The sequence below is a fragment of the Pseudolysinimonas sp. genome (assembly GCF_049651805.1).
In the GTDB taxonomy this organism is placed as follows: domain Bacteria; phylum Actinomycetota; class Actinomycetes; order Actinomycetales; family Microbacteriaceae; genus Pseudolysinimonas_A.
In genome coordinates, this window is the sequence record NZ_JBASCU010000036.1 from 1 (window position 1) to 56,814 (window position 56,814).

The 56,814-nt window shown below is 69.0% G+C and carries 52 protein-coding genes and 2 tRNA genes (1 of these 54 only partly in view); 29 read left to right on the forward strand and 25 right to left on the reverse strand.

Annotation, left to right across the window (positions count from 1 at the left end; all coding sequences use genetic code 11):
* Positions 1-60: 60 nt before the first annotated feature.
* Positions 61-1,044, reverse strand: a complete 984-nt coding sequence (locus WBL06_RS09065; RefSeq protein WP_424455669.1) for a phosphotransferase — start codon at positions 1,042-1,044, stop codon at positions 61-63.
* A gap of 34 nt (positions 1,045-1,078) precedes the next feature.
* Here WBL06_RS09065 and nudC point away from each other — a divergent pair, with 34 nt between their 5' ends.
* On the forward strand, positions 1,079-2,071 hold the full coding sequence (gene nudC / locus WBL06_RS09070; RefSeq protein ID WP_424455670.1) for an NAD(+) diphosphatase: 993 nt from the start codon (positions 1,079-1,081) through the stop codon (positions 2,069-2,071).
* Positions 2,068-3,768, forward strand: coding sequence for an ATP-dependent helicase (locus tag WBL06_RS09075; RefSeq protein WP_424455671.1), 1,701 nt, complete (start codon positions 2,068-2,070; stop codon positions 3,766-3,768). Before nudC ends, WBL06_RS09075 begins: the two co-directional genes overlap by 4 nt.
* Positions 3,769-4,545: 777 nt before the next feature.
* Here the strand turns inward: WBL06_RS09075 and WBL06_RS09080 are convergent.
* Complete coding sequence (locus WBL06_RS09080; RefSeq protein ID WP_424455672.1) at positions 4,546-5,901, reverse strand: zinc-dependent metalloprotease; 1,356 nt, start codon at positions 5,899-5,901, stop codon at positions 4,546-4,548.
* 76 nt (positions 5,902-5,977) lie between these two features.
* Between WBL06_RS09080 and WBL06_RS09085 the strand changes: the two genes are divergently transcribed.
* From WBL06_RS09085 to WBL06_RS09095, 3 genes are all read left to right on the forward strand, one after another.
* Positions 5,978-7,102, forward strand: a complete 1,125-nt coding sequence (locus tag WBL06_RS09085) for a YlbL family protein (protein WP_424455673.1) — start codon at positions 5,978-5,980, stop codon at positions 7,100-7,102.
* Positions 7,103-7,182: 80 nt separating this feature from the next.
* Positions 7,183-10,056 carry a UPF0182 family protein gene (locus tag WBL06_RS09090; RefSeq protein WP_424455674.1) on the forward strand — a complete coding sequence of 958 codons (2,874 nt, stop codon included), beginning with the start codon at positions 7,183-7,185 and terminating at the stop codon, positions 10,054-10,056.
* Between the two features lie 88 nt (positions 10,057-10,144).
* Positions 10,145-10,218 (forward strand) — tRNA-Met (locus WBL06_RS09095).
* Between the two features lie 52 nt (positions 10,219-10,270).
* Here WBL06_RS09095 and WBL06_RS09100 read toward each other — a convergent pair.
* A complete protein-coding gene (locus WBL06_RS09100; RefSeq protein ID WP_424455675.1) occupies positions 10,271-11,179 on the reverse strand; it encodes an AraC family transcriptional regulator in 909 nt (302 codons plus the stop codon).
* Positions 11,180-11,277: 98 nt separating this feature from the next.
* Here WBL06_RS09100 and WBL06_RS09105 point away from each other — a divergent pair, with 98 nt between their 5' ends.
* Positions 11,278-12,777, forward strand: a complete 1,500-nt coding sequence (locus WBL06_RS09105) for an aldehyde dehydrogenase family protein (protein WP_424455676.1) — start codon at positions 11,278-11,280, stop codon at positions 12,775-12,777.
* Here the strand turns inward: WBL06_RS09105 and WBL06_RS09110 are convergent.
* From WBL06_RS09110 to WBL06_RS09130, 5 genes are read right to left on the reverse strand one after another with little or no spacing between them, the layout of a single operon-like run.
* Complete coding sequence (locus WBL06_RS09110) at positions 12,774-13,055, reverse strand: type II toxin-antitoxin system RelE family toxin (protein ID WP_424455677.1); 282 nt, start codon at positions 13,053-13,055, stop codon at positions 12,774-12,776. The two genes, WBL06_RS09105 and WBL06_RS09110, sit on opposite strands and share 4 nt — an antisense overlap.
* Positions 13,056-13,340 (reverse strand): type II toxin-antitoxin system Phd/YefM family antitoxin, encoded by a 285-nt coding sequence (locus WBL06_RS09115; protein WP_424455678.1) that lies wholly within the window; start codon positions 13,338-13,340, stop codon positions 13,056-13,058. It abuts the gene before it with no gap.
* A 28-nt stretch (positions 13,341-13,368) separates the two neighbouring features.
* On the reverse strand, positions 13,369-14,925 hold the full coding sequence (locus WBL06_RS09120) for a tripartite tricarboxylate transporter permease (RefSeq protein ID WP_424455679.1): 1,557 nt from the start codon (positions 14,923-14,925) through the stop codon (positions 13,369-13,371).
* Positions 14,926-14,934: 9 nt separating this feature from the next.
* A complete protein-coding gene (locus WBL06_RS09125) occupies positions 14,935-15,507 on the reverse strand; it encodes a tripartite tricarboxylate transporter TctB family protein (protein WP_424455680.1) in 573 nt (190 codons plus the stop codon).
* On the reverse strand, positions 15,507-16,499 hold the full coding sequence (locus WBL06_RS09130) for a Bug family tripartite tricarboxylate transporter substrate binding protein (protein ID WP_424455681.1): 993 nt from the start codon (positions 16,497-16,499) through the stop codon (positions 15,507-15,509). The genes WBL06_RS09125 and WBL06_RS09130 overlap by 1 nt, the downstream gene beginning before the upstream one ends.
* A 156-nt stretch (positions 16,500-16,655) precedes the next feature.
* Here WBL06_RS09130 and WBL06_RS09135 point away from each other — a divergent pair, with 156 nt between their 5' ends.
* The 3 genes from WBL06_RS09135 to WBL06_RS09145 all read left to right on the forward strand — a co-directional run bounded on the left by WBL06_RS09135 (position 16,656) and on the right by WBL06_RS09145 (position 19,330).
* Entirely contained in the window at positions 16,656-18,269 is a 1,614-nt protein-coding gene (locus WBL06_RS09135) for an ATP-binding protein (protein WP_424455682.1), read from the forward strand.
* Complete coding sequence (locus WBL06_RS09140) at positions 18,266-18,937, forward strand: response regulator (RefSeq protein ID WP_424455683.1); 672 nt, start codon at positions 18,266-18,268, stop codon at positions 18,935-18,937. Before WBL06_RS09135 ends, WBL06_RS09140 begins: the two co-directional genes overlap by 4 nt.
* A 126-nt stretch (positions 18,938-19,063) precedes the next feature.
* A complete protein-coding gene (locus tag WBL06_RS09145; protein WP_424455684.1) occupies positions 19,064-19,330 on the forward strand; it encodes a DUF6458 family protein in 267 nt (88 codons plus the stop codon).
* Between the two features lie 68 nt (positions 19,331-19,398).
* On the opposite strand, the gene WBL06_RS09150 is transcribed toward WBL06_RS09145, so the two are convergent.
* The gene (locus WBL06_RS09150; protein WP_424455685.1) at positions 19,399-19,953 is read right to left on the reverse strand and encodes a hypothetical protein; all 555 of its coding nucleotides are present in this window, start codon (positions 19,951-19,953) and stop codon (positions 19,399-19,401) included.
* 76 nt (positions 19,954-20,029) lie between these two features.
* Between WBL06_RS09150 and WBL06_RS09155 the strand changes: the two genes are divergently transcribed.
* The 5 genes from WBL06_RS09155 (at position 20,030) to WBL06_RS09175 (ending at position 24,815) form a co-directional block, all read left to right on the forward strand.
* Positions 20,030-20,857: a carbon-nitrogen hydrolase family protein gene (locus WBL06_RS09155; RefSeq protein ID WP_424455686.1), complete on the forward strand. Its 828-nt coding sequence runs from the start codon at positions 20,030-20,032 to the stop codon at positions 20,855-20,857.
* Positions 20,858-20,935: 78 nt separating this feature from the next.
* Complete coding sequence (locus tag WBL06_RS09160; protein ID WP_424455687.1) at positions 20,936-21,478, forward strand: hypothetical protein; 543 nt, start codon at positions 20,936-20,938, stop codon at positions 21,476-21,478.
* A gap of 350 nt (positions 21,479-21,828) precedes the next feature.
* Positions 21,829-22,257 carry a PKD domain-containing protein gene (locus WBL06_RS09165; protein WP_424455688.1) on the forward strand — a complete coding sequence of 143 codons (429 nt, stop codon included), beginning with the start codon at positions 21,829-21,831 and terminating at the stop codon, positions 22,255-22,257.
* Positions 22,258-22,353: 96 nt separating this feature from the next.
* Positions 22,354-23,712, forward strand: a complete 1,359-nt coding sequence (locus WBL06_RS09170) for a S1C family serine protease (RefSeq protein WP_424455689.1) — start codon at positions 22,354-22,356, stop codon at positions 23,710-23,712.
* A 65-nt stretch (positions 23,713-23,777) separates the two neighbouring features.
* Positions 23,778-24,815, forward strand: a complete 1,038-nt coding sequence (locus WBL06_RS09175) for a glycosyltransferase family 2 protein (RefSeq protein ID WP_424455690.1) — start codon at positions 23,778-23,780, stop codon at positions 24,813-24,815.
* Between the two features lie 95 nt (positions 24,816-24,910).
* Here the strand turns inward: WBL06_RS09175 and WBL06_RS09180 are convergent, their stop codons facing one another.
* The gene (locus WBL06_RS09180) at positions 24,911-27,652 is read right to left on the reverse strand and encodes a CDP-glycerol glycerophosphotransferase family protein (protein ID WP_424455691.1); all 2,742 of its coding nucleotides are present in this window, start codon (positions 27,650-27,652) and stop codon (positions 24,911-24,913) included.
* An 83-nt stretch (positions 27,653-27,735) separates the two neighbouring features.
* Here WBL06_RS09180 and WBL06_RS09185 point away from each other — a divergent pair, with 83 nt between their 5' ends.
* The gene (locus WBL06_RS09185) at positions 27,736-29,046 is read left to right on the forward strand and encodes a CDP-glycerol glycerophosphotransferase family protein (protein ID WP_424455734.1); all 1,311 of its coding nucleotides are present in this window, start codon (positions 27,736-27,738) and stop codon (positions 29,044-29,046) included.
* A gap of 27 nt (positions 29,047-29,073) precedes the next feature.
* On the forward strand, positions 29,074-30,369 hold the full coding sequence (locus WBL06_RS09190) for a CDP-glycerol glycerophosphotransferase family protein (RefSeq protein WP_424455692.1): 1,296 nt from the start codon (positions 29,074-29,076) through the stop codon (positions 30,367-30,369).
* A 111-nt stretch (positions 30,370-30,480) separates the two neighbouring features.
* Here the strand turns inward: WBL06_RS09190 and WBL06_RS09195 are convergent, their stop codons facing one another.
* From WBL06_RS09195 to WBL06_RS09210, 4 genes are read right to left on the reverse strand one after another with little or no spacing between them, the layout of a single operon-like run.
* Positions 30,481-31,311 carry a hypothetical protein gene (locus tag WBL06_RS09195; RefSeq protein WP_424455693.1) on the reverse strand — a complete coding sequence of 277 codons (831 nt, stop codon included), beginning with the start codon at positions 31,309-31,311 and terminating at the stop codon, positions 30,481-30,483.
* Positions 31,304-32,074: an ABC transporter ATP-binding protein gene (locus tag WBL06_RS09200; RefSeq protein WP_424455694.1), complete on the reverse strand. Its 771-nt coding sequence runs from the start codon at positions 32,072-32,074 to the stop codon at positions 31,304-31,306. The genes WBL06_RS09195 and WBL06_RS09200 overlap by 8 nt, the downstream gene beginning before the upstream one ends.
* A complete protein-coding gene (locus WBL06_RS09205; protein WP_424455695.1) occupies positions 32,074-32,883 on the reverse strand; it encodes an ABC transporter permease in 810 nt (269 codons plus the stop codon). Before WBL06_RS09205 ends, WBL06_RS09200 begins: the two co-directional genes overlap by 1 nt.
* A 47-nt stretch (positions 32,884-32,930) precedes the next feature.
* Positions 32,931-33,623 (reverse strand): NTP transferase domain-containing protein, encoded by a 693-nt coding sequence (locus tag WBL06_RS09210; protein ID WP_424455696.1) that lies wholly within the window; start codon positions 33,621-33,623, stop codon positions 32,931-32,933.
* A gap of 317 nt (positions 33,624-33,940) precedes the next feature.
* On the opposite strand from WBL06_RS09210, the gene WBL06_RS09215 reads away from it, so the two are divergent.
* The 4 genes from WBL06_RS09215 (at position 33,941) to WBL06_RS09230 (ending at position 37,906) form a co-directional block, all read left to right on the forward strand.
* The gene (locus tag WBL06_RS09215; protein ID WP_424455697.1) at positions 33,941-34,942 is read left to right on the forward strand and encodes an ABC transporter ATP-binding protein; all 1,002 of its coding nucleotides are present in this window, start codon (positions 33,941-33,943) and stop codon (positions 34,940-34,942) included.
* Positions 34,918-36,543, forward strand: coding sequence for a hypothetical protein (locus tag WBL06_RS09220; RefSeq protein ID WP_424455698.1), 1,626 nt, complete (start codon positions 34,918-34,920; stop codon positions 36,541-36,543). The genes WBL06_RS09215 and WBL06_RS09220 overlap by 25 nt, the downstream gene beginning before the upstream one ends.
* 44 nt (positions 36,544-36,587) lie before the next feature.
* Complete coding sequence (locus WBL06_RS09225) at positions 36,588-36,860, forward strand: DUF3039 domain-containing protein (protein ID WP_424455699.1); 273 nt, start codon at positions 36,588-36,590, stop codon at positions 36,858-36,860.
* Positions 36,861-37,015: 155 nt separating this feature from the next.
* Positions 37,016-37,906, forward strand: coding sequence for a hypothetical protein (locus WBL06_RS09230; RefSeq protein WP_424455700.1), 891 nt, complete (start codon positions 37,016-37,018; stop codon positions 37,904-37,906).
* Positions 37,907-37,985: 79 nt separating this feature from the next.
* On the opposite strand, the gene WBL06_RS09235 is transcribed toward WBL06_RS09230, so the two are convergent.
* The gene (locus tag WBL06_RS09235; protein ID WP_424455701.1) at positions 37,986-39,278 is read right to left on the reverse strand and encodes a nicotinate phosphoribosyltransferase; all 1,293 of its coding nucleotides are present in this window, start codon (positions 39,276-39,278) and stop codon (positions 37,986-37,988) included.
* A 55-nt stretch (positions 39,279-39,333) separates the two neighbouring features.
* Between WBL06_RS09235 and murI the strand changes: the two genes are divergently transcribed.
* The 3 genes from murI to rdgB are packed head-to-tail and all read left to right on the forward strand — an operon-like array spanning position 39,334 to position 41,527.
* Entirely contained in the window at positions 39,334-40,221 is an 888-nt protein-coding gene (murI, locus tag WBL06_RS09240) for a glutamate racemase (RefSeq protein ID WP_424455702.1), read from the forward strand.
* Positions 40,218-40,952, forward strand: coding sequence for a ribonuclease PH (gene rph / locus WBL06_RS09245; RefSeq protein ID WP_424455703.1), 735 nt, complete (start codon positions 40,218-40,220; stop codon positions 40,950-40,952). The genes murI and rph overlap by 4 nt, the downstream gene beginning before the upstream one ends.
* The gene (rdgB, locus tag WBL06_RS09250) at positions 40,949-41,527 is read left to right on the forward strand and encodes an RdgB/HAM1 family non-canonical purine NTP pyrophosphatase (RefSeq protein ID WP_424455704.1); all 579 of its coding nucleotides are present in this window, start codon (positions 40,949-40,951) and stop codon (positions 41,525-41,527) included. Before rph ends, rdgB begins: the two co-directional genes overlap by 4 nt.
* Here rdgB and WBL06_RS09255 read toward each other — a convergent pair.
* Positions 41,518-41,685, reverse strand: coding sequence for a hypothetical protein (locus WBL06_RS09255; protein WP_424455705.1), 168 nt, complete (start codon positions 41,683-41,685; stop codon positions 41,518-41,520). The genes rdgB and WBL06_RS09255 overlap by 10 nt on opposite strands.
* 141 nt (positions 41,686-41,826) lie before the next feature.
* Here WBL06_RS09255 and WBL06_RS09260 point away from each other — a divergent pair, with 141 nt between their 5' ends.
* Entirely contained in the window at positions 41,827-42,744 is a 918-nt protein-coding gene (locus tag WBL06_RS09260; RefSeq protein ID WP_424455706.1) for a cation diffusion facilitator family transporter, read from the forward strand.
* Positions 42,745-43,092: 348 nt separating this feature from the next.
* Here the strand turns inward: WBL06_RS09260 and WBL06_RS09265 are convergent, their stop codons facing one another.
* Positions 43,093-43,863: a DedA family protein gene (locus tag WBL06_RS09265; RefSeq protein ID WP_424455707.1), complete on the reverse strand. Its 771-nt coding sequence runs from the start codon at positions 43,861-43,863 to the stop codon at positions 43,093-43,095.
* Between the two features lie 121 nt (positions 43,864-43,984).
* Here WBL06_RS09265 and WBL06_RS09270 point away from each other — a divergent pair, with 121 nt between their 5' ends.
* Positions 43,985-44,317 carry a hypothetical protein gene (locus tag WBL06_RS09270; RefSeq protein WP_424455708.1) on the forward strand — a complete coding sequence of 111 codons (333 nt, stop codon included), beginning with the start codon at positions 43,985-43,987 and terminating at the stop codon, positions 44,315-44,317.
* Positions 44,318-44,335: 18 nt separating this feature from the next.
* Here the strand turns inward: WBL06_RS09270 and WBL06_RS09275 are convergent.
* Positions 44,336-44,417: transfer RNA gene (locus WBL06_RS09275), tRNA-Leu, on the reverse strand.
* 62 nt (positions 44,418-44,479) lie between these two features.
* Here WBL06_RS09275 and WBL06_RS09280 point away from each other — a divergent pair.
* Positions 44,480-45,439 (forward strand): hypothetical protein, encoded by a 960-nt coding sequence (locus WBL06_RS09280; protein WP_424455709.1) that lies wholly within the window; start codon positions 44,480-44,482, stop codon positions 45,437-45,439.
* 31 nt (positions 45,440-45,470) lie between these two features.
* Positions 45,471-46,457 (forward strand): PHP domain-containing protein, encoded by a 987-nt coding sequence (locus WBL06_RS09285; RefSeq protein ID WP_424455710.1) that lies wholly within the window; start codon positions 45,471-45,473, stop codon positions 46,455-46,457.
* Here the strand turns inward: WBL06_RS09285 and WBL06_RS09290 are convergent.
* Positions 46,411-47,019 carry a TetR/AcrR family transcriptional regulator gene (locus tag WBL06_RS09290; RefSeq protein WP_424455711.1) on the reverse strand — a complete coding sequence of 203 codons (609 nt, stop codon included), beginning with the start codon at positions 47,017-47,019 and terminating at the stop codon, positions 46,411-46,413. The genes WBL06_RS09285 and WBL06_RS09290 overlap by 47 nt on opposite strands.
* A 132-nt stretch (positions 47,020-47,151) precedes the next feature.
* On the opposite strand from WBL06_RS09290, the gene WBL06_RS09295 reads away from it, so the two are divergent.
* Complete coding sequence (locus tag WBL06_RS09295) at positions 47,152-49,488, forward strand: MMPL family transporter (protein WP_424455712.1); 2,337 nt, start codon at positions 47,152-47,154, stop codon at positions 49,486-49,488.
* A 23-nt stretch (positions 49,489-49,511) separates the two neighbouring features.
* On the opposite strand, the gene WBL06_RS09300 is transcribed toward WBL06_RS09295, so the two are convergent.
* The 6 genes from WBL06_RS09300 to WBL06_RS09325 all read right to left on the reverse strand — a co-directional run bounded on the left by WBL06_RS09300 (position 49,512) and on the right by WBL06_RS09325 (position 54,985).
* On the reverse strand, positions 49,512-50,150 hold the full coding sequence (locus WBL06_RS09300) for a TetR/AcrR family transcriptional regulator (RefSeq protein WP_424455713.1): 639 nt from the start codon (positions 50,148-50,150) through the stop codon (positions 49,512-49,514).
* Positions 50,151-50,208: 58 nt separating this feature from the next.
* Entirely contained in the window at positions 50,209-51,180 is a 972-nt protein-coding gene (locus WBL06_RS09305) for a phosphotriesterase family protein (RefSeq protein WP_424455714.1), read from the reverse strand.
* Positions 51,181-51,191: 11 nt separating this feature from the next.
* Complete coding sequence (locus WBL06_RS09310; RefSeq protein ID WP_424455715.1) at positions 51,192-52,175, reverse strand: DctP family TRAP transporter solute-binding subunit; 984 nt, start codon at positions 52,173-52,175, stop codon at positions 51,192-51,194.
* A gap of 64 nt (positions 52,176-52,239) precedes the next feature.
* Positions 52,240-53,142, reverse strand: a complete 903-nt coding sequence (locus WBL06_RS09315; protein WP_424455735.1) for a shikimate dehydrogenase — start codon at positions 53,140-53,142, stop codon at positions 52,240-52,242.
* A 2-nt stretch (positions 53,143-53,144) separates the two neighbouring features.
* Positions 53,145-54,419 carry a TRAP transporter large permease gene (locus WBL06_RS09320; RefSeq protein ID WP_424455716.1) on the reverse strand — a complete coding sequence of 425 codons (1,275 nt, stop codon included), beginning with the start codon at positions 54,417-54,419 and terminating at the stop codon, positions 53,145-53,147.
* Positions 54,416-54,985, reverse strand: coding sequence for a TRAP transporter small permease (locus WBL06_RS09325; RefSeq protein WP_424455717.1), 570 nt, complete (start codon positions 54,983-54,985; stop codon positions 54,416-54,418). Before WBL06_RS09325 ends, WBL06_RS09320 begins: the two co-directional genes overlap by 4 nt.
* Positions 54,986-55,101: 116 nt before the next feature.
* Here WBL06_RS09325 and WBL06_RS09330 point away from each other — a divergent pair, with 116 nt between their 5' ends.
* Positions 55,102-56,814, forward strand: the 5' portion of a protein-coding gene (locus WBL06_RS09330; protein ID WP_424455718.1) for a TIM barrel protein. 66 nt of this gene lie beyond the right edge of the window; only the first 1,713 of its 1,779 coding nucleotides appear in the window; its start codon is at positions 55,102-55,104; the stop codon falls past the right edge of the window.

Consider the following 56,814-nt stretch of genomic DNA (forward strand, 5'->3'; position numbering starts at 1 on the left):
GGGTAGGGGTCCCCGCTCTCTTCACTCCCCGAGATGATCCGACCCCGACCGAGCAAGAGCTCACCGAAGACGCGACGTGCGCTCCAGCAGCTCTTCCACTTCGGACACTCCCAGCGGCACCTGAGGCCCGCCGATCGGGTTCATGAGGTCGCGGGAGGTTTCGTCGACGAGGGCGGAGAGCATCCCGACGGCGTCGTCGACGATCTCGGTCGACTTCGTCTCGGTGCCGTGCAGCAGCCACTTGGCGATTTCGAGTTCGGAGAGCAGCGCGGCCCGCTGGCGCAACTGCCGGTCGACGCTGCCGCGCACTCGGGAGTAGGCGGCGAACGCGGAGTCGGCGACGTCGAGGGAGGCGCCGGCGAGCCACTGCAGGTCGGCGGCGGGGTCGCCGACGCGGAGGTTGTGCCAGCCGAGCATCCCCGTGACGTCGTCGTTGGCGGAGAGGAACGAGTCCGAGCCGAGGGCGCCGTTGATGACGGTGGGGGTGAACTGCCAGAGGGTGGATTCTTCGCTCGCGCGTTCCCAGCGGGCGAGCAGCCCGGCGGGCACGAGGCCGGTGGCGGCGGCGCGGTCCATCACGGCGACGACGGCGCGCAGGGCTTCGACGGCGGAGTGCGAGGGGAGGCCCGCGTCGATGACGACGTTGGGCGGCAGCGCGTGGATGGCGGCAATGGACGATCCGATGGATGCCGCCAGCTCGATGCTCATCGACCCGAGGGGCACTTTGGAGCCGTAGACGAATTCGGAGACGACGGCACGGGTGCCGTCGACCGGTACCTGTCCGGCGAACGTGGAGACGGTGAACGGCAGTCGCGCGCGCACGCCCGCGCTGAGCGCGCGCAGGGCGACGAGGTCGGCGGATTGCTCCTGTTCGGCACGCTCGCTGCGCGGCACCCGCACTACCCAGTGGCGGCCATCGCGCCCGGTGAGGAGGGCGGCGTCGAAGTCACCGCCGGGGGCGCCGAAACTCTGGGCGCCGACGATGTCTAGGTCAGCCACAGCGCACGTCGCGAGCGCCGCTAGAGTGAGAGGGGATCTGGCCATGTGCACAGGGTAGGTCGGCCCAGGAGGAGTCCGGATGTCCGACACTCCCGGCCCTGCTGATTCACCGGCTGGCAGCAGCTTCTCGTCGCGGCTGCCGCTGGCTCGGGCGGCTCTGGATCGCGATCACCTGGGCCGCGCGGGCGGGATCGACGCCCTCCTCGACGACGCCCGTACTCGCGCGATCGTGTTGCACGAGGGCCGCGCTCTCCTCGCGACGCCGACGTCGCTGGCGATCCTGCCGCCGTCGATCGTGCCGCAGGCGGCACTCGCCGTGTATCTCGGGCGGACGACGAACCCTGCCCCCGACCTCGCCGAAGGAACGCCGATCGTGGCGCTCGCTGTCGACTCCACCGACGGGTTCGAGCAGCTCGACGACATCCCGTCCGGTCCGTCGCAGTGGGGGGACCTGCGTCGCATCGGTGCTCACCTCGACGAGCGTGACGCGGGCCTGTTCACGCAGGCGCTCGCCATCCTGAACTGGCACACCGTATCGCGGTTCTCGCCCCTCGCCGGCGTCGAGACGGTCCCCGCGCAGGCCGGGTGGGTGCGGCAGGACGAGAGCGGCAAGGAGTACTTTCCCCGCACCGACGCTGCCGTGATCGTCGCGGTGCTCGACGCCGACGACCGGCTGCTGCTCGGGTCGAACGCGATGTGGGAGACGAACCGCTTCTCGCTGCTCGCCGGGTTCGTCGAACCGGGCGAGTCGCTCGAAGCAGCCGTCATCCGCGAGGTGTTCGAGGAGTCGGGAGTGCGGGTCGAGAATCCGCACTACCTCGGCAGCCAGCCGTGGCCCTTTCCGGCATCCCTGATGGTCGGGTTCGAGGCTCGCGTCGTCGCCGGTGCCGACAGTGTCGGCCGCCCGGACGGCGACGAGATCGTGGCCCTGCGCTGGTTCACCCGCCACGAGCTTGCCGAGGCCGCCGCGGCGGGTGACGTGCTGCTGCCCGGCAAGACCTCCATCGCCCGCGCGATCGTCGAGCACTGGTTCGGTGGCGAGTTGACCGACGGACCACGAGAACGAAAGTGACCAGCGACCTTCTCGACGGGCTCGACGCTGAGCAACGCCACGCGGCCGAGACGCTGCTCGGGCCGGTGTGCATCCTCGCCGGAGCCGGCACCGGCAAGACCCGAGCGATCACCCACCGCATCGCGCACGGCATCCAAGAGGGTGTCTACTCACCGGGCACGCTGCTCGCCCTGACGTTCACCGCGAAGGCGGCGGGCGAGTTGCGGCACCGCCTGCGGGTGCTCGGCGCGCCGGGGGCGGTCGTGCGCACGTTCCACGCCGAGGCCCTCGCCCAGCTCGGGCACTTCTGGCCCGACCTGGTCGGCGGGTCGGCACCGCGGCTGCTCGACAACAAGGCGCGGGCGATCGTCGAGGCGGCGGAGCGCGCGAAGATCCGGCTCGGCTCGGGCGCGGTTCGGGATGTCGCGGGCGAGATCGAGTGGCGCAAGACCTCCGAGTTGAGCATCGACGCCTACCCTGCGGCGGCGCGGAGCCGGCCGCTGCCGAGGGGGCTGGATGCCGACGCGATCGCCGAGATCCAGCGGCAGTACGAAGAGCTCAAGGATGAGCGTCGACGCATCGACTTCGAGGATGTGCTGCTCGTCGCCTGCGGGATGCTCGACTCCGAACCCGCAGCTCGCGAGCGGGTGCGCACCCAATACCGGCATTTCGTCGTCGACGAGTTTCAGGATGTCTCGCCCCTGCAGCACCGCCTGTTGAAGTTGTGGCTCGGCCCGCGCACCGACCTGTGCGTCGTCGGCGACGCCAACCAGACGATCTACACGTTCGCGGGGGCGTCGAGCGCCTACCTGCTCGGGTTCGAACGCGACCACCCGGGTGCCGAGGTGGTGCGGCTGGAACGCAACTACCGGTCGGCCCCGCAGGTGCTCGATGTGGCGAACCGGCTGATGCGCGGTCGCCCCGGTGCTCTCGAACTGCGGGCGGCGACCGCGGTGAAAGGGGTCGTCGCCGAGCCGGTCGGCTACGAGGATGACGCGGCCGAAGCCGCCGGTGTCGCCGAGGCGATCGTCACCGAGCTGGCCGCCGGAACCGCGCCGGAACAGGTCGTCGTGCTGCATCGCGTCAATGACCAGGCGCCCGCGTTCGAGCAGGCGCTCGCCGCGCGCGGCGTCGTCACCCGGTCGCTCGCGGGTACCCCGTTCTTCGAGATCCCCGCGGTGCGCAAACTCACGTCGGCGCTCGCGGTGCAGGCGCAGCGGTTCCCCGACGACCCGGTACGCGGCTTCATCGCCGACACCGCGCGGGCGGCGGGCTGGACGGTCGACCGCTCCCACTCGAAGCTCGCGCCGCAGGATTGGGCGGGGCTCGACGCGATCGTGCGCTTCGCCGAAGCCACTCCCGAGGATGTGACCCTCGCGCGCTTCGCCGCCGAACTCGACGATCGCGAGCAGGCGAAGGGCGAGTTGCCGATGCGGGCCGTCGTGCTCGGCACCCTGCACTCCGCGAAGGGGCTGGAGTGGGAGTCGGTCTACCTCGTCGGCCTCGCCGAGGGGCTGCTGCCGGTGTCGCACGCGCGCAGCGCGGCCGCGATCGACGAGGAACGGCGGCTGCTCTACGTGGGGCTCACCCGAGCGCGCCGACGGCTGACACTGTCGTGGGCTCGTCGCGGCCAGCGCGATCGGGAACGGCAGCCCAGTCGGTTCCTTCAGGAGCTGCGCACCGGCAGTCGGGATGCCGCCCCCACTGCCGCCCGCTGACCACACCGCCGCTCAGCCGCCACGACATCCCGATCTCGCCTGACCCCGAGAGACGATCCAGCACCCGCCGCGCCACGAACGCCGCCGCCTCCAACACCGCGAGTGCATCCACCTCGCGCGGTTCACGCCCCAGCAACTGGCTCGCGATCGCCACCCACGCGGCATCCTCGTCGACCCGAGCCAGGTTGACGCAGTGCAGGCACGGCCCGACCCCGGGCTCGACGAGCGGCCCCACCGTCACCGCCCGCTCCGAAACGACGACCGGAAGGTGCGGCACGTCCCGGTTCAGCCACCGCAGGTGATCCGCGGGGGCCACCACCCAGTCGGCGACGAGCACGACGACAACGGCATCGTCGGGCGACCCCAACACCCCGGATGCCGAAAGCAGCCCCGCGACCGATCGCGCGAGAGCAGAGTCCCCCAACACCGCGGCGACCCGCGATGGCGATTCGGTCTCGCGGGCGAGTACCGGCGCCAAGACGTCAAGGAGAGCTTCGGATCGATCGGGGGCGACCTCCAGAGACTCGGCCAGCATCGCGAACCCCGACTCGGACACCCCCGCGGCGAGCGCCGCGATCAGCCGATCCTCGCCTTCCGACACCTCGTCGAGGACGACCGCAGGCTCGTCCGACCCGAACTGCGCGCTCGACGGGGTGCGCCACAACAGCGGCCACCCGGGATCGAGACGCAACACCACCCCGCCAGGATGCCAACCCCGAGCCGCTCGCCGTCGCCGTGATCCACAGGACGGGTGTCTTTCGGCGACCACCGAGGGGGTCAGTCCTCGCGGGGCCGGTCGCCGGAGTCGTCGGCGAGCAGGTCTTCCAGGGCGCGGTCGACGTCATCGGGTTCGGGGGCCCCGCCGGAGAGTCGGGCGACGAGGGCTGTCGGGTCGTCGATGTCGGCGTCGCCGGGCACGACGTCGGGATGCGACCAGAGGTCGTCGCGCACCTCCGCGCCGACGGCGTCGTGCACGGCCTGCCACATCGCGGCGGCTTCGCGCAGGCGCCGGGGTCGCAGTTCGAGGCCGACGAGGGTAGAGAACGCCGACTCGGCCGGGCCGCCGGCAGCCCGTCGCCGCCGAACCGTCTCGGCGATGCCGACCGCGTGCGGCAACCGCGTGGTGGCCGCGGCGGTGACGACATCCACCCACCCCTCGATGAGGGCGAGCATCGTCTCGAGCCGGGCGAGGGCAGCGAGCTGGTCGTCGCTCTTCGGCGGGATGAGGGCCCCAGAGGTGACGGCGGCCCGCAACTCTTCGGGGTTCTGCGGGTCGAAGTCGGCGGCGAGTTCTTCGAGCCGCGACGTGTCGATGTGGATGCCGCGGGCGAAGTCGGTGATCTGGGTGAGCAGGTGCAGGCGCAGCCACTTGGCGTGCCGGAAGAGCCGGGCGTGGGCGAGTTCGCGCACCGCGAGGTAGAGGCGGATCTCGTCGATCGGGATGTCGAGGCCGGCCCCGAAGGCGTCGACGTTCTGCGGCACGAGGGCGGCTTGGCGGGTCTCGCCGTCGAGCAGCGGGATGCCGACATCCCCGCCCGAGACCGCTTCCGAGGCGAGCTGCCCGACGACTTGGCCGAGTTGCATGGCGAACAGGGTGCCGCCGATGTTGCGCATCAGTTTGCCGGCGCCGCCGATCATTCCCTCGAACTCGCCGGCGGCGTGTTCTTCGAGCACGTCGGTGAGGGCGTCGGCGATCGAGTTGGCGACCGGTTCGGCGAGTTGGGTCCAGACGGGCATGGTGGCGTCGGCCCAGCCGGCGCGGGTGAGCAGTACCGGTTCGGTGGTGAGGCTGCTGATGTCGGTGGCTTCGTCGAGCCAGAGCGCGGCGACGTGCAGGGCCTGCTCGAGGGAGGTTCGTTCGGCAGGCGTGGACGGCACGGCGGAGCGCCCGGCGAGGGCACGGGCTTGCTCGGTGGCAAGGCCCCAGTTGATCCCGTCGCCGCTGTTCTGCAGCGCGTGCTGCAGCTGCCCGATGAGGCGTTGCACCATCTCGGGGTCGTCGGGCAACCCGGCGGCGCTCGCCAGCTTCGCGGGGTCGAGGTCGGTGTTGCCGGCGAGGAACTCGCGCAGCATCTCTCGGAACTCTTCGCTGCCGTCGTCGCCCTCGCCTTCGTCGGGCGTGTTCTCGGCCATGACGACTACGCTAGCCCGAGCATCTCGGCTTGGCCCGGCTCTCATCTGCGCCGCAAGCGAACACGGAGGATGGCCGGTGTCCCTGTCTGATCTGCTCGCTGCCGAGCGTCCCCCTCGCGAGCGACCGCACGCCGAGCGGGCTCCGTGGACCACCTATCTCGGCTTCGGTCTGCTCATCGCCGCCGTCGTCGGCACGGTGTTGTTCGCGACGGCGCCGTCGCCGTACGTCGTCGAGCGCCCCGGCCCGGTCTTCGACACTCTCGGCGAGGTGGGCGGCGCCGACGGCGATCCGGTGCCGTTGATCGAGATCCCCGACGAGACCACCTATCCGACATCGGGTCGACTCGACCTGCTCACCGTCTACGTCGACGGATCGCGCGAGAACCCGCTTACCTGGCTCGAGGTGGCGCAGGCGTGGTTCGATCCGAGCCGCACGGTGATGCCGATCGAACTCGTCTATCCGGAGGGGCAGACCGAGCAGGAGTCGAACGACGAGAGCGCCGCGGCGATGGAGACGTCGCAAGAGGATGCCGTCGCCGCCGCGCTGACCGAACTCGACATCGCGTACGGCAGCGTGCTGACCGTGGCCGGGGTGATCGACGACACCCCGGCTGACGGGGTGCTGCAGACCGACGATGAGATCCTCACCGCGGAGGGCCGGCCTGTGGTGAACGTCGACGAGCTACGGGCCGAACTGGCTGCCGCCGGTGTCGGGGTCGACGTCGAGCTCGGCATCCGTCGCGATGGGGCGGAACGCACCGTCACGCTGGCTCCCATCGCCTCGGAGGAGGACGGGTCGCCGGTGATCGGGGTCTATGTGTCGTCGGTGTACGACTTTCCGATCGACGTGCTCATCCAGTTGGAGAACGTCGGCGGGCCGAGCGCCGGCATGATGTTCGCCCTCGGCATCTACGACAAGATGACGCCCGGCGAGCTGACCGGCGGCGAGCACATCGCCGGCACGGGAACGATCGGCGGCGGCGGCGAGGTCGGCGCGATCGGCGGGATCGTGCAGAAGATGTACGGCGCCCGGGATGCCGGGGCGACCTGGTTCCTCGCGCCGGAGTCGAACTGCGCCGACGTCGTGGGGCAAATCCCGGCGGGTATCGAGGTGTTCTCGGTCGCAGACCTCGATGACGCGATCGACGCCGTCGAGGCGATCGCCGCCGACGACGTGGCCGACCTCGCACGCTGCGGCTGAGTTCGCCGAGGGCGGAGCTGCTTCGGCCGGTTCGCGCCGGGTTCGCCACGTAAGCTTTGAGTGATCCGAAGGAGCCGACGTTGTCGACGACCCGCCCCGCCGCCCCGCCCGCCCGTAGCCGCACTCGTGCCGCCATCGCCATCGCAGCCGCCATCGTCGCGGCGCTGGTGATCGCGTTCTTCGTGTTCTCCGGCTTCTACAGCGACGTGCTCTGGTTCGACCAACTCGGGTTCCTGGGGGTGCTGACCACCCGGTGGGCGTCGTTCGCGGTGATGTTCGGCATCGGCTTCGTCGCCATGGCGTTCTTCGTGTGGTTGAGCATCGCCCTCGCCTTCCGGGCGCGCCCGGTGTACGCGAAGCTCAACTCGCAGCTCGACCGCTACCAGCAGGTCATCGAGCCGCTGCGCAAGGTCGCGATGATCGGCATCCCGCTGGTGCTCGGCCTCTTCATGGGCGTCTCGACGGCGACCCGCTGGGAGACGGTGCAGCAGTTCCTGAACCGCACGCCGTTCGGAGAAGTCGATGCCCAGTTCGGCCTCGACATCGCGTTCTACGTGTTCGAGCTTCCGCTCTACCGCGGCGTGATCGCCTACGCGTCGGCTGTCGTGCTCATCGCCGGTCTCGCCGCGCTCGCCACCTCGTACATCTACGGCGGCATCCAGGTGACGGGCCGCGAGGTGCGCGTCACCCGCCGCGCCCGCGTGCAGCTGGCCATCACGGCCGCGATCTACATCGTGTTGCAGGGCGTGAGCATCTGGCTCGACCAGTACGCGACGCTGACCGACGAGAAGTCGATCCTCACCGGTGTCTCCTATGCCGACGACAACGCCACGATTCCCGGTCGCGCCATCATCGCGGGCATCGCGGTGCTCGTCGCTGTGTTCTTCCTGGTGACCGCCATCATCGGTCGGTGGCGGCTGCCGATCATCGGCACGGCGCTTCTCATCGTCTCCGGGCTCGTACTCGGCTCGATCTACCCGGCCATCGTCGACCGGCTACAGGTGCAGCCGAGCCAGGGCTCGCTTGAGGCGCCCTATATCGAAGAGAACATCGCGGCGACGCGGGCGGCTTACGGCATCGACGACGTCGAGGTGCAGTCGTATTCGGCGCAGACGGATGCGGAGCCGGGTGCTCTGCGCGACGACGCCGAAACCACCGCCAACATCCGCATCCTCGACCCCGCCCAGGTGTCGCCCACGTTCGCCCAACTCGAGCGGGTACGCCAGTACTACCGGTTCGCCGGCCACCTCGATGTCGACCGCTACGTGATCGACGACGTGACGCAAGACACCGTCATCGCGGTGCGCGAACTCAACCAGCGCGATACCGACTCGTGGTACACCAACACGCTCGTCTACACCCACGGCTACGGGGTGGTTGCTGCGTACGGCAACCAGCGGGATGCCGGCGGTGAGCCGCAGTTCCTCGAATCGGGCATCCCGTCGAGCGGAGAGCTGGGCGAATACGAGCCGCGCGTCTACTTCGGCGAGTACTCGCCGACGTACTCGATCGTCGGTGCCCCCGACGGCCAGACGCCCGACATCGAGATCGACTACCCGTCCGGCTCAGAAGACAGCGAGAGCAACGCGACGACGACGTTCACCGGCGAGGGTGGCCCCGAGCTGGACGGCATCTTCACCCGGCTGGTCTACGCCCTCAAGTTCCAGGCCGAAGAGATCCTGCTCTCGAGCCAGGTCAACGACGGGTCGCAGATCCTCTACGACCGTGACCCGTTGACGCGGGTCAAGAAGGTCGCCCCGTATCTGACGGTCGACAGCGACGCCTACCCGGCGGTCGTCGACGGTCGCATCGTCTGGATCGTCGACGGCTACACGACGACGGCGAGCTACCCGTATTCGACTCTGCAGTCGCTGTCGGATGCGATCGTCGACACCAACACGCTGCCCGAACCCTTCGCGATCGACGACATCAATTACATCCGCAACTCGGTGAAGGCCACCGTCGACGCCTACGACGGCACGGTGACGCTGTATGCGTGGGATGAGCAAGATCCCATCCTCAAGACGTGGGAGGCGATCTACCCGGGAACGATCACGCCGAAGAGCGAGATGAGCGACGAGCTGCTCGCCCACGTGCGTTACCCGGCCGACCTGTTCAAGGTTCAGCGCTCGATGCTCGCGACCTATCACGTCACCGACCCGGTCGAGTTCTACAACGGAACCGACGCCTGGGCGACCCCCGACGAGCCCACCCAGGCGACCGAGGTGGCGCAGCCGCCGTACTACCTCACGATGCAGGTTCCGGGTACCGACGCCCCAGCGTTCACCCTGTATTCCACCTACATCCCGCGCACGACGGGCGACAGCCAGAACATCCTCACCGGATATCTGGCGGTCAACTCCGACGCAGGGGAGGACTACGGCAAGCTCACGCTGCTGACTCTGCCGAAGGACGACACCGTGTCGGCCCCGGGCCAGGTGCAGGCACAGTTCAACTCCGACGATGTCGTCGCCGAGACGCTCAACATCCTGGAGCGCGGCGGCTCGACCGAGGTCATCCGCGGCAACCTGCTGACCCTGCCGGTCGGCGGCGGGCTGCTCTATGTGCAGCCGGTCTACGTGCAAGCGACGGGTGGCACCAGCTACCCGCTGCTGCGCAAGGTGCTGGTCGCGTTCGGTGACCAGATCGCGTTCGAAGACACCCTGGATGCCGCGCTCGACGAGCTGTTCGGCGGCGACTCCGGAGCGGATGCCGGCGACACCGACGTGCCCACGGATCCGACGGCTCCGACCGATCCGACGGAACCGACGGAACCGACGGAGCCCGACGGCAACCTGACCGAACTGCAGCAGGCGCTCGCGGACTACCAGACCGCTCTCGCCGCACGCGAAGCCGCGTACGCCGACAACGACCTCGTTGCTGCGGCGCAGGCCGACCAGGACATGCAGGACGCCATCGAACGAGCCATCGCCGCAGTCGACGCAGCGCAGTAACCCTCATTCGGTGGTTGAGTAGCGCGCCGCGAAGCGGCGCGCGTGTCGAAACCACACCCGCCACGCGTGCTAAGCTCGATCCTTGTGACGCGGGGTGGAGCAGTTCGGTAGCTCGCTGGGCTCATAACCCAGAGGTCGCAGGTTCAAATCCTGTCCCCGCAACAAAACGAAGGCCCTCGTCGAAAGACGGGGGCCTTCGGCATTGGGATCCGGCTCATAAGCTCCCCGCGCGCACGCGGTACTCGCGCGGAAGCATCCCGAACTCGCGATGGAACGCGCGAGTGAACGTCGTCGCGTCGGCGAACCCGCATCGGGCGGCGACCTGCGTCACGGTGCCGACGTCAGATCCCGCCAGCATCCCCGCTGCACGGTGCAACCGGAGCCGACGCAGGTGCTCGCCCGGCGTCTCGTCGAACGGCTCGAAGAGTTCGTACAGCAGTCGCCGCGAGATGTAGTGCGCCTCGGCGATGTGGGCGACATCCAGCTCGGTGTCGTGCAGGTTGCCGCGCATGAACGAGCGCACCGTCGCCAGCATCCCGCGCCGGGTAGACGGCAGCACCCGCGCACCGGTCACCGACGCTCTAATCATCGTTCCGGCGAGGTCGCGCATGGTCTCGCCGATGACTGCGTCGCCCCGCCCCCGCGACTCGGTGAGTGTCGCGAACAACACGTCGGCGGCATCCGGAGCCGCGACCAGCAGCCGGGCGCACGATGCCTCGACTAGGTCGACCGGGATGCCGAGTGCGCGTTTCGACACCTGCACGAGCAGCTGCCGCTGCCCGGGTGCCGAGTAGTCGAGCTGGTAGGCGCGATCGGTCGCGTAGGTCGTGACGGATCCCGCGGTGACCCGGGCCTCGTGACCGTCCTGCCGCACGATGCCGGGTGCGCCGAGCTGGAAGGTGAGATGGATGTCGTCGCTGTTCGCGTGGGCGGCTTGGCGGGCCGTGCGGTCGACCGCGAGGCCGTCGGTGGTGACGTGAGAGACCATGAGCGTCTCGTCGAAGCGCTCGAACTCGATGCGCCCGTGGAAGTCGGGCTCGATCGCGACGCAGTTCAGCGGAACGAAGGCGTCGCTCGTGACGTGCTCCCACTGGTCGGCGCTCAGGGCCTCCACGACCTGCATGCGAACACGATAGCCCCGGCTGTGCACAAAACGCCGAGTGCCGGTGAAGGCCCCCGGCGTACCGTCGAAGAGTCCCGTCGAGACGAAGGAGTCAGACCATGACCATGACCGACAACACCGCGACCGCGGTCAGCACCCCCCTCTACATCGGCGGCGAGGCCCGCTCGACCGCCGAGACCCTCGCGATCGCCGACCCCGGCAAGCCCGGTGTGATCGTCGGCCACGCGGCATCCGCATCCACGCAGGATGTCGCCGACGCGGTCGCCGCCGCGAAGGCCGCCTACCCCGCCTGGTCGGCCCTCACCCCGCAGCAGCGAGCCGCGCAGATGGCCGCCGCGATCGAGGGGGTCGCCGCGTTCCGCGACGAGGATGCCGCCATCCTGTCGCAAGAGAACGGCAAGGTGCGCTTCGAGGCGTGGGTGGATGCCCTCGTCTTCGAGATCCGCTGGGGTCTCGCCCTGTCGCTCGCCGACGAGGTCGAGACGAGCAAGGTGCTCGAGCCGATCCCGGGCGCGATCCCGACCCGCACGACGGTCGCCTACCAGGCGCTCGGCGTCGTCACGGTGATCGTGCCGTTCAACTGGCCCATCGCGATCCTCGGCGCATCGGTGCCGCACGCCCTGCTCGCCGGCAACGCGGTGATCGTGAAGCCCCCGCTGACGGCGCCCCTGGCGACCGCGCGGTTCATCCAGCGCATCGCCGAGAAGCTGCCCCCGGGCGTGCTGAACGTCGTCACCGGCGTCGACGCGAACATGGCGGGCCTCATCCAGAACGACGACGTCGCGAAGGTGTGCTTCACCGGAAGCGTCGGCGGCGGCAAGCGCATGATGGAGATGGCGTCGAAGTCGCTCACCCGCGTCACCCTCGAGCTCGGCGGAAACGACGCGGCGGTGATCCTCGAGGACGCGATCATCGACGACACCCACCTCGACCGGCTGTTCGCGGCGATCTACGACACCACGGGTCAGATCTGCATGAACGCGAAGCGCGTCTACGTGCACCGCACACGACTCGACGAGGTCGTGAACGGTCTGGCCGCGCGGCTCGAGAAGGCGAAGCTCGGCTACGGCCTCGACGAGGGCACCACGATGGGGCCGCTGCACTCGCCCGTGCAGAAGGCGTTCGTCGACGAGCTCATCGAAGAGGCGAAGGCCTCGGGAGCCGACGTGCGTGAGTTCGGCGAGCTGCCGGGCGGCGACCTCAAGGGCGGAAACTTCGTGCGCCCGGCGATCGTCGTCGACCCCGACCCGAACCTGCGCGTCGTGACGTTCGAGCAATTCGGCCCCGTCATCCCGGTGCTGCCGTTCGACACCGAAGAGCAGGCCGTGACGATGGCGAACGACACCTGGGGCGGCCTGTGCGGCTCGGTGTGGACGGCATCCGCCGACACCGCGAACCGCGTCGGGTCGCAGCTGGTGTGCGGCTACGTCTGGGTCAACGACCACGGCGCGGCCCGGCTCGACCTGCGGGCGCCGTTCGGCGGCATGAAGCAGTCGGGCTTCGGGCGTGAGCAGGGCATCGAGGGGGTGCGGGCCTTCCAGGACTCGCACTCGATCTCACACCTCGACCCCGAGGTTCTCGCCTCGATGCACCACTAGCGAGGGCGATAGATGTCGGCGCGGTGGTCGACGTGGATCACGACGACCACCAGCCGGTCATCGACGATCTCGTAGATGATCCGGTACGGTCCGCGGCGGGTGCTCCACAGGCCCGCGAGGTCGCGTTGCAGTGGCTTGCCGACCCGCCGCGGGTTGCGGGCGAGGTCGCCGTAGAGGAACTCGATGATCGCCGGCACGATCCGCGGCGGCACGCGCCGCAGATCACGCCGGGCGGTACCAGCGAGTTCGACCTCGTACGAGTCTTGGGGGCCCGCCACTCACGACGCCGACCGTCGCGGCACCCCGAACTCCGACCGGATCTCTTCTTCACCCACGGTGGAGCCTTCGGCGAGTTCGCGTCGCGCCTCCGCGATGTCTTCGAGAATCCCGGGTCGCGAGAGCCAGAACAGAGTCTCTTGCAGCGACTCCCACTCGTCGGCGCCCACGAGCACGGCCGCAGGTGTGCCGTTCTTCGTGATCGTCACCTGCTCGTGAGTGAGTGACACCGAGTCGACGAACTCGTTGAGCCGGTCCTTGACCTTGGAAATCGGCAGGGTCTGCATGCGATCCATTGTAGGCCTGAATTACGGCCTATTGCGGGTTGGAGTTCTGGTCGACCGCGGGCGCCGCCGCCAGTTCCTCCGCCATCTTCTGCTCGAACCGCTTCTGGCGGCGACGCAACCACAGCCCGACGCCGATCAGCACGGCCATGACCGCGTACGCGGTCGCGGCGAACGGATGCGTCACCAGCGTCGTCAGGTCGCCCTGGCTCAACTGCAGCGCCAGTCGCATCCGCTGCTCTGCCATCGGCCCGAGGATCATGCCGATCACGAGCGGCGCGATGGGGTAGCCGTAGCGCCGCATGAAGTAGCCGATGAGGCCGATCACGATGAGGATCAGAATGTCGAGCACCGCGAAGTTGAGCGCGTACGCGCCGAACGCGGCGAACGTCAGGATGCCGGCGTAGAGGTAGGGCCGCGGGATCTGCAGCAGCTTCACCCAGATGCCGACGAGTGGCAGGTTGAGCACGAGCAGCAGCACGTTGCCGATGTAGAGGCTCGCGATGAGCGCCCACACCAGCGCGGGCTGGTTGGTGAACAGCTGCGGGCCGGGCTGGATGCCGTACGACTGGAACGCCGACAGGATGATCGCCGCGGTCGCGGTCGTGGGCAGGCCGAGGGTGAGCAGCGGCACGAGCACACCGGCGGCGGCGGCGTTGTTCGCCGACTCCGGGCCGGCGACGCCTTCGATCGCGCCGCGGCCGAACTCGTGCTTGTGCTTGCTGAGCTTCTTCTCCGTCGCGTACGACAGGAAGGTGGCGACATCCGCCCCGCCCGCGGGGATCGTTCCGATCGGGAAGCCGATCGCGGTGCCGCGCAGCCACGGCTTCCACGAGCGGCGGAAGTCGTTTTTCGTCATCCACGAACGCCAGCCCTTGCTGAGCGGAATGAGGTCGATCTTGCCGCGACGCAACATCGAGGCCACGTAGATGGTCTCGCCGACGGCGAAGAGGCCGACCGCCACCAGTACGACATCGACGCCGTCGGCAAGTTGAGGAATCCCGAGGGTGTAGCGCTGTTGCCCCGACAGCCGGTCGGTGCCCATCAGGCCGATGAACAGCCCGACGCCGAGCGACACCATGCCGCGCCACACCGAGTTGCCCAGCAGCGCGCCGACGGTGATGAAGGCGATCACGATGAGGGCGACGTAGTCGGCGGGACCGAGTTGCACGGCCAGAGCTGCGAGGGTCGGGGCGAGCAGCGTGAGCCCGAGGGTCGCGATCGTGCCGGCGACGAAGGAGCCGATGGCGGCGGTCGCCAGTGCCGCGGCACCGCGTCCGAGTTTCGCCATCTTGTGGCCCTCGATCGCCGTCACGATCGTCGCCGACTCGCCGGGCGTATTCAGCAGGATGCTGGTCGTCGACCCGCCGTACATCGCGCCGTAGTAGATACCCGCGAAGGTGATGATCGCCGCCGACGGATCGAGTGTCATCGTGAGCGGCAACAGCAGCGCGACCGTCATCGCCGGGCCGATGCCCGGCAGCACGCCGACGGCGGTTCCGATGAGCACGCCGAGGAAGGCGAAGATGAGGTACTCGGGGCGCAACGCCGTCGCGAAACCCTCGAGCAGCAGGTTGAAGTTGTCCATGATCCTGGCCTAGAAGAGGGGGCCGAGCCACGCGAGCGCGGGGCCGAGGGGAAGGGAGAGGCCAAGCATCAGGCCGAAGACGATCTGCACCGTGAGGCCCATGCCGAGCCCGACGAGCAGAGCCACCCACCAGCGCTTCGCGCCGAGCGACCAGGCCGCCCCGCCGAACAGGAGGGCTGCGGCGAACGCCCAGCCGATGAACTCGATGAGCAGCAGGTGCGCGACGAGCAAGCCGACGAGTTTCGCGATCGTCAGCCAGTCCGGCTTGTGCGTGAGGTCGGCATCCTCCGACTCGTCAGGGGTGCCGAGGCGTCCGCGGAACACGCCGATGAGCACGGCGACACCGGCGATCATCAGGATGATGGCGACCAGAGTCGGGAAGACCGTGGGTCCGACGCGATTCGACTCCGGAACCCGGATGCCGAAGCTGCCGACGAGGGCGAAGATGCCGAGGCCGATGGTGAGCGCGGCGAAGATGATTTCGCCCAGGGGCGCCCGTAGCCCGGGCGCCCGAAGGCCGGGCGCCCGAAGGCCGGGCGTCTGCGGACGCCCAGCCTCCGGGGTGGTGACCTGGTCGGACATCAGATGAGGCCGATGTCCTTCAGCGTCTGGACCACGGCGGTGATGTCGCCCTCGAGGAAGGTGTCGAACTCGTCGCCCGCGAGGAACGCGTCGGCCCAGCCCTTCTCTTCGAGCACCGAGGCCCAGGCGCCGGTGGCGTGCATTTCGGTGACGAGATCGATCAGCGCGGCGCGGTCGGCCTCACTGATTCCGGGAGGGGCGATGACCCCGCGCCAGTTCGTGAGGGCCACGTCGTAGCCTTCGTCGATGATCGTCGGCACGTCGGGCAGCAGGTCGACGGGAGCCTCCGACGAGACGGCGAGGGCCCGCATCGTGCCGGCCTCGATGTGCTCGACGAACTCGCCGACACCGGAGACACCGGCCGAGACGTTGTTGCCCAGCAGCAGGGTCACCGCTTCGCCACCGCCCGAGTTCGGGATGTAGTTCAGCTTCTCGGTGATCTCCGCCGGGCTGAGACCGGCTTCGCCGAGCAGCAGACCGACGAGGATGTGGTCGGCGCCACCCGCGGAACCACCGGTGATGGTGACATCCTGACCGTTCTCGACGATGTCATCCACGAGGTCTTCGAGCGTCTCGTACGGCGACGCGGCGGGCACGACGACGACGAGGGCTTCCTCGGTAAGGCGCGCGATCGGGGTGTTGTCTTCGATGCGGTTGGCAGAGGCGTTGGTCTCGACCGCCCCGACCATCACGAGGCCCATCATCATCAGGGTGTACGGGTCGGTCTCGGTGGCCAGGCTGGCGAGGCCGACGGTTCCGCCGGCGCCGGGGATGTTGGTGACGCCCGCCGAGTCGACGAGGCCTTCTCCGGTGAGGGTGTCGGCGAGGGCGCGACCGGTCTGGTCCCACCCACCGCCCGGGTCGGCCGGAACGATGACGTTCAGGTCGGTGATCGTGACCGTCTCGTCGGGCTCAGACGGGGCTGGCGTCGAGCAGCCGGCCAGGGCGAGAGCCCCGACGACAGCGACGGCAGCGAGTGCACGGATACGCATTTTTCTCCTCATTGAGCTGGTGTGCCGGATGCGTCGTCGCAACCGGTGGTGCTGAGCACGCACGCTAAACCGCCCCTCGAGGGGATCGCTATTTTCGTAACTATTGGAATCGGCACACCCTCGTCGTGCGGGCGTGAAGTCCGCGAGAATGGCGGAATGCGGTCGATGACGCTGCGGGTTCAGCTTCTGCTGTTGCAGGTGCTGATCGTGCTGGTGGTCACCGTCGGCACCGGCTTCTTCGCCGGCGCCCTGCAGGAGCGCGCGATCCGCGACGCCTATCAAGACCGCATGCAGGCCGTCGCCCTCTCGGTGGCGCGGCTGCCGGCCATTCTCGAAGCGCTCGACGACGAAGAGCCGGCCGAGATCATCCAGCCGATCGCCGAGGTGATTCGCGAGGCCTCCAACGTCACCTACGTCGTCGTCACGGATGCCGAGGGCATTCGCTACTCGCACCCGAACCCGGAACGCATCGGCGAGATGGTGTCGACCGACCCGTCGGTTCCGCTTTCGGGTGAGATCTATGTGGGAACCCAGACCGGCACGCTCGGGGCGTCGTGGCGGGTCAAGGTGCCGATCTTCATCGATGACGAGATCGTCGGCACCGTCTCGGTCGGCATTCTCGAGTCCGAGCTCACGGCCGAATTCGTCTCCAACCTGTACTGGCTGCTCATCGCGATGGGTGGCTCGGCCGTGGTCGGATCACTCGGCGCGGCCCTGGTAACCGCGATCATCCGCCGGCGCATCTATCGACTCGAACCGAAAGAGATCCGCTCACTGGTCGAGAACCGCGAGACGACCCTTCATCGGCTGACGGAGGGAGTCGTGACGGTCGATGAGCGGGGCACGATCGAACTGGTGAACGACGCCGCCGCCGACCTGCTCGGAACTCCAGCCGCCGACCTTGTCGGCCGTTCCGCCGCGGAGGCGCTCGGCGGCGCGCTCGCCGAAGTGCTGGAGCAGGGTGAGCAGGAAGGGCGTCTGGTGCTCGCCGGCGAACGCGTGCTCATCGCCCGCAGCACCGGAACCGACGACTCCGGTGAAGCGGTCGCCGCCACCCTGCTGTTGCGCGACCACACCGAGCTGCACGAGATGCTGCGGCGGGTCGACGGTGCTCAGTCGCTCACCGACGGCTTGCGGGCGCAGGCGCATGAGTTCGCCAACGCCATGCACGTGGTCACCGGTCTACTCGAAATCGGGCGCAGCGACGAGGCGCGGGCGTTCATCGCCCGGCGCACCCCGGGCGGCTCGATCGGACTGCGCGACGACGCGACGCTGCTGGGCGACCCGGAGCTGACCGCGCTGCTCTCGGTGAAGGCCGCCCAGGCGCGCGAACTCGGCATCGACCTCGACGTGTCGCAGTCGGGCGACCTCGGCACCGCGATCGACCCCGATTTGGCGGCCGACCTGGTGACCATCCTCGGGAACCTCGTCGACAACGCGATCGAAGCGTGCGGAGTCGGAGACCGCATCGATGTCGCCGTCGACCTGACCGCCTCCGAGCTGGGGGTGACCGTCGACGACTCCGGCGCCGGGGTGCCGGAGCACCTGCGCGGCTGGATCTTCACCGAAGGGATGAGCACGAAGGGCCCCGACGGCGAGCCGCAGCCCCGACGCGGAATCGGCCTCGCACTGGTGCGCCGCGTCGTGGAGCGTCGTAGCGGCACGATCGACGTCGACGAAGCACCGCTCGGCGGAGCGCGGTTCCGGCTCGTCATCCCGCGCGCGACCCGACGCAGCCCTCGTAAGAGACCCGCGAAGGCGGTCGGGTGAACGAGCCGCTGCGCGTTCTGATCGTCGACGACGATGAAGTCGTCGCCCAGCTGCACGAGGCGTTCCTCGCCTCGCTCGAAGGGTTCGTCGTCTGCGGGATCGCGAGCACGGGGCCGGAAGCCGTCTCGGCCATCCGCACGACCGCCCCCGACATCGTGCTGCTCGACATGCACCTGCCGGGATTCTCGGGCCTCGAGGTGCTGCGCGTCGCGAGGGCCGATCCGGGAAGGCGCTTCGAGGTCGTCGCGGTGACCGCGGCCCGCGATGTCGACACGGTGCGGGAAGCCCGACGCGCCGGTGTGCGGCACTATCTCGCGAAGCCGTTCTCCTCCGACGACCTTCGCCGCCGGCTCGCCGACCTGCGCGACGATTTCGCGGCAGCGCGTACCTCGACGTTGGCGCAGTCGCAGATTGACGAGGTGATGGCATCCCGCACCTGGACCGGAACCCTGCCGAAGGGGCTCAGTGTCGAGACTCTCGAAGCGATCCGTGCGGCGCTGGAGGAGCTGCCGGGAGCGTCCGCGGCAGAGATCGGCGACCATGCCGGCCTGTCGCGCGTGAGTGCGCGCCGGTACCTCGAACACCTCGTCAACGGGGGCGCGGCGAACCGGTCGCTCGACTACGCCTCGGCCGGACGCCCGACGACGCGCTACCGGCCCACCGCCTGACGTTCGGCATACATGAGCAGGACTCACCCTGCCCGTTTGCGGGATGTCAACCCGCTGTCGGGTGGGAGCCGTTGACTTTAGCGTTCAGACGTGGCCCGACTGCGGGCTGCGGAAGGAAGGCAGCACATGAGTATCGGAACGGGCGTCGTTCTCTTCGTCATCGGCGCGATTCTGGTTTTCGCCCTCAACTTCGAGACCGAGATCGTCAACCTCGACATGATCGGCTACATCCTGATGGGTGCGGGCTTCATCGTCTTCGTGATCGGGCTGGTGCTGCTTGCGCGGCGCCGCCAGGCCGTGACGACCTCACGGACCGGCACGGATTCCGTGACCGGCGAGCGCGTGTCGCAGCGCGTCACCGAGATGGATGACCCGGCAGACCGCGTCGTCTGACCTCGCATTCACGAAAACGCCAGCGGGGCCCGGAGCGATCCGGGCCCCGCTGCCGTGTGAGCGTCGGGTCAGTCGAAGAAGCCTTCGTCCCATCCCATGAGGATCTTGGTGATCTGACCGCCCTCGATCCCGAACGAGACGATCGTGCCGTCGGCTGCCCGCCCGGTGATGTCGTCGCCGGTGAACAGGTAGCCGTAGTAGGTGTTGGTGTGCCAGGGAGCCACCGTCGCTGCGGGCAAACTGAAGTTCCACGGGCCGGGCGCCCCCGTCACGTAGGAGAGTTCTGCGACGGCTTCGGCCCGGCTGATGTCCCAGCAGCACTCGGTCGACATGATGATGACGCGCACCGGGTCTGACAGGTACGGTTCGATGGCTGCCGTGTTTCCGCTGATGATCGCGTCGCGCACGTTCGCACGGTCGGCCGCGCTCAAACCCGGCTCCAGCTCCGGTTCGGGTTCCGGTTCGGGTTCCGGTTCGGACTCGGGGGATTCGTCGGGTGCCGCGGTTGCGGTGACCGTCGGGGTCGGGCTTGCCGACTCGCCGGCATCCGGGGCCGGGGGTGTGGGGCTCCCGCAGGCGGCGAGCAGCATCAGGAGGGCGACGACGGGGATGACACGCAACATGGGCACGGCTCCTTTTCGGTACGTCACTGGCACGACGGTGGAGAGGCCTCCCGAGGTTGACGCGTAGCCTAGGGGAATGGAGACGCCGTCTGGCCCCGTCGCCATCGCCGTCGCGCAATTCGCGCCCGGTGACGATGAGGCGAAGAATCTCGACACGATCCGTCGGCTCGCCGAAGATGCGGCATCCCGTGGTGCGCTCCTCGTCGTCTTCCCCGAGTACTCGTCGTACTTCACCCCCGACCTCGGCCCCGACTGGCCCGAACACGCGCAGTCGCTGCACGGCCCGTTCGTGCGGGCGCTCGCCGAGATCGCAGCAGAGCTCGGCATCCATCTCGTCGCCGGAATGATCGAACTCGTACCGGGCGAAACCGATCGTGTGGCCAACACCCTCGTCGCCGTCGACGCCGCGGGCGAAGTGGTGGCGCACTACCGCAAGATGCACCTCTACGACGCCTTCGGCATGCGCGAGAGCGACCGCATCGTCGCCGGCAACGTCTGGGCCGACGGCGCCGCGCCGACGTTCGCGTGGGGCGGCTTCACGGTGGGGCTGCAGACCTGTTACGACGTGCGGTTCCCCGAGGTCACGAGACGCCTGGTGGATGCCGGTGCCGACCTGGTACTGCTGCCGAGCGAGTGGGTGCGCGGGCCGCTCAAAGAGCACCACTGGCGCACCCTCGTCACCGCCCGCGCGATCGAGAACACCGTCTACGTCGCCGCCGCCGACCACGCCCCACCGATCGGCGCCGGCAACAGCATGGTCGTCGACCCGATGGGCGTCGAGCTGGTGACCGTCGGAGAGGCGACGGATGTCGGCGTCGCCTGGATCTCGCCCACGCGCGTCCTCGAGGTGCGTCACATCAACCCCGCGCTGAGACTGCGGCGGTTCACGGTCGCACCGCGGTAGTCCTCCCCAGGGGGTTGTCGGGGTGCTCGGTGTGGATATCTCGCCGCGTGCGGTTGGGGCGTAGGTACCGTAGGGGCCATGCGAATGCTGGTCGGTGCCGTGACGATTGCCGGGATGCTTCTGCTCGCGGGATGCGGCGGGGGTGACCCGATTCCCACCCTTCCCCCGACGCCCTCTGCTACCCCGATCTTTGCGTCGGAAGAGGAAGCCCTCGCCGCCGCCGAGGATGCGTATGCGGCTTACCTCAAGATGTCGAGTCTGATCGGGAGCGAGGGGGGAATCGACCCAGAGCGAATCTCGCCCCTAGTCACCGTCGACCGGCTCGATGTCGAGCTCCGTGGTTTTGAGACCCTTAGAGAGTCGGGTTTGCGACTCGTTGGGCACACAACTTTCGATCTGGTCGACGTGCAGCGTGTGGAGCAAGTCGGCAACGATGTCGAGGTCGTCTTCTACGCATGCTGGGACGCATCTCAATCTCGCGTAACGAACGACTCGGGCGAGGATGTGACACCCCTGGACAGAGTCGACCGCGCTGTGCTTGAAGTTGTCATGGTTACCGCAGGCGGCCAGCCACCCCTGATTCTTGCGAGCGACGACGCGTGGCCCGACTCCTCCTGTTAGCGGTATCAGTCGCGGCGCTCATTGCAATCCCATCCCCCGCGCTCGGCGTACAGGTTGCAGGGGATTGCAGCGATATAGAGCGGCAGCTCGGCGTGTGCTCGTCGGTCGACAACGGCGGAGTCCAGCTGCGAGGAGAGGGCCAAGCGCCGGGAGCGCCAGAACGGCCAGGAACGCCTGGCGGTGACCCGCGCAACGCACCGCCGCCGAACATCCAAGACCCCGCGTGCCTGAGGCCACAGCCCAACCGGCCGGCATCCTGCTATGAGGCCGATGAACCGGGGGAGCCTGGCATCCCCACCATCACGATTCGTGACATCGCGACGTTCATCCCGACTCCGGGGCGGCAGCAGATGGAACCCGATGGGTGGGCGGTCGCGGGGCTCGACACGAACTTCTACGCAATCACCAGCACCCACTTGGTGAACGGGACGCTGCTCGGCCGCCCGGCCGACGTGCGTTTCACTCCGACGACCTACCGCTGGGCGTACGGCGACGGCACGTCGGCGACGAAGCACACCCCTGGTGCAAGGTGGGCCGCGCTCGGCATCGCCGAGTTCGAGCCGACGCCGACATCTCACGTGTACGAGCAGGTCGGCGACTACACGATCACGTTGTCGATCGTGTTCGCCGCTGAGTACCGCTTCGACGGCGGGCCGTGGCGACCCGTCGTGGGGTCGATCACCCTGCCGGCGAACGATCTGCACATCCGAGTCGGCACGGCCAAGACGGTGCTCGTCGAACACGACTGCCTGGCAAACCCCAGCGGTCCGGGGTGCTGAGAGCCGTGCCCCGGGAAGCGAAGTAGGCTCCCAGCGCAGCCATAACAGACGCACAGAATTCGGCGAGATGCTGGCTGCGCCGAAAGGAGCACCTCGATGTCCGAGTCCGACCAGAAGCCCGCCCCCCGCGTCCGCCGCCCGCGCGTCACCCGCACGCCCGAAGCGGCTGTTGAACCCACGCCCGAGGAGTCCGCCGAACCGACGCCTGCGGCATCGACCGACCCCACGCCAGACGCCACCCTCGAGATCGAGCCCACGCCCGCGGCGTCCCGGCCGCGCAACGGCGCCGCCACCCTCGTCGCCGTCGCCGCGGCTGCCGCTCTCGTCGGAGGAGCCTCGGGAGCCGGCATCGCCGCATGGGCGATTTCGGCGAATGTCGCCGACGGCCCGAGCGGTTCCGTCGACCCGCAGACGATCACCGTGAACGACCCCGAGGGCGTCAATGTCGTCAACGCGGTTGCCGCGAAAGCCGGCCCCTCGGTTGTCACGATCAGCGTGGCATCCCAGCGCGCCGGCGGAAGCGGGTCGGGCGTCATCCTCAGCGAAGACGGCTACGTGCTCACCAACAACCACGTCGTCACCCTCGACGGTGCGTCGAACGAGGGCACCATCGAGGTCACGACCGCCGACGGCCGCATCTTCGCCGCCGAGATCGTCGGCAACGACCCCACCGTCGACCTCGCCGTGATCAAGCTGGTCGATGCGAGCGGCCTGACTCCCATCGAGTTCGGGGATGTCGACGCCCTCGATGTCGGCGACCGGGCCGTCGCGATCGGGGCCCCGCTCGGTCTGGCCAACACGGTGACCGACGGGATCGTCAGCGTGCTCGAGCGCAGCATCCAGATCGCCTCGTCGGCCGTGCCCGACGACGGCAGCGAGGAGGACGGCGGACAGAACCCGTTCAACTTCGACATCCCGGGGCAGCAGTCCACCGGCGGCTCCGGAACGATCTCCATCCCCGTGATTCAGACGGATGCCTCCATCAACCCCGGCAACTCGGGCGGTGCGCTCGTCGACGACTCGGGCAAGCTCATCGGCATCGTCGTCGCCATCGCGACCGCCGGGGGGTCCAGCGGCTCGTCGGGGTCGATCGGTGTCGGCTTCGCCATCCCGGCCGACCTCGCGCAACGGGTCGCCAACGAACTCATCGAGAACGGCACCGCCACACACGGCCTGCTCGGCGCGACGGTGCGCGACGCCTCCAGCACCGACGGGTCGATCGTCGGGGCGGTCATCGTCGACGAGAACGGCATCGTCCCCGGCGGCGCGGCCGAGGAAGCCGGCTTACAACCCGGCGACATCATCACCGAGCTCGGCGGCGTCGGCATCACGGGCAGCGTCGATCTCACCGCCCAGGTGCGCTGGCACGCCGCCGGGGCCGACACCGAACTCGTGTACGTGCGCGACGGAGAAGAGCACACCGTCACGGTGACCCTCGGTACCCTCCAGCTCTGACCGCGTTAGGCTCGACCGGGCCCGGCGGTCGCCGGGCCCGGTCGAGACCGGGAGTGAGACGCGCGATGCCGAACGCTCCTGTCGCCGTCTCCTACGTGATGCCGGTGCTCAACGAGGCCGGCTATCTCGAGGCGGCGATCGCCAGCATCGTCGAGCAAGACCATCCCGGCGACTTCGAGATCGTGCTCGCCGTGGGCCCCTCGACCGACGGCACCGCCGAGATCGTGACCCGCCTGATCGCTGCGGATGATCGCATCCGCATCATCGACAACCCGGGCATGGACATCCCGATCGGGCTCAACCTCGCCATCGCGGCGAGCCGTCATCCGATCATCGTGCGCGTCGATGCCCACACCGAACTTGCCCCCGGCTACACCAGCCGTGCCGTCGCGACGCTCGAACGCACCGGGGCCGCGAGCCTCGGCGGGGTGATGGTCGCCACCGGCAAGCCGGGTCTTCAGGCCGCCGTCGCGCGCGCCTACAACAGCAGGTACGGGCTCGGCGGCGGGGCGTACCACGGTGAGAGTGCATCCGAAGGTCCCGCCGAGTCGGCCTACATGGGCGTCATGCGCGCGGACGCACTCCGCGAGATCGGCGGCTTCGACGAGACCCTGCGCCGCGGCGAAGACTGGGAACTCAACTACCGCCTGCGGCAGGCCGGCCACATCGTCTGGCTCGACCCGCAGCTGCGGGTCAGCTACTGGCCCCGCAGCACCCTGCTGAAACTGCACCGCCAATTCTTCGCGACCGGAGTCTGGCGCGGCGAACTGGTGCGACGGCTCGGCGCCCGCAACCCGCTGCGGTTCTTCGCCCCGCCGGTGCTGCTGATTTCGGTCGTGCTGTCCGTCATCCTGCTGCCCCTGCACCTCACCGGGGTGCTGAGCGGCTGGCTGGGGTGGATGCTCGCGCTCGTCTACCTCGGACCGCTCGCCTACCTCGGCCTGCTGGTGGTCGCCGGCGTCACGACGCCCGGGTCGTTCGCCGACCGGGTGCGCCTCGCCGTCGTGCTCGCGACCATGCACCTGAGCTGGGGTGCGGGATTCCTCGTCGGAGCCCTGCGCGGTGCCCGGGATGTCGTCGACCGCTCCCGCACGGAGTCCTAGCCCGGCCCTTCCTCCCGTTCATCCGTGAATTTTCGTTCGCGCGGATGGTCGATCCGCGCGAAAAGTCGCGGATAGACCAGGTCGACCCCGAAACCTCAGCCCAGCCAGCCTTCGGCGAGCATGCGCTCGACGACGCGACGGCCGGCGCCACCGTCGTCGCGCGGGGTGAAGCGTTCGCGCCAGGCGGCGGCCCGCGCGGCGTGGTCGGGGTTGCCGTCGGCGGCGGCCAGGATCGCGGCGAGCAGCTCCTCGCGCGTCGCCACCACGGGCCCGGGCGCCTCTGCGAGCAGGTCGAAATAGAAGCCGCGCAGGTCGGCGCTGTAGTGGGCGAGGTCGGGAGTGAAGAAGACGATCGGCCGACCGGTGCCGGCGAAGTCGAACATCACCGACGAGTAGTCGGTGACCAGCACGTCGGCAACGAGCAGCAGGTCGGCCATATCGGGGTAACTGGTGACGTCGATGAGTCCCGCGCCTTCGAGGTCGTGCCCGTGGGCGAGGGTGCGAGAGTGGCCCCGCGCCAACACGACATGGCCCGCGTCGAGGTCGCGGGCGAAGGCGGCGAGGTCGACGAAGTCCACCATCTCGGTGCGGTCGTCGCGCCAGGTGGGGGCGTAGAGCACGACGCGCGCGTCGCTCGGGATGCCGATCGCGGCACGCACCGCCGCGGCCCGTCCATCGGAGTGCAACACGTCGTTGCGCGGGTAGCCCTCCTGCCAGATCGGGCGGCGCATCGCGTAGGCCGATCGGAAGATCTCGGCCGAGTACGGGTTCTGCGCGAGCAGGGCATCCCAGCGGTCGCGCTCGCGCAACACCGCGACGCGTGTTCGCAGCCCCCGGCCACCGCGGTCGAGTGCGAGCTTCTTCAGCATCGTGCCGTGCCAGGTCTGCAGCACCTTCTGATGGCTGCGCCGACGGTAGCGCTTGCGCAGCCAGTCGTTGACGACGAGGGCTCGGGCGGCGGCGCGCACCCGCCACCACTCCCGCGAGCCTTCGATGATGCGCACCGCGCCGTCGGGCACGGCGACCGAGCCGTCGACGACGCTCCAGTACCGGCGCACCTCGGGGCGCAGCTCGGCGAGGGCCCGGTCGATGCCGAGCGGATTGCACGACGCCGACTGGCCGTAGAAGCTCTCGAAGAAGACGGCGTTCTCGGGTTGCGGATGCCAGCCGCGATACTCGTGCTCGAGTCGGCGCTGGGCGACCGCGCCGCGTTCGTCGTCGGCGAGCGGGGCGGCGACGTGCACGACGACACCTCCGGCGTGCGTGCCCACGCTCGCCCGGAAGAGTTCGTGGTCGAGGTCGGCTGACGCGGTGGTGACCGCTCGTGAGGTCCACCCCCGGGGCGTCGCGAGCTGCAGCCGGTACCGGTCCGAGGGCAGCGCGAGCCCCTCGACGCCCCACCGCGGGCCGAGCAGCTCGAACTCGGCGACGGTGAGTTCGCCGGCAGTGGACAGGATGCCGTCGACCCGTGCCCGGCGACCTTCGAGTCGCGCGGCCGTCACGTCGCCTGAGATCGTCAACCGCAGCGTCGAACCTTCTGCCGACTCGATCGCGACGATCGGACGCGGCCGCACCTCGACGCCGTGAGCCGCAGAGCCCCCGGTGCGCGCGAGGATCTCATCGAGCACCGCGTTCGTCGCGTCTCCCGACACGTCGACGTACTCGTCGCGTAGCCACGCGCTGTGGCGCACCGCATCCGGGTCGCCGTCGAGCGCCGCGTCGAGAAGCTCGAGCGCGGTGGCCCAGCCGGTCGCGTAGCGTCCGCCGCTGAACTCCCGGTACGAGTCGTAGAGCCCGCGACGTTTCGCGTACGGCTCCAGGTCGCCGGCGAGGAACACGATCGGCCGGCCGAGCAGCGCGAAGTCGAACGCGATCGACGAGTAGTCGGTGAGCAGCACGTCGATCTCGGGAAGCACGGCGTTCACGTCGCGGGCCCGATCGGAGCCGAGCATCCGCACGCGGGTACTGGTCGCCGGACCCGACGCGTAGTCGCCCGCACCGAGCGGGTGAGCGCGCACGTAGAGCACGGCATCGCGGCGCTCGAGCCAGGCCACGATGGAGTCCCACTGCTCGGGTGTCGGAGCGACCGGGTCAGGTGCGCCGTCGCGCCAGGTCGGCGCGTAGAGGATCGAGCGGGCCGAGCCGGCGTCGAGCAGGGCGCCGTCGCGCGGAGCGGTGAGCGCATCGTCGCGCGGGTCGCCGGTCACGACGATCCGCGCCAGGGGCACGCCGAAGGCGCTCGCGATGCGTGCCGCGACGAGGTCGGAGGCGACAGGAAAGAGCCGGATGCCGCGCCCCGCGAACCGGTAGGCGCGCCTCAGAAGCGCGCGCACCAGGCGGTGGTCGGGCAGGAAGGACACGCGGAGGGTCGCGGGGGAGTCGAGGTGGAGGCGCTTCAAGGGGATGCCGTGCCAGAGCTGCACGACGAAGCCGCCGCGGGTCGCGAAGCGGTTGACATCACCGAAGCCATGCGTCACGACGATCACCCGAGCGCGCAGGGTGAGCCAGAAGCCCCGCCATCCGGTCTTGCGTTCGGCGTCGAGCCCGAGCCCGCGCGCCTCGGCCAGCTCGGCATCCGTCGTCGCGAGCCACACGAGGCGGGTCGCGTCGCCGAGCCTCTCGCGCGCCGCCCGGTAGAGCGGCAGGGCACCCTCGCCGACGCCGATCCCGCAGCCGAACACCCACAGCCGCGAACTGCGGGGCACGACGAGCGTCGCGAGCGCGCCAAGCGCATACAGCGGCAGTCGCAGCAACTTGAGGGCGTTGCCGGTGCCGAACGTGAATCTCGCCATGGCGGGAGTGCGGGGGCCCTTCTCGCTGCGCTCGTCACGCGGCATGGTCACGATTCTGTCACGACCGCAACCCCTCGCATCCGACCTGCCTGCCCTGTTGTGATCGAAAGGTGCAGATTTTCGTGACCATGATCCGCCGGCTCGCGCAGGACGCGCGCACGGCGTCACGCGTGCTGCTCAACGGGTTTCGCGCCCGTCAGGCTCGCAACGCGGCCGAACGCCTCGCGGCGACGATCCCGCCGCCGCGGCCGGGCAGCATCCGTGTCGGCCTCTACTTCGCCGACACCCGGGTCAACCTGTACCAGGTGCGGCAGTGGTACGCGTCCCTCGCCGGACTCGCCGAACGGCAGGGGGTTGCGATCATCACCCGCAGCCCGGGGGCCTACCTCGAGATATCGCGCGAGACGACCATCCCGGTGCTCTACCTGCGCACCATCAGCGAGATCGAGGAGTTCCTGGCCGAACAGGATGTCGCCGTCATGCTCTACGTGAATCAGAACGTCAAGAACTTCCAGATGCTCAGGTACGGCCGTGTCCTGCATGTCTTCATCAACCACGGCGAGTCCGACAAGGCCTACATGACGTCGAACCAGTTCAAGGCCTACGACTTCGCGTTCGTGGCGGGTCAGGCCGCGCTCGATCGGCTGGGGCGCGAACTGTGGGACTACGACGTCGCCCGGCGAGCGATTCCGATCGGTCGACCGCAGACCGATCACCTCAGCGCGGCGAACATGCCGATTCCGCGCGACGACCGCACCGTCGTCTTCTACGCGCCGACCTGGGAGGGTGACCGGCCGACCATGGCCTACGGGTCGCTCGTCAGCCACGGCGTCGACCTCGCCCGTGCGGTGCTCGCATCGCCCGCCCACCGGCTGGTGGTGCGCCCACACCCGCGCACCGGGGTGAACTCCCCGGAACATCGCGCCGCTCGCGACGAGATCGCCGCGCTGATCGCAAGCGCCAATGCCGCAGACCCGTCGGCCGGGCATCTGTTCGACGAGGGCGCCGATCTGGGCTGGCAGTTCATCGTCGCCGACGTGCAGATCACCGACATCTCGGCGATGGTCTACGACCGTCTTGCCACGGGCAGGCCGCTCGTCGTCACGCGCCCGGTCTCCGCGGAGGCCGAGATCGACGAGCGCGGGTACCTGGCGGCCGCGGAGTGGCTGCGAGCCGAGGACGCGTCGCGGGTGCTCGAGATCGTGGAGCGCGCGATGCACGACAACGCGTCGCGCGCGACGCTCGCCCACTGGTCACAGCATCACTTCGGTGACACCTCGCCGGGGGCGTCGACCGCACGATTTCAGGATGCCGTCGACCGATTGCTCGCGCTCTGGGCGGACCGCACGTCCGCCGGTCGGGGGGATGGCCCGCGACTGCAACCCGCGTACGCGCCGCTTGAGGATGACGACGACCCCCATGTGCCGCCGCGCGAGTGAACCTGCCCGCACTGATTCAATGTCAGGGTGAGCCTCCTCAGCGACTTCAGAGCCGTGCGCCGCGTGATCCGCAATGCGGTGCGGTCGCGGGCGACTCGTTCGGAACTGGCGGCGCGTCACCAAAGCGCTCCGCAACCCGGAACCATCCAGATCGCGGTGTACTTCGCCGACACCCGCGTGAACCTCTACCAGATCCGTCAGTGGTACGCGCCGCTCGCCGAACTCGCGAAGCGGCATCCCGTCGCGATCATCACGCGCAGCCCCGGCGCGACCCTGACCCTGCTCGACGAGTCGCCGGTTCCCGTCGTGTATCGCCGCCGCGTCGTCGACCTCGAACAGTTCGTGGCGGAGCAAGATCTGCGGCTCGTGCTCTACGTCAACCAGAACCAGAAGAACTTCCAGATGTTCCGGTATGGCCGCATGTGGCACGTCTTCGTCAACCACGGCGAGAGCGACAAGATGTACATGACCTCCAACCAGTACAAGGCGTACGACTACGCCCTGGTCGCCGGCCAGGCGGCTCTCGACCGGCTGTCACGCAAACTCTGGGCGTTCGACGTCGAGCGTCGCGCCATCCCCATCGGTCGACCGCAAGCCGACCACTTCGGCGGTGAGCTGCGTTACCCCGACGATGACCGCATCGTGGTGCTGTATGCGCCGACCTGGGAGGGCGACCGGCCGGCGGCTGCCTATGGGTCGATCGCGACTCACGGCCGGGCGCTCACCGCGGCCGTGTTGGCCTCGCCGAGGCACCGGTTGGTCTACCGGCCGCACCCGCGGAGCGGCGTCATCTCGCGCGAGTACCGCGAGGCGCACCAGGCGATCATCGCGGCGATCGCGGATGCGAACCGAGCAGAGCCGAGAGCCCACCACGTCTACGACGACGGCCCCGAACTCGGCTGGCAGCTCGCGGCCGCCGACGTGGCGGTCACCGACATCTCGGCGATGATCTACGACCGGCTCGCCACCGGAAAGCCGATCCTGGTGACCCGGCCCTCGGCGCCCGACGCCGAGATCGACGAAGACGGCTTCCTCAGCGTCGCCGACTGGCTCAGCGCCGACGAGGCCGGCGACATCCTGGCCATCGCGGACCGGGCCCTGCTCGACCCGGCCGCGCGGGCCAAGCTCGCAACCTGGTCGACGCACTACTTCGGAGACACCACTCCCGGCGTCGCGACGCAGCGCTTCCACGCCGCGATCGACGCCCTCATCGCGGAGTGGGATCGGCACGCCCTCATCCACATCGGCGACCGCCGTTCGTCGGAGTCCGACCCGCTCGATGACGACGAAGACGAGGAAGGGTTGCCGCAGAGCGGCGATTGACGAAAGCCCGCGTCGTGCACCCGACGTTCCGCCGGCCTGGCGTTACACTGCCGACATCCTCGACAGCGCCGATGTGACGCGCTCGTACCGGCGCTGTCGAGTGGCGGGCAGTCAGCTCGCGGGCGGCAACATCGGGTAGTTCGCCCGGCCTCGTGGCAGCTTCTGGGGGCGCGGCATCTTCGCCGCCGTGATCGCCTTCGATGCGCGCGGTGGCTTCTGCGGCTTGATCACCGCATCCAGCGTCGCCGGGAAGATCGCGGGCGCCGGGCCGAACGCGGTGCGCGCCGAGTTCACGACCCGTCGCCCGAGCAGGTGATTGCCGCCACCGCCGATCGCGGCGCCGATGCCGAACGGGATGGCGCGGCCGATCACCGAGGAACCCTGCGTCGCCGCGAACTTGCGCACGAATGCACGCTGAACCCGATCGCCGAGTGGGCCGAATACCGCCGCCGGCAGGCTGCGGGTCACCAGTTCGCCCCAGTAGGCGGTGCGGGTCGGACCGGCACCCGCGGCTTGGGTGGCGAATTGACGGATGAGCTCTTGCCCGCCGTTGCCGAGGATCATCGCCATCACCAGGGTGCGGGCGCGCTCGCGGTCGAGATCGGCGATGCCGTGCACCTCGGTCACCGACTGCGCGAACAACGCGCTCGCCTCGAGGAACCCGGCGGTCTCGACGCCGGAGAGCACGACCGACACGCCGACTCCCACCGCGGGGATCGCCGCCGACGCGCCGACGAGCGCACCCCCGGTCGTGACCGCGGTGAGGTACCGGCGTTCGAGGATCGCAATGACCTGGGCCGGGTTGGCGTCGGGGCGACGAGATCGGATACTGCGGATGTGCGCGAGCACCACGGGCCGTTGCACCGACAGCAGGGCATCGAGTCCGCGCTCGGCCGCCGAGGGCGACCGGCTGTCGCTGCGCACTTCGAGCTCGTCAGGCACCCTTCACACCGTAGTCGGCCTTGTAGCGGTCGACCACGTCGCGAATCGGGGCGTCCAGTACCAGTTCGCCCTGGTCGAGGTAGAGGCCGCGCGTGCAAAACCGCAACAGATCTTTCTCGTTGTGCGACACGAAGAACAGGGTGCGACCGCCGGCGAGCAGCTCTTCGATGCGGGTGTAGCACTTGGCCTTGAAGGGGGCGTCTCCGACGGCGAGCACCTCGTCGACGAGGATGATCGGCTCTTCGAGCCGCGAGATGACCGCGAACGCGAGGCGCACCCGCATGCCGCTCGACAGATGCTTGTAGGGGGTGTCGACGAATTTCTCGAGTTCGGCGAAGGCGATGATCTCGTCGAACCGTTCGGCGATCTCGCGCGTCGTCATGCCGTGCAGGCCGGCGGTGAGGTTGACGTTGTCGCGCACCGTGAGGTCGTTGACGAAGCCGCCGGTGATCTCGATGAGCGGCGCCACACCGCCCTCGACCCGCACCTCGCCCTCGTCAGCCAGCATGACTTGGGCGACCAGCTTGAGCAGCGTCGACTTGCCCTGGCCGTTGCGGCCGACGACACCGATCGCCTCGCCGGGCTGCACGTCGAATGACACGTTGCGCAGCGGCCAGAACTCGTCGGGGCGGCGTCGCCTGGTGCGCCCGCCGAAGAGGTCCTTGAAGCTGCGGCGCGCGGCACGGTTGCGGGTGAAGCGGATGCCGAGATCCCGCACGCTGATCGTGCCCTCCGGCGGCTGGTCGTCAGGAGGCGGCGCCATCAGATCTCCTTCAGCACGCGCCGGATGCTGCCGCGGTACACGAGGAATCCGACGATCAGGAACACGACCGTCATCCCCGCACTGATCGCCACGGCGAACCCGTCGAGTTCCTGCGGGAAGAACGCGGCCCGGTACAACGAGAAGATGCCGGCGAGCGGATTGAACGCACCCCAGAACTGCAACTCCTTCGGCAGATCGCCGAGGCCGTAGATGATCGGTGAGGCGTAGAACAGGAAGCGCAGCACCAGCTTCACCGCCCGCTCGAGGTCGCGAAAGAACACCACGAGCGGTGCGACGAGCAACCCGATACCGAGGGTGAGCGCCGCCTGCAGCGGGATGGCGAGCAGCCACCAGAGCGCCTCGACGTGCACGATGGCGCCGAACAGCACGACGAACAACACGAGAACGGGGATGCTCGCGACGAACTCGATGCCCTTGCTGAGCACGAGACGGGCGACCCAGATCGTGCGCGGGATCGTCGTCGACCGGATGAGCTTCGCCTCCTTCGTGAAGGCGCGGGTGCTGTCGGAGATCGCGCCCGTGAACCACATCCAGGGCAGCAGCCCGGCCAGCAGGAAGACGATGTACGGCTCGTAGCCCACCGGCCGGTCGAACACCTGCGTGAAGACGAACCAATAGATCGCCGCCATCACGAGCGGGTCGAGGATCGACCACAGGTAGCCGAGCGCGCTCGTCGAGTAGCGCACCTTCAGGTCACGCGTCGTGAGAATCCACAGCGACCGTCGGTAACGGGCGGCGGGGGACCATCGCCGACGCACCTCGGGGCGCGCGAAATCGTCGACGGTCACGCAGCAACATTAGCCGCGCGGCGTGACCGGATCAGGTCACGGCAAACTCAGACGAAGAGGTTGGCCCGCTCGAGGTCTTCGGCGAAGTCGATCTCGACCGCGTAGAGGTCGGAGATGTCGACGGGCTCGAAGCGCAGGTCGTCGAGCTCGATCGCGAGCTCGATGCCGCGCTCGAAGTAGTCCTGGTCGCCGACCTGGCTGAGCCGACGGATCAGCGCCGCCTTGTCGTCGCGGGCGACGAAGTTGATGCCGACGGCTTCGCCGAGGCCGCCTTCGACGGTCTTGGAGAGCTCTTTGATGTGGCCGTTCGCGTCGGTCGTGTACTTGACCTCTTCGTCGGAGACCTTCGCGGTGTTGACGCTCACGAAGCTGCGATCGCGGGCGACGAGGTCGCCGGCACGTACGAGCGCCTCGGGATCGAACACGACATCACCGTTCATCCACAGCACGCCGCCGTCTTTCGACGCCTGAAGCGCACGCAAGAGCGACTTGCTGGTGTTGGTCTGGTCGTAGCGCTCGTTGTACACGTAGTTGTTGTCGGGGAAGGCCTCGACGATGTGCTCGAGCTTGTAACCCACGACTGTCGTGATCGACACGTCGGCGCCGAAGGCCTGGTGGATGTTGTCGACCTGCTGCTGCATGATGCTGCGGCCGTCGTTGAGCTCGGTGAGCGGCTTCGGAAGGGAGCGACCGAGACGGCTGCCCATACCTGCTGCGAGGATCACGATCTGAGTCGTCATGGTCCTGTTCTCCTTGGGTGTGTCGGGGCCGTCGCGATGGGGTGAATTCACCCGCTGTTCACCGCGCGACCGTTGTGCAAGACACCCCGTTGTGTCCCCGAATTCTATTCGGCGCCATGTGTGAAACCCCAGGTACTTGACACGACCGTTCTCGGATCGTGATGAAATCTGTGCAGAACTCGCATTGATACGGTTGACCGGTGGAATCCCCCCGCCCCGCCTCGCCCCGCAGGGGTCCGAGCGGACGATCAGCGGCCGCGCGCCCCGGAGCCGCGCGCGGCGCGAAGTCATCGAACTCCCGCCCGCCTGAGCCCGCGTTGGCGCCGGTCGTCGCCGAGATCGACACCGAATCGGCCGAAGCGGCGGTTCTCGAGCCGGCGGTTGTCGAGCCGGAGGTTGTCGAGCCGGAGGTTGTGGATCCAGAGGTCGTCGAGCCCGAAGTCGTCGATCCAGAGGTCGTCGAGCCGAAACCGTCGACCGATGTCGCGCTGAAGGCATCCCGTCACCCCAAGGCGGTGCGCCGCCCAGCCCGCACGACCACGCAACCCGGCCCGGCATCCAGCGCGGCGCTCTCGGTGCGCAACCTCACCAAGAGGTTCGACGGCGTGACAGCCGTGGACTCGGTCGACCTCGAGGTTCCCGCCGGAACGTTCTACGGGTTCGTCGGCCCGAACGGGGCGGGCAAGACCACGACTCTCTCGATGGTCACCGGGCTGCTGCGTCCCGACTCGGGCGTCGTTCGCATCCACGGAGCCGACGTCTGGCGCAACCCGGGAGTCGCCAAGAAGTCGCTCGGCGTGCTGCCCGACAACCTGCGCCTGTTCGACCGTCTCACCGGGGCAGAGTTCCTGCACCACGCCGGCGCGCTCCGGGGGCTCGACCGCGAGACCACCGCTCGTCGCATCGACGACCTTGTCGCCGCCTTCGGCCTGCGGCACTCGCTCGACCGGTTCGTCTCCGACTACTCCGCCGGCATGGTGAAGAAGGTCGCGATCGCGGCGGCGATGATCCACTCGCCGCGTCTGCTCGTGCTCGACGAACCGTTCGAGTCAGTCGACCCGGTGTCGGCGGCGTCGGTCATCGCGATCCTCAAGAAGTACGCCGAGGCAGGAGGCACGGTGCTGCTGTCGAGCCACAGCATGGGGCTCATCGAGCGCACCTGCGACTACGTCGCGATCATCGCCGAAGGGCGGATGCTGGCGGCGGGACCGCTCGCCGATGTGCTCGACGGCGAAAGCCTCGAGACCCGGTTCGTCGAACTCGCCGGTGGCGCGGGCGCAGTGGAGGGCATGGAGTGGTTGCAGAGCTACTCCGACTGAAGGTTCGGTTGCTGGCGAGTGCGTTCCGCACGCCGGCGACAGCAGCCTGGGCGGGTCTGGGAATCGTGTTGGCCGCTGCCTGCGTCGCGGTGCTGTGGGGCGGAGCCGCCCTCGCGGTCAACCTGGACGACGTCACCCGCCACCGCGTCGTCGCCGTCGTGGGGGCTCTGGTGTCGCTGGGGGCGTTCTTCGTGCCGGTGCTCGTCGTGCGGTCGCATCTGCTGCACCCGCGCGCGCTATGGCTGTTCGGGTTCGGTCGGTTCTCGATCGCCGCAGCGGTACTGCTGACGACACTTGTCGGACCGGCTCTGCTGCTGGTGCCGATCGCCCTCGCCCCGTTGCAGATCTGGACGGGCCCGGCGGCCGGCACCGCCGCCCTCGCGGTGCCGCTGATCGTGCTCGAAGGCATCTTCGCGGCGCGGGTCGGCGTCGCGATCGGTGCCCTGCTGTTGCATCGGCCGGCGCTCAACGCCCTCATCCGGGTCGTCGCGGCCCTGCTGTTGCTCGGGGGCGTCGTCGTCATCGTCGCCCACCTCGTGCCGACCCTCGCCCAGCAGCTGCCGGCAGCGTGGTGGCCCGTCGTCCTCGGCGTCGTCGTCGTCTCGGCGCCGCTCCGTGATCCCGCGATCGCCGAAGCTCTGACCCGCCTGCCGATCGGCGCATTCTGGCGAGCACCCTCGCACGACGCCGCCGGCGACACCGCGCTGCTCGAACAAGACCTGTGGCTGGGAGGCGTGACGATCGCCGCGCTCGCGCTGGTCTGGATCATCTCGCTCGGATTCCTTCTGCGCCCAACCCGGCGCATCCCGCAGAAGCCCGCCGCCCGCGTGCCCGGCTGGTTCCGACGCCTGCCGTCGACGCCCACCGGGGCGGTCGCGGCCCGCAGCTTCACGTATTGGTCCCGCGACCCTCGGTACCGAGCGGCCCTCGTCGTGCTGCCGGTCGTACCGATCGTCACCCTGCTCGCGATGTGGCTCGGCGGCATCCCGTTGCCGATCGCCGCGCTCGTTCCGCTGCCGCTCGTCGTGCTGCTGATCGCGTGGGGAACCCTGCACAACGACGTCGCCTACGACTCGACGGCGATGTGGACCCACCTCGCCGCGAACACCCGCGGCGTCCACGACCGGATCGGGCGGATGCTGCCGGTGCTCGCGATGGGCGTGCCCGTTGTGCTGATCGGCACCCCGCTCACCGCGTGGGGGCACGGCGACTGGGGGGTGACACCCGCCGTCCTCGGCGTCAGCACCGCCATCCTGCTCGGCGGGATCGGCGTGTCGAGTCTGATCTCGGCGCGATTCCCCTACCCGGCGACCCGCCCCGGCGACGCCGCCTTCCAGCAGCCGCAGGTTCCCGGCGCGAGTGGAGGCGGCATCCAGTTCTGGTCGATCGTTGTCATTCTGCTCGTCGCGTCGCCTGCGGTCGCCGCCGGAATCTTCCACCTGCTCGACGTGCCCGAGTGGGGCAACCTGCCCTGGACGTGGGTCGCGCTCGCGGCCGGCTTCTTCGCAGGTGCCCTCATGCTGGTGATCGGCATCCGGGCCGGGGGTGCGTCGTTCGACCGTCGCGCTCCGGAGCTGTTGGAGTTCGCCGCCCGCCACTGAGGTCTGGGCGTGCGGCCCGGGTCGTGTCGCCGTACCCTGGTGGCATGGCCGATCTGGATCGCGGACCCGACACCGTCGGAGGCGGAACCGACACCCTCGACCGTGAGCTCGAGAAGCTTCTCGAAGACTCCCAACTCGAAGACGGCGACCACGAGCGCTTCTCGCACTACGTGCAGAAGGAGAAGATCCTCGAAAGCGCCGTCACCGGCAAGCCGGTGCGCGCTCTGTGCGGCAAGAAGTGGACTCCGGGTCGCGACCCCGAGAAGTTCCCCGTCTGCCCCGACTGCAAGAAGATCTACGAGCGAATGAAGGGCTGACCGGGCAGCGGTCCCCCGACGTACCCCCATCCGCGACTTTTCGTCCTTCCCAGACCTCGATCCGGGCGAAAACTCACGGATGGACCGCGGCATCGTCCTCACGAGACGGCTTCGGACACCATTCGAGGATGGTTGAGTTCTCGGGATCGTTCAGGGTGCGGGATGCCCTGGCAAAGGGGATCAGCGCCGGGGCGTTGCGTTCGCAAGATCTCGCGGCACCGTTCCAGGGGGTGCGTTGCGTCACCGCGCCGCGCGACGCGGTCGCGTGGTGCCACGCCTATGCGACGAAGATGCGTCCGGATGCCGCGTTCTGCGGTCCTTCGGCGGCCCGCCTCTGGGGGATGCCCCTTCCCGCATCCGTGCCTGGCGACGTCGTGCATGTCTCCTCGCCACATTCCGGGCCTCGCCCCACAGGCCGAGGGGTGCGGGGCTACCAACATGATCCGGACAACGTGGACATCTGGGATCTCGGACCACTACGTGTCTTCTCGCCGATCCAGACGTGGTTGTCGCTCGGTCGCATGCTCGACCTTCCCGACCTGGTGGCGGCAGCCGACTTCGCCCTGACGCCGTCGTTTGGCTCTTCAGAGCCCGCGCTCGCCACACTGGCTGAGTTGCATCACGCCGTCGCTCGCCATCGCATCTTGCGTGGTCCGCTTCTTCGGCTCGCCGCGTCATTCGCCGTTCCCGGGCCGCTATCTCGACCCGAGTCCCACTGCAGGGTTCTCCTTGTCTCCGCTGGTTGCCCGATGCCCGTGCCGAATCTCCGGATCAGCCCGCTCGCGACGCTCGACCTGGCCTGGGAGCCAGCCCGCTACGGTCTCGATTACCTCGGCGATCAGCACCGGTCGCCCACTCAGTTCGCGAAGGATGTCGCGCGCCGCGAGCTCATCAAGGACCTCGACTGGGAGTCGCTCGAGATCACCAAGACCGACCTCTACGAACATCCACATCACGTCGCACTGAAGGTCCGCAGCCGACTGTCGGAGCGTGGGGTGGCGGTGCGGCCCGTCCATCCGTCAAAATTCGTCCTCCCGAAGCCTTGATCCGCGCGAAAAGTCGCGGATGGAGAGAGCGAGCCCCAGCGAGCGACCCGACAGGCGGGAGCCGACCGGCGCGGCCGCGTCAGATGTAGACGGTGGGGATGACGGGCTCACCGCGGGAGAGACCGAACGCGGTCAGGGGCAACTCTGCGATGGCGGCGGCGTGGTGTTCGCGCGCAGACGCCACACCGCCGGGGCCGGTGTGTGCGACATCCACCACACCGTCACTCACGAAGTCGACGACCAGCCCGCGGCCCGGCTTCGGCAGCGACTCGGGTTCTTCGACGTAGACGGTCTCTTCGACGGCCACGCCGTGGTCGAGGGTGCGCACGGCAACCTTGCGTCCCGCGATCGTCGCTTTGCCGTCCGACCGCTTTCCGACGGGCAGCCACTCGCCCGATGCCGATTGGTGGGCGACGAGTTTGTACACCATTCCGGATGCCGGCGAGCCCGACCCGGTGACGAGGGAGGTGCCCACCCCGTAGGAGTCGACGGGAGCGGCCCGCAGCGCGGCGATCGTGTACTCGTCGAGGTCGTTGGTGACGGTGATGCGGGTGCCGGTGGCGCCGAGCGCGTCGAGTTGCGCGCGAGCGTCAGCGACCACGATCCCGAGGTCGCCCGAGTCGATCCGGATCGCCCCCAGCGACGTTCCCGCCACCCGGATCGCCGTCTCGATTCCCTCCGCGATGTCGTAGGTGTCGACCAGCAGCGTGGTGCCGACGCCCATCGCCTCGACCTGGGCGCGGAAGGCATCCTCTTCGCTGTCGTGCAGCAGCGTGTAGGAGTGCGCGGCGGTGCCCATCGTCGGCACGCCCCAGGTGCGGCCGGCTTCGAGGTTGGAAGTGGCGGCGAATCCCGCGATGTAGGCGGCCCGGGCGGCCGCGACGGCGGAGCGCTCACCCGTGCGCCGCGACCCCATCTCGGCGAGTGATCGCCCGTCGGCGGCGGCGACCATGCGGGCGGCGGCGGAGGCGACGGCGGAGTCGTAGTTGAGGATGCTGAGGGCCAGCGTCTCGAGGATGACCGCTTCGGCGAAGGTGCCTTCCACGGTGAGGACCGGTGAGCCGGGAAAGTACACCTCCCCCTCGCGGTACCCCGCGATCGACCCGGTGAACGAGTACGACGCGAGCCAGTCCAACGTCGACGACGACACCACGGCCGACGAGCGCAGCCAAGAGATTTCGGCCTCGCCGAAGCGGAAGGAGGCGAGCTGCTCGAGCAGTCGGCCGGTGCCGGCGACGACGCCGAACCGCCGCCCCGCAGGCAGTCGCCGCGTGAACAGCTCGAACACGCATCGCCGATCCGCGGTGCCGTCGCGCAGCGCCGCTTCGATCATCGTCAGCTCGTATCGGTCGGTGAGCAGCGCGCTCGTCATCCCCGAAGCCTACGTCGGCGCCACCCCGCACCCCCGCGGACTACCCTTGGAACCCGTGACCCCCCAGACGAACGCGCCCATCGGCGTCTTCGACAGCGGGGTCGGCGGGCTCACCGTGGCACGGGCGATCCTCGACCAGTTGCCCCACGAGCGGGTGCTGTACGTCGGTGACACGAAGCACTCGCCTTACGGGCCGAAACCGATCGCCGAGGTGCGTGCCTACGCCCTCGAGGTGCTCGACGATCTCGTCGCGCAGGGGGTGAAGGCGCTGGTGATCGCATGCAACACCGCGAGCGCGGCAATGCTGCGGGATGCCCGCGAGCGCTACGAGGTGGGGTTCGGAATTCCGGTGGTGGAGGTCATCCAGCCCGCCGTGAGAGCCGCCGCCCGCGCCACTCGCAACGGTCGGGTAGGCGTGATCGGCACGGCCGGAACGATCCAGTCGCGGGCGTACGACGACGCATTCGCCGCGGCTCCGACCGTCGAGCTGTTCAGCCAGGCGTGCCCGCGGTTCGTCGAGTTCGTCGAAGCGGGGGTCACGAGCGGCCCCGAACTGTTCGCCGCCGCCGAGCAGTACCTCGCTCCCTTGAAGGCGGCGGATGTCGACACCCTCGTGCTCGGCTGCACCCACTACCCGCTGATGTCGGCGGCGATCCAGTACGTGATGGGCCCCGACGTGCGGCTCGTCTCGAGCGCGGAGGAGACGGCCGCGGATGTCTACGGGCGCCTCGTTTCGGCCGGGCTCGAGCGCACCGACCCGAGCCCGCCGCGACACTCCTTCGAGTGCACGGGCGACGACAAGCCCGCCTTCCTGAAACTCGCCCATCGCTTTCTCGGCCCCGAGGTCTCGCACGTCGACACCTTCGAGGCGCTTGGGTTGAGTAGCCCGCAAAGCGGGCGGGTCGAGACCAGCATCCAGCTCCCGACGATTGGAACCCCATGACCGACACCGCACGTGCCGACGGCCGCACCCCCGACGAGCTCCGCCCGATCACGATCGAGCGAGGCTGGAGCGCCCAGGCGGAGGGCAGCGCGCTCATCTCGTTCGGCAACACGAAGGTGCTGTGCACGGCATCCTTCACCAATGGGGTGCCCCGCTGGCTGACCGGCAAGGGCAAAGGCTGGGTCACCGCCGAGTATGCGATGTTGCCGCGCGCGACCAACGATCGCAACGACCGGGAGAGCGTGAAGGGCCGCATCGGCGGCCGCACGCACGAGATCTCGCGTCTCATCGGCCGCAGCCTGCGGGCGATCATCGACACCAAGGCGCTCGGTGAGAACACGATCGTCATCGACTGCGACGTGCTGCAGGCCGACGGCGGCACCCGTACGGCAGCGATCACCGGCGCCTACATCGCCCTCGCCGACGCCGTCGAGTGGGGCCGCGACAAGGGGTTCATCGGCAAGAACGCCAAGGCACTCATCGACTCGGTCGCCGCGGTCAGCGTCGGCATCATCGACGGTGTGCCGATGCTCGACCTCGCCTACACCGAAGACGTTCGCGCCGAGACCGACATGAACGTCGTGATGACCGGCCGCGGGCTCTTCGTCGAGGTGCAGGGCACCGCAGAGGGCGCACCGTTCGACAAGCGCGAACTGGATGCGCTGCTCGAGCTGGCAGGGAGCGGTGCGGCACGTCTCACCGAGATCCAAGCCGCAATCCTGGCGTCGTGACCACGTTCGTACTCGCGACGCACAACGCGCACAAGGTCGTCGAGTTGCGGCGGATCCTCGGTGACCGGCTGGGGCCGCACGACCTGGTGGGCTACGACGGGCCGGCGCCGGTGGAAGACGGCGAGACCTTCGAGGCGAACGCCCTCATCAAGGCGCGCGCTGCCCACGCCCACACTGGGCTGCCGGCGCTCGCCGACGACTCGGGCATCGCGGTGGCAGCGCTCGGCGGCGCGCCGGGCATCGACTCCGCGCACTACTCGGGCCAGCGTGACGACGCGGCCAACCTGAACCTCCTCCTGCGCAACCTCGTGGGGGTCGCCGATCGCAACGCGACGTTCGTCTGCGCGGCGGCTCTCGTCGATGTGCAGAGCGAGTACACCGCCCGAGGCGAGTGGCCGGGCGACGTCTTGACCGAACCCGCGGGTGCGGGCGGCTTCGGCTACGACCCGATCTTCCGCCCCGAGGGCGAGACCCGCAGCTCCGCCGAGCTCAGCCCCGCCGAGAAGGATGCCGACAGCCATCGGGCCCGCGCCTTCATCGCGCTGACGACCGAGTTGCGTCGCCGCTACGGCTGACCGAACGAGAACCGTTCCGCCACCTCGGCGGAGAGGCGCTGCTTCTTCTCGAGCGTACGGCCCGGGTAGACCTCCATTGTCACCAGGGTGTGCGGCTCCGGGTCGGCCGGCCCGGGCGGGTAGGAGAAGCGCTCGGGCGGGTGTTCGACGAAGCGCACGGTGCGATCGTCGGCGCGAGTGCCGAAAGCGCGACGAGCGCCTCGTGCCCGGCATCCATCACCAACACTTCTTCATGCGCGGCGTACGGTCTACGTATTTCGATCAGAGATCCGGGCATGCATCGATCATGGCCAGGGAGAATGGATGCCGTGGGTCACGATCACGGGCATGGCGCGTCGACCAGGAGTCGGCTGGCGATCGCGTTCGCCATCATCGCCGTCGTTCTCGTCGTGCAGGTCATCGGCGGAGTCTTCTCGGGGTCGCTGGCGCTGTTGGCTGACGCAGGACACATGGCGAGCGACGCGATCGGGCTGCTCGTCGCGCTCGTGGCGAGTGTCTGGGCGACGCGGCCCGCGACCGACCGGCACACCTTCGGGTTCCGGCGGCTCGAGGTGCTCGCGGCCCTGGTCAACGGGGTGCTGCTCACCGTCGTCGCGGTAGTCGTCGCGATCGAGGCGATTCGCCGCCTCACCGAATCCGATCCGCCCGCGCCGGCCGGCATGCCGATGCTCATCGTGGCCGGCATCGGTCTGCTCGCCAACGTCGCCGCCTACCTCGTGTTGCGCGGCGGTGACCGCCGGTCGATGAACATGCGCGGCGCGACCCTGGAGGTGCTCGGTGATCTCCTCGGCTCGATCGCGGCGGTGATCGCCGGGGTCGTGCTGATCACGACAGGTTTCGCGGCGGCCGACGCGATCGCGTCGCTGGTCATCGCCGGGCTCATCGTTCCCCGCGCGGCGTTGTTGCTGCGCGACGTCGTGCGGGTGCTCACGGAGTCGGCGCCGCGGGAAACGGACGTGGCGCTCATCCGCGAGCACCTGCTCGAGACACCCGAGGTCGTCGCGGTCCACGACGTGCACGTCTGGGCGATCACCTCGGGAGCCCCCGTCTTCACGGCGCACGTCGAGTGCGAGCCGGAGGTCTTCGCGAGCGGACGAACGGGCGAGATGCTGGAGCGCCTCGGCGAGTGCCTGCACGGGCACTTCGACGTGGAGCACTCGACCTTCCAGCTGGAGCCGGCCGGGCACTCCGAGCGCGAGGAGCCGGCCCATCGTTGAGTCGTCGCCCTGCACCCTGTCGACCGTTGCCGCGAACTACCTCAAGGTCATCTACGGGCACACCGAGTGGCAGCCGAACCGGATGACGTCCTCCCAGCTTGCTGCCCGCCGAGGCGGCGCGCGCGGTCTGGGTGACCATCGACTGAATTTCGGTGACCCGAAGAATCGGTAAGTCTCGGTGTGCCGAAATCTGTCGTCGAGTGCTGGTTCGACGGGTGACTTGATGCAGGTCGTGTTCGTCGTCGCCCTGCTCACCATCCCGAGAGCGACAGGGGGTGGTGTTGACGCTCGCGTTCCTCTTCGCGCCGCGGCACGGCGTGGTGTCGCGACTCGCCGCGCGACGCCGGGTTACTGCTCCTTGACGCGGCCGGTCTGACCCTCTTCGAAGATGTCGGCGATCGCCTCAGAGTCGTCGAGCGGCTCGGCGCCGAGACGCCGGGCCCTGCGCGCCTTCAGCGACGACTTCACGTAGTGATAGACGGTGGGCACGATCGCGCAGGCGACCGCGAACAGCAGGATGAGGTCGATGTACTCGGTGACGAAGTCGGCGATGGGCGGGATGAACCCAAGCAGGAAGCCGGCGAAGGTGAGCCCGGCACCCCAGATGAGCGCGCCGATCGCGTTGTAGAGCGAGTACTTGCGGTAGTTCATGTGCCCGACGCCCGCGGCGATCGGGGTGATGGTGCGCACCACCGGCACGAAGCGCGCGATGATCACGGCGAGCGGCCCGAAGCGGTCGAAGAACTTGTTGGTGCGGATGACGTTGTCTTTCGAGAAGAAGCCGCTCTCGCGTCGCTCGAAGATGCGCGGGCCCGCCTTGTGGCCGATGAGGTACCCCACCTCACCGCCGGCGAACGCCGCCACCGCGATGGAGAGGGACACCAGCCAGATCGGGATGAGGATTCCCGCCTGGCTCGCCGTCATCGTGCCGGTGAAGGTCAGCAGCCCCGTGATCACCAGCAGGGTGTCACCGGGAAGGATGAAGCCGACCAGCAGCGCCGTCTCGGCGAAGACGATGAGGCACACCACGAGCAGCGCCCACGGTCCGGCAGCTTGGATGATCGCGGCCGGGTCGAGCCAGGGGATGAGTCCGGTGGCGACGGCGGGAAGACTGAGCATGGCCCTCAGCGTATCGGGCCGATCTGCACGTCGCCCGGGGGTAAGCCCCCGGCGCTTGCCGGATAGCCCTTCGCGATGCAAGGGGCTTTTCTCGCCGCGGCGTCTATGTGAGCGTGGTCTCATGATGCGTCTTGACTATGCGGGCGGCACGATCTTCACGGGGACCGCGATCGCTCATGCCCTCTTGCGCTACGCGGCAGCGCTTGCTCATGCCGACGACGCCGTCTCGATCAAGGTGCCGGGTCGCACGGTCGACGGGGTGGAGGGCGACTTCCAGATGCTGCTGGGCCCGTCGAGCCAGATCATGGTGGAACCCACCGGTGATCCCGACGAGGTCGTCAACGAGGAGTTCCTGGTCGACATCGAGAGGCGCATCGGGCTGCTCGAACGCCCGCCGAACGTGCTTCCGTGGGACGAAGTGCCCGATCTCGACACGCCATCCGACCAGTTGTAGGGTGCAACACCCCTGCCGTGCGGAAGGTGGGACTCGAACCCACACGCCTTTCGGCACAGGAACCTAAATCCTGCGTGTCTGCCAGTTTCACCACTCCCGCGCTTCCGACAGTCTACGAAGGCAGGCGTTGTCACCACCGTCGCCGGTCACTACGGTGTGCGCATGGGCCTCTTCGGACCGTCGTTCATGAAGGTGTGGCAAGCGGGCGCCCCGGTCGAGGGCAAGATCGTCGGCATCCGCCGATCTCAGGTGAGTGAAGACGAGTCGACCATCGACCTCGAGGACTACGCGGTCGAGGTCGGCGGCGAGATTCTCGGCATCCGCCAGCGACTGTCTCCGCTTCAGGACGTGCGACTCGGGATGCCGGTGACCGTGCACCGGAACGGCAAGGCCGCAGTCATCCGCTGGGGGGCGCCCGTCGAGCGCCGCTGGAAGTCGGTGAAGCCACCGGCCGCCGGGATCGAGGACAAGATCGACGGTCCGCCGCGGGGCGGTTGGGCCAGCGGTCAGGCGGAAGTCCTCGACCTCGGCTCGCGGTCGGCCATGCTCGGACTCGCGACCGTCGCGCAGGCGAAGGTGCGGTTCAGCGACGGCACCGAGGCGCTCGTCGACAAGTACGTCGTGCCCTTCTATGCCAGCCACCTCGGCGCGGCGGGCGACAAGCTGCCGGCGCTGCAGCATCCGCGGGATGCGCGCAAGATCCGCATCGACTGGCCCGCCGCCGCCGTCGCGGTGCCGGGCGTCGGGGTCGCCGCGCTCGGGGGCGGGATCGTCAACACCGCCGAGTCGGGCTCCGTCATGGGGGCGGGCGACAGCAACTCCCACCCGGGGTTCGGCAAGGCCGGGCTCATCGACCGTCTGCAGGCGAAGGTGGCCGCGTCAACCGGAGCCGCGGCGGGCTTCGACATGAACGCCGGCCCGGCGGCCGAGGATCCGGTGACCTGGGAGACCTTTCTCGCCGCAACCGTCGCCATCCGCGACGACCCGACGACTCCCGCCGACGAGGTCGCGCAGCGCCACGGCGTGCCCGCAGGGGAGTGGGAGGCGGCGAACAAGCGCTGGATGGGGCGCATCATGAGCGACTGGAAGCTCGGCGCCGCCTACGGGCAGGCCCTGAGCTAGCGCCGCCGCTGAGCTAGCGCAGACTTGACGGGTGGATCCCCTCGACGCGCTGACCGAGATCGCGTACCTGCTCGAGCGGGAACGTTCGTCACGGTACAAGTCGAAGGCGTTCCGCACCGCGGGGGAGACGATCGCGAACCTCGACCGCGCCATCCTGAACGACCCGGTGCGGCTGAAGGCGCAGCCGGGCATCGGCGACTCCACTTATCTGGTCATCCAGCAGGCGCTCGCCGGCGAGGTGCCCGACTATCTCGAGCGGCTGCGCGGCGACAACGGGCCGAAGCAGAGCGAGCTGCGCACGAAACTGCGCGGCGACCTGCACGCGCATTCGGAATGGAGCGACGGCACGACCTCCATCGACCTGATGGTCGCCTCGGCGCTTCGGTTGGGGCACGAGTACCTCGCCCTCACCGACCACTCGCCGCGGCTGACGATCGCGCGCGGCCTGTCGGCGGAGCGGCTCGAGGAGCAGCTCGCCATCGTCGAGACCTTCCGCGATGACGGCTTCACCCTGCTGAAAGGCATCGAGGTCGACATCAACGAAGACGGCACGCTCGACCAGACCGACGAGATGCTGGGCAAGCTGGATGTCGTGGTCGCCAGCGTGCACAGCAAGCTGAAGTCCGACCCGAAGGAGATGACGAAGCGGATGCTGGGGGCGATCCGCAACCCGCACACCGATGTGCTCGGGCACGTCACCGGGCGACTGGTCGAAGGATCGCGGGGCACCAGGCCCGGGTCGACCTTCGACGCGGCGGCGGTGTTCGCGGAGTGCGCGGAGCGTCGGGTCGCGGTCGAGATCAACTCGCGCCCCGAGCGGCAGGACCCGCCCGACGAGCTCATCCAGGTGGCGCTGGATGCCGGGTGTCTGTTTTCGATCGACTCCGACGCGCACGCGCCGGGGCAGCTGTCGCTGCTCGACTACGGCGCGGAGCGGGCGGAGCGGATGGGGGTTCCCGCCGAACGCATCGTCACGACCTGGCCGCTGGCGGAGTTGCTCGCCTGGACGGGCCGGTAGCGACCTCACCCGGGACCAAACCGATCGGCCCGAGCAGCATCCGCCACATCCACGACACGGCGACCTCGACCGCCGGTCGCGGGTCGCGCGCGAGCCAGGCCTCGAGTACGCCCATCACCGAACCCGACAGGCCCGCGGCGCGCACATCGATCGGGATGTCGTCGAACATGTCGGGGCGCTCCGCCACGGCGGCCGCCGCTATCGACTCGATGCGGGCGCGCAAGCGGGCGGCGGCAGCGGGCGAGCCGCGGCTGCCGAACACCCGCGCGTAGACGGCGGCGTTCTCTTCGACGTGCCGGAGGTAGTGCACGAGCACCGCCGGCGCGTCGACGGTGATCTCGCGAACCTCGGGGATGTCGGCGCCCGCCCCGGCGGCGGCCGCGTCGATCGCGTCGGCCAACAGCGTGTCTTTGTCGGAGTAGTGCTGGTAGAAGCTGCTGCGGTTCACCCCGGCGCGCTCTGCGATGTCGGCGATCGAGATGTCGTCGAGGCCGCGCTCACGCGCGAGGTCGAAGAGCGCCTCCTGGAGGCTCTTCCGGGTACGCGCGATGCGGGGGTCCATGCACCGATTGTGTCAGGGAGGTGCCCGGAGGCTGCGAATTTGCCGACATTCGTCGTGTTTCCAACAACTGTCGGATAGTGTCGAGAACGCCCGATGGAGTGCATCCCGTTCTTCTCGTTGAAAGGCTCCGTGGTGGCTCGACTACTCGCACGTCTCGGCCGGTTCTCCGCCCGTCGTCCCTGGCTCGTCATCGTCGGTTGGGTGCTCGCTCTCGCTGCCGCTGGCGGCGCCTACCTGTTCAGCGGAGCGCAGCTCGCGACGGGGTTCAGCATCCCGAACACCCCCACGCAGCAAGTCACCGACAAACTGAGCGCCGAGCTGGATGGCGTGGGCGGCGCGGTGGGAACCGTCGTGTTCCAGACCGACGACGGTGGCGCGTTCACCGCGGAGCAGCAGGCCGAGATCTCGAGCGTGATCGCCTCGACCGGTGACATCGACGGCGTCGCCACGGCCGTCGACCCGTTCGACACGGCGCTGCAGCAGGCTGCACTGGAGCAGCAGCTCGCCTCGGGAGCACCAGGACTCGAGAACGCGGCGACCCTGTACGACTTCGCGAGCGAAATCCGCACCGTGAGCGACGACGGATCTACCGCGGTCGCCGCCGTCGTCTTCGACGACACCCTCACCGACCTCGCCCCCGAGGTGAAGAACGCCGTCGCCGCCGAACTCGACGACGCCGGAATCGATGGCGTTACGATCGAGTACTCGAGCGAGATCGCGAACTCCCTCGAAGGTCTGGTCGGGGTCGGCGAGGTCGTCGGGCTGCTCGCCGCGGCTCTCGTGCTCGTCGTGATGCTGGGAGCGCTCATCCCGGCGTCGCTGCCGCTCGTCTCGTCGGTCCTGGGCGTCGGGGTCGGCGTCGCCGGCTCGCTCGCCTTCTCGGGCGTCGTCGAGATGGCGTCGGTCACTCCCGTGCTCGGGGTGATGCTCGGGCTCGCCGTCGGCATCGACTACACCCTCTTCATCATCAACCGACACCGCCGCCAGCTGAAGGCAGGAGCCGACGTGCGGGAGTCGATCGCGCTCGCGAACGGCACGGCCGGCAACGCCGTCGTCTTCGCCGGCGCCACCGTCGTCATCGCGCTGCTCGCGCTCAACGTCACCGGCATCCCGTTCCTCGGGGTCATGGGAACGGTCGCCGCCGCGTGCGTGCTCATCGCCGTGCTCGTCGCCGTGACCTTCACGCCAGCGCTGCTCGGCCTCGTCGGCCTGCGCGTGCTGAGCAAGCGGGCGCGGGCGAAGATCGGGCACCCGGACCACGTCGCGTTGGCACCGAAGGCCATGCCCACCTGGCGGGCGATCGTCGCCGTCGTGGCGGCTGTCGGCATCCTGCTCGTCGCCGCCATCCCCGCGCTGTCGCTGCGCCTCGGGCTACCCGACGGCTCATCCGAGCCTGAGGATTCGACCCAGTACCGCGCCTACTCGATCGTCGCCGAGGAGTTCGGCGCCGGCACCAACGGCACCCTCGTGGTGGTCGCGGAGCCCGAGACCGCCGTCGACGCCGACGACCAGGTCGCGGTGATGGACCTGCAGGTGCAGATCGAAGACGTGCTGATGGCCCAGCAGGATGTCGTGGCTGTCTCGCCCGCCGGCGTAGCGGCTGACGGTGGACTGCTCGCCTTCCGCGTGGTGCCGGTCGATGGCCCGTCGAGCGTCTCGACCGAGGAACTCGTCGGCGCACTGCGCGGACTGTCGCCGATCGACTCGGCCGACCACGGTGACATCCAACTCGGTGTCGCCGGTGCCGCGAGCGGCAACATCGACATCTCGCAGACGATCGCCGACGCCCTGCCGATCTACCTGGCGATCGTCATCGGGCTGTCGCTCATCATCCTGGTCATCGTGTTCCGGTCGATCCTCGTGCCGCTCATCGCCACCGGCGGGTTCCTGCTATCGCTGTTCGCCGCCCTCGGCGCCGTCACCGCGATCTACCAGTGGGGTTGGTTCGGCGAAATCTTCGGGGTGCACGACCCGGGGCCGGTGCTCAACTTCGCGCCGATCATCCTCACCGGTGTGCTGTTCGGGCTCGCGATGGACTACCAACTCTTCATCGGCTCGGGCATGCGCGAGGCGTTCGTGCACGGTGCCCCCGCTCGGGTTGCCGTCACCGTGGGCGTTCGCAGCGCCCGCGCGGTTGTCATCGCCGCGGCGATCATCATGATCTCGGTGTTCGGTGGGTTCGTCTTCAGCCACCTCGCGATGGTGCGCCCTCTCGGGTTCGGCATGGCTATCGGAGTGCTGTTCGACGCGTTCGTGGTGCGGCTGCTGCTCATGCCGGCGCTCATGCACCTGTTGGGCCGTTTCGCCTGGTGGATGCCGAAATGGCTCGATCGCATGCTTCCCGATGTCGACGTGGAGGGCGCCTCGCTTGAGCGTCCAGCTCTGCGGCCCGGCGTGCACACCGTGCCGGCGGGTCAGCGCGCTGGGTCGCCCTCACTGCCGGTGAAGTCGCCCGCTCAGCACCGTTGAGGTCAGACACGCCGCGTATGCGGCTACGCCGTGGCGGTCAGCCAGGCGACGACGACGTCGCCGATCATGCCGCGCAGGTGATCGCGCCGAGCCGGGTCGAGCAGGTCGCGGTCGAACAGGTAGCCGAAGGTGTACTGGTTGGCGACCTGGAAGAAGCAGTACGAGCTGATCACCAGGTGCACGTCGAGAGCGTCGACATCCGACCGGAACAGGCCCGCCGCCCGCCCGCGTTCGAGCACCTCGTCGAGCAGGCCGAGGGCGGGCTGGTTGAGTTCGCGCAGAGACTCGAGCCGACGGATGAAGGCACCGCGATGGATGTTTTCGATCGTCACGAGGCGAATGAACTCGCTGTGGTTGAGGTGGTGGTCGTAGGTGAGCTCGGCGATGCGCCGCACCGCCTCGGTGGGTTCGAGGTCGCCGACCCCCAACTTGCGCTCCGCCTCTCGGATGCCGCGATACGCCTTCTCGAGAACCGCCAGGTACAGCTGCTCCTTGCCGCCGAAGTAGTAGTAGATCATCCGCTTCGTCGTGCGCGTGCGCTCGGCGATCTCGTCGACCCGGGTGCCGGAGTAGCCCGACTCGGCGAACGTCGTCGTCGCCACCTCGAGCAACTCGGCGCGGGTCCGCTCGCGGTCGCGTTGGCGGATCGGCGGTGAGGTCACGAGTCACACCCTAGTTCGGCGTCGAGGCATCCCACGGCAGAGACGTCGGGCACCGACTTCAGGCACGGGCGAGCAGCCGCCGCGGCGTGTCGATCAGCATGAGCCCGAGCAGTTCGTCGTCGACACCCTCGCCACGCAGGCGCGGGATCACGGTGGTGAAGAGGTACTCCATATGCCAATTCGGCGTGTGCACTGCGCGCCACGACGGCGGGGTGACCCGGCTGTAGATCGCGGCGTCGTGTGACAGCACGATGCGATCGGCGTAACCCGCGTCGAGCAGCGCGAGCAGTGTGGTGATGCGCAGTTCGTCGGAGTGGATGTGTTCCATGCCGAAGCGGTCGAAGCCGAGCACCGAGCCGTTGTCGGCGAGATCGCGCAGGTAGGCGAGGTCGGTGGTGTCGCAACTGTGCCCGATGATGATGCGGTCGGGCGAGACCCCCAGGCCGGTCAGCATCCGCTGCTGCTCGCGACCGCCGCCGGATGCCGCATGCGAGTGGGTGGTGATCGGCACGCCCGTCTGCTGGTGCGCCATCGCGGCGGCCCGAAAGACCCGCGCCAGGTCGGGGGTGATGCCGGCGGCATCCGAGGTGATCTTGATGATGCCCGCCCGGACTCCGGTGCCCTCGATGCCCTGCTCGATATCACGCACGAACAGCTCGAGCAGCGGATCGGATCCGTCGACGAGAAGTCCCGGGCCGCGAAGGCGCAGCGCCGGGGGAAGGGCCGCATCCGAGTAGTACCCGGTCGCGACCACGATCTGCACGGGGCTGCGCTCGGCGACTCGGCGAACGGGCGCGACGTCGCGCCCGAGACCGAGAACCGTCAGATCGACGACCGTTCGCACCCCGAGCGCGTGCAGCCGCTCGAGGCCGGCGACGGCCCGGTCGACGGCCGTCTCCTCATCCCACTCCGGGTCGGGCAGCGCCCGGTCGAGGTCGGGGCTGCGCACGAACAGGTGCTCGTGCATGAGGGTCGTCGCAAGCCGGTCGGCCGCCACCTCTCCGGTGACGGCCGACACGACCTTCGTCATTTCCGGTTGAGTCAGTCGCTCGTCGCGCGGATCGCCTGGAAGATCTCGAGCGCTTCGCCCGTGAAGTTCTCTTCGAGGTACGCCACGGCGCGCTCCTGGAAGGCGTCACGGTCGACATCCTCGATGACCTCCCATTCGCCTCCCTCGCGCCACTCGGCGAGGATGGTCTCCTCGTCTTCGGCGATGCACTCCGTGACGTTCTCGACGGCGGTCACGACGGCCGCGGTGAGGGCCTCCTGCTGGCGCTCGCTCAGGTCGTTCCACTTCGAGCTCATGATCACCAGGTTCGTGTTGAGCTGGTGAGCACTCATGCTGATGTAGTCCTGCACCTCGACCAGGTTCGACGCCACGATATTGGTGATCGGGTTCTCCTGGCCGTCCACCGTGCCCTGCTGCAGCGCGAGGTAGAGCTCCTCATACGCGACCTCCGTCGCGGTGGCGCCGAGCGCCCGCGCGTTCATCAGGTACTGCGGCGAACCGGGGAATCGCATCCGCAGGCCCGCGAGGTCTTCGGGGGTGCGGATCGGCGTGTTCGCGGTGAAGTGCCGCGCTCCCGCCGACCAGGCACCGAGCGTGTACACGCCCGCTGCTTCGGCGAATCCGGCGGTCAACACGTCGGACTCTTCGCTCGCCATGAACGCCGCCAGGTGATCGGCGTCGTCGAAGGCGTAGGCGGCGTCGAGCACGCTGATCGGTTCGTAGACCGCCCCGAGCGCGGAGGCGCCCTGGATGTCGATGTCGATGTCGCCCGAGGCGACCGACGCGATGCGGTCGGCGTCGCCCCCGAGCTGGCTGCTCGGGAAGATCTCGATCGTGAGACCCACGTCGGCCGCTGCGACCTCGTCGGCGATCACCTGAGCGCCACACCGGTGCTGGGGCTGCGCTTCGGTGTAGCTGTGAGCGAGCGTGAGCTCGAACGTCTGCTCATCGCCCGACCCCTCGTCGGTCGGGGCCGTGGTGCAGGCGGCCAGCAGCAGGGCCGGAATTGCGGCCACTGCAAACCACTTCGTTGTGTGTTGCGCCATCACTGTTCTCCTCTTTTTCTGGTGCCACTGGATTTCAGGTGCCACGGGGGCGGGGTGCCGGTCGCTCGGCGGCGACCAGGTTCTGAAGATCGGCGAGCATCGCCTGCCGATCGGCGGGTTCTCCGGTGAAGATCTCGAACGCGTCGGCGGCCTGATGCATCGCCATTCCGAGTCCGGCCATCACGCGCAGGCCGCGCTCGTCGGCGTCGCGCAGCAGGCGCGTCTCGCTCGGTCGGTAGACGATGTCGGCGACGAACGCGCCGTTGCCGAGCAGAGCGACGTCGAACGGGGCGCCGGGGTGGCCGGCCATCCCGACCGGGGTGGCGTTGACGGCGCCGTCGGCCGACGTCAGCAGGGCGGGCAGCCCGTCGAGGGGCGCGGAACGCACCCGGCCGGGTGCCAAGCGCGCGACGGATGCGGCGAGGTCGGTCGCGCGAGCCGCATCGGCATCCACGATCACCAGGTCGCCGACACCGCGGTCGACAAGCGCGCTCGCCACCGCGGCGCCCGCACCTCCGGAACCGAGGAGCACAACGCGCTCGCGCGGGAGGTCGGCGAGCGCCTCGTCGAAGGCGGCCCCGAAACCGGTGACGTCGGTGTTGTGCCCGGCGATGCGGCCGTCGTGGAACACGACGGTGTTCACCGCGCCGACCGCCTCCGCACTCGGTGCCAGCTCGTCGAGCAGCGGCACGACGGTCTGCTTGACGGGGTGGGTGATGTTGAGCCCGTTGAATCCCATGTCGCGGGCGGCGTCGAGAATCTCGCGCATCCGTTCGGCGGTGCCCTCTCCGGGGGCGAGTTCGACCGTGCGGTACACGTAGTGCATCCCGTGCCGGGCGCCCTCGAGCTCGTGCATCGCCGGGGTCAGCGACGGGGCGACACCTTCGCCGATGAGGGCGATGAGCATCGCGCGACGCTGCGTCGGCGGGGCGTGCATCGTCACAGGCCGAGCACCCCCGGAAGCCACATCACCGCGTCGGGGAAGACGATGATGAGGATCATCGTGACGACGAGGGGCACGAGGAACGGCAGCGCGCCGCGGAATACCTCACCGACCGGAGTTTTCGACACGGTCGCGGTGACGAACAGCACGGTGCCGACCGGCGGGGTGAGCAGGCCGATCATGAGCGAAACGATCATGAGCACGCCGAGCACGATGGGGTTCACCTCGTATTTGAGGGCGATCGGCAGCAGGATCGGCGTCACCAGCACGAGGATCGCCGTGGCGTCGATGACGGTGCCGAGGATGAGCATGAGCACCGCCACCAGGGCGAGGAACATGATCGGGCTGCTCGTGATCGTGAACAGCAGCTCGGTGAGCATCTGGGGCAGCCGCTCGCGGGCCAGGATGTAGCCGAGCAGCGACGCCGACGCGACGATGAGCATGATGCTGCCGGTAGTGAGCGCCGTCTCTTTGAGCGCCTCGAGAAAGCCCTTCAGCGTGAGCGACCGCTGCACGATGCCGACGAGCAGGATGTACGCGGCTCCGACGGCTGCGGCTTCGGTGGGGGTGAAAAATCCACCGAGGATGCCGCCGAGGATGACGAACGGAGCGAAAAGCGGCAGGATGACGCCCTTGGTCGACGCCATGAATTCGGCCTTATCGAACCGCCCGCTGCGCAACGCGGGGTTGCGGCGCACGAGGATGAAGACGACGACGCAGAGCCCGACCGCCATCACCAGGGCCGGGATGACGGATGCTGCGAACAGCGCGCCGGTCGACGCGGCCGCGAGGCCGGCGAAGATCACCGCGGGGATACTCGGCGGCATGACGGGGGCGATGAGGGCGGCGGCCGACGACAGCCCGGTCGCGAAGCGCCGGCCGTAGCCGGCCTTGATCATCGCGGGGATCTGCACCTTGCCGAGCGCGGCGGCGTCGGCGACGGCGGAGCCGCTCATCCACGAGAACCCGACGCTCGTGCCGATGGCGACATACCCGAGGTTGCCGCGCACCTTGGCGAGCACGGCCTGGGCGAACCGGAAGAGCCGTTCGGCGATGCCGGCGTGGTTGGCGAGAGCGCCGAGCAGCACGAAGAGCGGCACCGCGAGCAGCGGGAAGCTCGCCGCGGCATTGGTCACGAGCCGCAAGGCCGCGCCGGTCGACTGGCCGACGAGCGCCATGTACACGAGAGACGGGCCGAGGAAGGCGAAAGCGACGGGAACCCGGATGACCAGCAGCACTGCGATCGCGAGGCCGAGGAGTGCGAGCATCATGCGGACGCCGCCTCAGCGTTGGTCGACTCAGCGTCGGTCGACTCGTCGTCACGCAGGATCGGACCGTGCAGGGCGATGTCGATGGCGCTGATCAGCGCGCGCACCGCCGTGCTGATCGCGCCGAGCAACACCGGGATGTAGACCAACGACATCGGGATGCGCAGCACCGGCGACTTCACGATGCCTTGGGTCGCGACCAGGTTGGCCGCCTCGACGGTCAAGCCGACGCCGACCGCCGCGACGATCACCAGCGAGAGCACCTGCACGATCCGCACGAGTGCCGGCTTCGGCAGCGCGTCGGCGATCTCGAGGGCGATGTGCCCCCGCGTCGTGACGAGCACACCGATGACGGCGAAGGTCAGCCAGACGAGGGAGAATCGCGCGATCTCGCCGGTCCAGGCGAAGCCTTCGAACGGCAGGTAGCGCTGGGCCGCCTGCGTCAGCACGAGAATGGCGATACCGAGCAGGGTGAGCGCCCCGAAGGCGATCTCGACGAAGCCGATCACGCGCCCGATCCGCCTCAGAGCGGGGAAGCGCTCGACGGGGGGTGGCTCGTTTCCGGTCACGGACTTCCTCGTTCGTTCCAGACGCGGTTCGTTCCGCGCGACGGCTAATGTACCGATCATTACATTAGATCGGGGTCTTTCGGAAGCCCCAATGTACGAAGTGGTACATTGCCCGCATGCGTACCTCAGTGGCGACGGTGTGCCTCTCGGGCGGGCTCGTCGAGAAGCTGCAAGCCGCCGCCGCGGCCGGGTTCGACGGCGTCGAGATCATGGATGCCGACCTCCAGGCCGCCTACGAATCGCCCGAAGAGATCCGCGCCCTCTGCGCTCGCCTCGGGCTGACGATCGAGATGTACCAGCCGTTCCGCGACGTCGAAGGGGTCGATGACGCGACCTTCGCCGACACCCTGCACCGCGCCGAGGCGAAGTTCGACACGATGCGGCGGCTCGGTACCGACCTCGTGCTGGTGTGCAGCAACGCCGGCACCGCGACGATCGACGACGACCAGGTCGCCGCCCGCCAACTCGGGGAGTTCGCCGACCTTGCGGCCGCCCACGGCATCCGGATCGCCTTCGAAGCCCTCGCCTGGGGCCGTTTCGTCAACGACTACCGACACGCCTGGCGGCTCGTGCAGGCGGCTGACCGGCCCAACCTCGGCACCTGCCTCGACAGCTTCCACATCCTGTCACGCGGCCACGACCCGGCCGGGATCGAGCAGATTCCGGGCGACCGAATCTTCTTCCTGCAACTCGCCGACGCCCCCGCCCTCGACATGGACCTGCTTTCGTGGAGCCGGCACCACCGGTTGTTCCCGGGCGAGGGCGCTTTCGCGCTCACCGACTTCCTCGGGCATGTGCTGCGGGCCGGGTACAGCGGGCCGCTGTCGCTTGAGGTGTTCAACGACACCTTTCGGCAGACCGACGTGGTACGCACTGCCGCACACGCGCGGCGATCGCTCACCTGGCTCGCGGACCGCACCGCGGCGGCCAACGGCTGGGATGCCGACCGCCTTGCCGACGCGACCCCGCCGACCGGATTCGACTTCGTCGAGCTCGCCGGCAGCGATCTCACCCCGTTCGACGCGATGCTCACGCAACTCGGCTTTCGGTTCCGCGGCAGCCACCGCACGAAGCCGGTACGGCTGTGGACCTTCGGCGACGCCCGCATCATCCTCGACGAGCAGACCCGCGATGAGGTGCCGCGCGTCGCCGGCATCGGGTTCGAGGTGCCGGATGCCGCCGCCGTCGAGTCCCGCGCGCGCACGCTGGGAGCGCCCGAGGTCTACCGGCGCACGCACGCGGGCGAACACCACCTACGGTCGGTGGCTGCACCCGACGGCACCGCGGTCTATTGGAACGACACCCCGGCCGAAGCTTCGTGGATCACCGAATTCGCCGGCGGCGAGGCCGACGAGGGTGCCGTCGGGGTGGTCGACCACGTCAACCTCGGCTACCGCTGGCAGGACTTCGACGAGGCCGTGCTGTTCGCCAACAGCGTGCTCGCTCTGACGACTGCGTCGGCGGCCGAAGTGCCCGGACCGGTGGGCCTGGTGCGTAGCCACGTGATGCGCACCGACGACGGCGCCGTACGGTTGCCGATGAACCTCGCGCCCGCCACCGCCCCACTGCCTGACCGGCACATCGCGGTGCGCTGCGCCGATGTCGTCGCCGTCGCGCGCGCCGCCCGCCAGCGGGGGCTCGAGTTTCTGCGCATCCCGCAGAACTACTACGACGACCTCGCGGCACGGTTCGCCCTCGATCCGGGCTTCCTCGACGAGCTACGCGAGCTGGATCTCTTCTACGACCGCACTGAGGGGGGCGAGTTCATCCACTTCTATACGCCGACCGTCGGCGGGGTGTTCCTCGAGATGGTCGAGCGGCGTGGCGAT

What these genes read in the sequence shown, in the direction of transcription:
- WBL06_RS09130 (WP_424455681.1), bottom strand. Translation starts at nt 16,499, where the DNA reads ATGCGTATCCGTGCACTCGCTGCCGTCGCTGTCGTCGGGGCTCTCGCC.
- rph (WP_424455703.1), top strand. Translation starts at nt 40,218, where the DNA reads ATGACCGACACCGCACGTGCCGACGGCCGCACCCCCGACGAGCTCCGC.
- WBL06_RS09290 (WP_424455711.1), bottom strand. Translation starts at nt 47,019, where the DNA reads ATGGACCCCCGCATCGCGCGTACCCGGAAGAGCCTCCAGGAGGCGCTC.
- WBL06_RS09155 (WP_424455686.1), top strand. Translation starts at nt 20,030, where the DNA reads ATGGAGACGCCGTCTGGCCCCGTCGCCATCGCCGTCGCGCAATTCGCG.
- WBL06_RS09065 (WP_424455669.1), bottom strand. Translation starts at nt 1,044, where the DNA reads ATGGCCAGATCCCCTCTCACTCTAGCGGCGCTCGCGACGTGCGCTGTG.
- WBL06_RS09150 (WP_424455685.1), bottom strand. Translation starts at nt 19,953, where the DNA reads ATGTTGCGTGTCATCCCCGTCGTCGCCCTCCTGATGCTGCTCGCCGCC.
- WBL06_RS09100 (WP_424455675.1), bottom strand. Translation starts at nt 11,179, where the DNA reads ATGCAGGTCGTGGAGGCCCTGAGCGCCGACCAGTGGGAGCACGTCACG.
- WBL06_RS09165 (WP_424455688.1), top strand. Translation starts at nt 21,829, where the DNA reads ATGGAACCCGATGGGTGGGCGGTCGCGGGGCTCGACACGAACTTCTAC.
- WBL06_RS09180 (WP_424455691.1), bottom strand. Translation starts at nt 27,652, where the DNA reads ATGCCGCGTGACGAGCGCAGCGAGAAGGGCCCCCGCACTCCCGCCATG.
- WBL06_RS09125 (WP_424455680.1), bottom strand. Translation starts at nt 15,507, where the DNA reads ATGTCCGACCAGGTCACCACCCCGGAGGCTGGGCGTCCGCAGACGCCC.
- WBL06_RS09135 (WP_424455682.1), top strand. Translation starts at nt 16,656, where the DNA reads ATGCGGTCGATGACGCTGCGGGTTCAGCTTCTGCTGTTGCAGGTGCTG.
- WBL06_RS09270 (WP_424455708.1), top strand. Translation starts at nt 43,985, where the DNA reads ATGATGCGTCTTGACTATGCGGGCGGCACGATCTTCACGGGGACCGCG.
- WBL06_RS09185 (WP_424455734.1), top strand. Translation starts at nt 27,736, where the DNA reads ATGATCCGCCGGCTCGCGCAGGACGCGCGCACGGCGTCACGCGTGCTG.
- nudC (WP_424455670.1), top strand. Translation starts at nt 1,079, where the DNA reads ATGTCCGACACTCCCGGCCCTGCTGATTCACCGGCTGGCAGCAGCTTC.
- WBL06_RS09105 (WP_424455676.1), top strand. Translation starts at nt 11,278, where the DNA reads ATGACCATGACCGACAACACCGCGACCGCGGTCAGCACCCCCCTCTAC.
- WBL06_RS09280 (WP_424455709.1), top strand. Translation starts at nt 44,480, where the DNA reads ATGGGCCTCTTCGGACCGTCGTTCATGAAGGTGTGGCAAGCGGGCGCC.
- WBL06_RS09260 (WP_424455706.1), top strand. Translation starts at nt 41,827, where the DNA reads ATGGATGCCGTGGGTCACGATCACGGGCATGGCGCGTCGACCAGGAGT.
- WBL06_RS09160 (WP_424455687.1), top strand. Translation starts at nt 20,936, where the DNA reads ATGCGAATGCTGGTCGGTGCCGTGACGATTGCCGGGATGCTTCTGCTC.
- WBL06_RS09120 (WP_424455679.1), bottom strand. Translation starts at nt 14,925, where the DNA reads ATGGACAACTTCAACCTGCTGCTCGAGGGTTTCGCGACGGCGTTGCGC.
- WBL06_RS09265 (WP_424455707.1), bottom strand. Translation starts at nt 43,863, where the DNA reads ATGCTCAGTCTTCCCGCCGTCGCCACCGGACTCATCCCCTGGCTCGAC.
- WBL06_RS09080 (WP_424455672.1), bottom strand. Translation starts at nt 5,901, where the DNA reads ATGGCCGAGAACACGCCCGACGAAGGCGAGGGCGACGACGGCAGCGAA.
- WBL06_RS09305 (WP_424455714.1), bottom strand. Translation starts at nt 51,180, where the DNA reads ATGACGAAGGTCGTGTCGGCCGTCACCGGAGAGGTGGCGGCCGACCGG.
- WBL06_RS09115 (WP_424455678.1), bottom strand. Translation starts at nt 13,340, where the DNA reads ATGCAGACCCTGCCGATTTCCAAGGTCAAGGACCGGCTCAACGAGTTC.
- WBL06_RS09225 (WP_424455699.1), top strand. Translation starts at nt 36,588, where the DNA reads ATGGCCGATCTGGATCGCGGACCCGACACCGTCGGAGGCGGAACCGAC.
- WBL06_RS09235 (WP_424455701.1), bottom strand. Translation starts at nt 39,278, where the DNA reads ATGACGAGCGCGCTGCTCACCGACCGATACGAGCTGACGATGATCGAA.
- WBL06_RS09145 (WP_424455684.1), top strand. Translation starts at nt 19,064, where the DNA reads ATGAGTATCGGAACGGGCGTCGTTCTCTTCGTCATCGGCGCGATTCTG.
- WBL06_RS09170 (WP_424455689.1), top strand. Translation starts at nt 22,354, where the DNA reads ATGTCCGAGTCCGACCAGAAGCCCGCCCCCCGCGTCCGCCGCCCGCGC.
- WBL06_RS09320 (WP_424455716.1), bottom strand. Translation starts at nt 54,419, where the DNA reads ATGATGCTCGCACTCCTCGGCCTCGCGATCGCAGTGCTGCTGGTCATC.
- WBL06_RS09200 (WP_424455694.1), bottom strand. Translation starts at nt 32,074, where the DNA reads ATGGCGCCGCCTCCTGACGACCAGCCGCCGGAGGGCACGATCAGCGTG.
- WBL06_RS09210 (WP_424455696.1), bottom strand. Translation starts at nt 33,623, where the DNA reads ATGACGACTCAGATCGTGATCCTCGCAGCAGGTATGGGCAGCCGTCTC.
- WBL06_RS09315 (WP_424455735.1), bottom strand. Translation starts at nt 53,142, where the DNA reads ATGCACGCCCCGCCGACGCAGCGTCGCGCGATGCTCATCGCCCTCATC.
- WBL06_RS09175 (WP_424455690.1), top strand. Translation starts at nt 23,778, where the DNA reads ATGCCGAACGCTCCTGTCGCCGTCTCCTACGTGATGCCGGTGCTCAAC.